Source organism: Pseudodonghicola flavimaris (genome assembly GCF_030164425.1).
GTDB classification, from domain to species: Bacteria; Pseudomonadota; Alphaproteobacteria; order Rhodobacterales; family Rhodobacteraceae; genus Pseudodonghicola; species Pseudodonghicola flavimaris.
Genome location: NZ_JASNJD010000030.1, coordinates 1 through 44,811, shown reverse-complemented (window position 1 = coordinate 44,811; position 44,811 = coordinate 1). Strand labels below are relative to the sequence as shown.

The window sequence follows — 44,811 nt, the reverse complement described above, 5'->3', positions numbered from 1 at the left end:
ATCGCGAGGCCGGAATGGTCATAGAGAAACACCGGCAGAAGGATCGCCTTGCGCTCGGCGCGCTCGCGCAACTGGTCCATTGAGAGATCACACTGATCCGAGACACCCGCGAGATCGCGCAGAAACGACTCGGGGCTTGCGAAATGGTGGCTTTCGCCCAGCCGGTATCTCCGATGCCAGCAGATCAGCGTGCCGAGGTTCGACCACTCCCGTGGGCTTTCGGGATCGGGGTCATGGAAAATCTTGATGGTGTGGCCGTGATAGGCCTCCTCATAGACAGGGTCGTGCATGTCGATGTCCTTTCTTGGAACGAAATCGACTCGCCAGGCCGATTGGGCGCAGGCGAGTCGATCTGGTTGTGATGAGTTGGTTGGTGAGGTTGCCGCCCGTCGGATCAGGCGGCGGCGCGGTTCTGGCGGTGCTGAACGTGTTCGACCGAGACCTTCAGCAGCCATTCCTCGAAGCCGAGAATGGTCTGGTGATTTGCCACCGCGTGGCTCCAGACCGCGCGCGGATCGCTGCCGATCTGCGTCGGGTCGTTGTCGATCCGGCCGTTGGCCATCCACGGTTCCGGTTGGATGCGTCCAAGCCAGTCGGCCAGCGACGGGATGCGCCCTTGGCAGTCTTCGCGCACATGTTGTTCGCCGATCCAGCGGATCGGCACGACCCGGCCCGCGCTGTTGGTCAGGCTTCGCCCAAACAAACGCTCAGCTTCGAAGATCCCGAGCGTGTGGTGCCGATGTGCTCGGTGGGTGAAAAGTGCGAGGTGTTCCTTAGATGAGTCGAACCAATCGTGCACATATTGGTAATCATCTGGAACACCTCCGAACTTTCGGGCCGAGCTTTCGGCGTGGTGGAGGGGATGTGCCATATCAAAGCCCCTCATGTTCGGTGGTATTGGTCGCGATGTAGCGGTTCGAATGACTGACATCGATGTTGTCAGTCGCGAGCACCCAGGTCAGTTCGCCATAGCCACCTTCGTTGTTCTCGAACCCGGGGCTGAGCGCATAGGCGAAGTCCCAGCCGAAATCTTCGACCCGGCGGCGCAACTCTTCTGAGAGAGAGATCGTGTCTGGCGTCACGACGACATCTTCGATATTGCCGGAATCGCCGTAGCCTTCGTATTGCACCTCGATCTTCGTCACGCCGACGGCACGCAGTTCGGAGAGAAGGGCCACGCGGGTCACAACCCTCTGTTCGGCGGCGCGTTGCTGGGCTTCCAGCATCTGCGCGTAAAAATCATTCACTTGTGTCATGTCTTCGATCCTTTGGAATTGAGGGAAGGGGAGGGCGACCTTTGCATCAGATCGCCCAGGAGGTTTCCTGCGGGGGGCTTCAAGCCGCGGCGTCGCCGCGTTCGTCACCCGTCCGGTCAACCAGGTTGAAATACAGATTCTCAGTCGCGCGCTTGAACCCCGGCGGTTTGCGCGGGGCGAGGCAGCGCACTGAGGCACTGCAGCTCTCGCCATGCTCCATCGCGAACTGCGTCACTTGGTCGATCAGGTCGTCCATGCCCGCGGCCTGGATGCGCTTTTCCGGGTAATTCGCCATCATCTGGAACTGTGTGACGACGAAGGCGCCGTCGCGGTGCGCGGGATAGAGGGTGATCTGATAGTCGAGTGTCTTGGCCATCTCTGGTCTCCTGCGGCGGGCGGAACGCGACCATCGCGCCCCATGGAAACCCGCCAGCGCGAAAGGACCGCCCTTTGTGCAAGGGCGATCCGAGGTGATGTTGAAGAAGAGGGGCGTCAGTATTCTGACGGCAGAAGCAGGGTCAGGACGCGGCGGGTTTGCGCGGGATCGGATGGCTCGGGAGAGCCATATTGATAGTCGACGTCGTACAAATCGAGCTTGAACCAGGTCGTGGTCCCGTCGAAGTCGATGACCCCCATCTCGTGCCAACCATGGGGGTCACTGTCAGCGTTGAACGCGTCAAACGAAGCGACGCGGCGGGTGAGAGCGAGCTGGGCGTCCGGCCCTAGTGCTGCAACACCACGGGTCATGACAAACTGGCCCTGCGGCGCATCGGCGACGGGGGTGGTCCTGAGAATGGAGCGACGAAAGGCATCATTTTGCCCGGCGATCAATTCGGTTTCCTTGACGGGATCGATATCGAGTGTGGTGGTCATGAGAATTCTCCGGGACGGGCCAGCCGATCAGACACCGGCTGCGTGAAACCCGTCAGCGGGAAAGGGCCGCCCTCTGCGCGAGGACGGCCCAAGGCTTAGGTCATGATCGGATCGGTTTTCGCCGCGTCAGGCCGCATCCTCGCTCAGGAAGGCGGGCAAGGACGACGGTTCATTGCTCTCAGCGTCGCTCAGAGAATCTTCGGCGGACAGATCTCCCTCCTCGGTCTCCGGCGCAGCGCCTGCCGTGTCGGCACCAGCCTCCGTCGCACCGGCAAACACCATCCCGTCGGGCAGCCACCGCGTCGTCTTTGCAACCGTCGCGGCGTCGAAACCTTCCGTCTCGCTCGCCGCTTCTGCGAACGCCCGCTCCATCGCGGCCGCGATATCGCCCTTGCGTTCGCGATTGCGATCCTCGGCGTAGTCGTCACCGATCAGCTTGCGCGCCGTGGCCACCGCATGCCCCTTGTTGACCCGACCCCAGTAGTTTTGGGCAGTCGGGCGCCAGCAGGCAGCCACATCAACATCGAGCCGCGCGCCGATCTCCTCGATGATCGGGGAAGGACGATTGTCGGAGGAAAGCTGGGGTTTGACCGCGAGACCCGTCGCCCAGGCGAAAAGCGCCTGCTTGTCCGCAATGGGCAACGCCGACATCGTCCGGAAGTCCTCGGGTTTCTGAAGCTTCATCCAGTCCGTGGCGAGGTCTTGTTCCAGCGCCTCGAGCATTTTTTGGGCGACGGTGTCCGCGTGCAGCACTTCGCGGTCTTGCGCCTGGAAGGGCCGGATCGAGATGTCGAGTGCCTCGTTGCCGTAGGACCGCCCCAAAGCCTGTTCGCAGAGCGCGTAGAGCATCGCATCGAAGGCCACCTCGAAATCAGCCGCCAGATGCGCCCTGAGGATGTGCTGGCGCGTGGCACGCAGATCATCCGCCAGGCTCGCCGAAATGCCGTCCGCCTTGCGCAACGTGGCCGCGGGGTCAGAGGTCGGCACTGGCGTGGAGGACGTCGGCGGCGTCACATGTGGGCGGGCGGGGGAGGAGGCATCACCCGCATCAGCACTATCTTCGTCCGGCATGGCCGCAGCAGGGATATCTTCTGGCCGCACCAGGCCTTTCTCGACACGTAGCGCACCGTCATGACCGATGGTCAGAACCACGCCCGCAATGGCGCGATCTGCGTCCGCGAAAGGTTGCCGCTCGCGCTGCAGGGCTTCGATCTCGCGCAAACGCGGCTCGATGGCGTAGTATTCTTCGGTCTCGGCGTCGGTCCAATCCTCGCCGTCATTCTGCGCCGCCAATTCCTCTTCGCGGGCGATGAGATGCTCTTCCTCGGCGAGCAGATCGGGATCGGGTTCGATATCCTGCGGATAGACACGCCCGAAACTGCGAAACGCCCCGTAATCCACAGAGAGATGCACCTCGACCCATTTCCATGTCCCTTCAAAGGGTTTGGCCGCGGCCTGCAGCTTCTCGATGGCGAGACGCTCGAGGAGCTCAGGGTTTTCCATATGGGCGCTGGCGCGATCGTCGAAGAGGTCGCGCAGCAGAACGCCTCCCGCCGCCTCATAGGCTTCGATGCCGACGAAACGCCCCAAGGCCGAGTTCGCAGAATGCGCGGTCTCGGTCAGTTGGCGTTTGATGCTTTGCGGGTGGATGTGATAGCCGCCCTTCACCGCGTTCCAGACCGCCAGTTGCCGATCGTGGTCGTCGGTCAGCGTAAACGCCATCACGCATTCGAGGGTCAGATCCCCCGCGCGAAATCGCTCGATGATTTCGGGCGCGACACGGGCGAGTTTCAGCCGACGGCGTACCAGGTCGACGGAGACACCGAATTTCAGCGCAATTTCGTCCTCGCTGCGCCCTTCGCCAATCATCTTGTCGAAAGCTTCGAACTGGTCCGCCGGATGCATGGCTGCGCGCTGAAGGTTTTCTGTGGCGGAGGTGAGGATGGCGTTGCGTTCGTCCTCGACGAGGCAGGGCACCGGGTGGTCTGCGGGGATCACACCGTCCTCGGCCAGCTGTTTCAGCGATTTGAGGCGACGGCCACCGGCGTCAACAGCAAAACGTGTCTCTGACAGCGCATGAACCACTAGGTTCTGTTTGATGCCTGTCTCGCGGATGCTGGCGAGGAGTTCGGCGTCGTCGCTAGCGCTCGCGGCGACTTTGCGGACGTTGAGTTGGCTCGGCTCCAGCTGGTCGAGCGGGATCATCCGGATGTCGGCGGCGCCGTCAGGCGCAGCCGATCCGGCGGTTTCGGTTTTCTTTGAGGTGGCGGGTTTCGAACGCGTCGTGGTTTTGGTCTTGGCCATGGTCAGGATCCTTGTCGCGCCGGACCCGGAAGAGGCTCTCTCTTTCCTTTCAAGCCCGGCACACGGGCTTCCCTTTCTCTGGCTCTTTGCAATTGCGAAACACGTCAGCAATCGACCGTATGTAAACGAATGCAAGCAGACGCTCTCAGGTCACGCTCGTCCAAAAACCCTTGGTTTCCTTATGTCGCGTAGCCCTTAATTGTGAGATGGGAAATTCAAGGAAATCAACGGCAGTGCTTTGCCCTTAAATATGAGATTTTGCCCTTAATTCCGATATTTTTGCCCTTAAACCTGAGACAGGGGTCAAAGACTTGTGCTGCAAATGTCGATGGAAAATGATGGCGAAGACTCGGTTGCCTTCGGTGCTGAGGAGGAGCGTAGGGCTGCGGTGCCACGTCTGCTTGCCGCAGTTGGTCACATTGCACAAAGGCGGGCGAGAAGCAAAGGCCCCATGACAGCCGAATCTCGCAATTAAGGGCAAAACTCGATGCCGAAAGCGTCTCGTCTCAGATTTAAGGGCAACGCGACAACTGTCCGGTTTTCTGGGACCACTTCACATGTCTAAATCTGATAGCGCGCCGATCGCCGGACGTCATGCAGACCGACCAATCATCGCGGCGAGCGCGATGTCAGGCGAAGAGCGCAAGAAGCGGTGCTACGGCCTTCTGCCAGCTGTCACGCGCTTCAAGCCGGCCGATCCAGCCCGCGATTCTGGGGAATTCGTCCAGCGAAATCCCCGCTTGGTCGCGATACATGAATGTGGTCGCCAGATAGAAGTCGGCAAGGCTGAGTGTGCCTGCGATCCAATCCCTATTGTCGAGTCCGGTTTCCAGAACGGCAAGAAACTGATCTGTGGCTTTCCGTTCCGCTTCGACTACAGTCGGATCAGGATCGCCCATGCCGAATTTCTCTTTGAGGAACAGCTCAAAGGACAACTTCTGCATCGCAGGGCCAAGGTGGATGGCTTGCCACCAGGCCCATTGATCGACGAGGGTCCGCGCCTTGAGGCCATCAGGATAGGGCCCCGCCTCGGGCCGGATCCCGGCCAGATAGGCACAGATCGCCCGGGATTCCCAAAGCACGAAATTCCCGTCCTCCAAAACAGGCACCTTTGCATTGGGATTGCGGGCAAGAAATTCCGCCGCGCGGTTGTCCCCGGCACGGATGTCGACCTCGACGATTTCGAGTTCCACGCCCAGTTCGTGCGCCACCGCCCGCACACGCAGCGCATTCGGTGAGAAGTTCGCGTTGTAAAGCCTCATGACATTCACCAGCATTATTGTTCCTGCGGCGCCTGAAGAAGCGCCGCGCGGTTAGCAGCCAGGAAATCGGCCACCGACTGTCCGGGCTTGCCGGTGAGCGATTCGAGATCGCCGCTGGCCACATCGAGATAGCCCTGCGCGATTGCTTCGTCGAAGGAGGCAAAGACCCTCGCCATGAACTCCGGCAGTCCATTTGCGATCATCGCCTGCACCAGATCCTCGGCGGGCAGGGCGACATAGGGGATTTCCTTACCCGCAATTTCGGACAAGATCGCCGCGACCTCGGCCTGGCTGACCGTCTCCGGCCCGGTGATATCGAGGGTCTCCCTTCCCGTAGCTTTCATTAGCGCCGCGGCTGCCGCACGGGCGCAATCCGCCCGCGTCACATACCCGGTCTTGCCATCTGCCGCAGCGGCGAAATGCGTGCCCATGGCGACGCTCTGCTGGCCGCCCATCAACAGAAAGTCGGTGTACATATTGTTGCGCAGGATCGTATGATCCGCCCCACTTTCCGCGATCAGCTTCTCGGTCCCTTCGTGGTCTTGAGCGAATCCGATCGGACTTTGCGCGACTGGGCCTGCGAAGGAGGTATAGACGATGTGGTCGATACCTACCGTCTTGGCCGCAGCAATCGCGTTGGAATGAGCTGCGAGCCGCTTGCCCGGCTCCAGATCGTCGGTCGAGATGACGAGAAGACGCCTGCCGCCCGCGAAGGCTGCTTCAAGAGAAGCCGGGTCGTTGAAATCGCCCTCGCGCGCCTCGACTCTTTTTCCCGCCAGATGGGCAAGCTTGTCGGGGGTGCGCGAAATCGCGATGACCGGACCGGCTCCTTCCTGAACCAGCAGATCGACCACCTGCCGGCCAAGTTGGCCGGACGCGCCGGTCACAATGAAGGGGCCGTTCTGGATGTTGGACATGGTATCTCTCCTGTCTTGGTACTTCTGCAAGCGCGCTTGCGATCAATCGTGGATTTGGATGGGGGCGGGATTTGCCAGCTTGCCGCGCGCGAAACCCCAGCTAGTGGTCAGGATTTTGATCATCACATCGATCTCTGCCTCATCGCGCGGCGCAAAGGCCATGACCGCATTGGCCGGGATATATCCGGTCGACGCCATCGGGTGCGGTTCGCCCCAGCCTTTTGCGATGAGTTCCTCGACCGCCGCCAGCGGCAGCATCATGTGCGACGAACCGTCATAGGCGGGATGCACATGGGCAAATTCCCGCCCGATCATGAAGGCTTCGCGCGGGCCGCAGGCATGTTCCCGCGGCAGGACCAATGCCTCGGCACCGGGGACCGAAATACCCGATCGGCAACGCTCGACGAAGGGCAGGGCGAAGGCCTTCTTCTTGAACAATGCGTGAATCTCGGCCGAAGAGTTCTGCGACACTTGCTCATGCGGGGCGCACTCGGTGGTTTCGGGGCGCGGACCCTGCCGCAAGGGAAGTTCGAAGCACATATCTGGTCCTATCCAAATCTGAACGCGCTTTCGACCGCGCCCAATACGTGATCCTCGAGGGTCTTTTCCCCCCGATCCGCAAGCGCGGCGCCGGCCACGACGTGCAATGGAATTAGATGTTCCTCGCGCGGATTGGCGTCGCGTGCGCCGGGTGCCCGATCCCAAGCAGCCAGCATGGCGCGGCGCGCCCCGGGGTCTTCATGGGTCACCGCACCCGTGAGCCATCGGTCAAAGTCGCCGCCGTTCACCGGGCCATCCGGTCCGCCCCTCATCGCCCGCATCATCTTGCCCATGTTGTGATAGGTGTTGCCGGACCCGATGATCAACACACCTTCATCGCGCAAGGGCGCCAACGAGCGACCGGCAGCAAGATGTGCCTCAGCGTCGAGATCGTCGCGCAGGCTCAATTGGACGGTGGGGATGTCGGCCTCAGGAAAAGCCACCTTTAGCGGAACGAACACCCCATGATCGAAGCCACGCGTAGCGTCGGCCCGGGTTTCAAACCCCGCGCCGTTCAATAGCTCGCTTGCACGGGCCGCCAGCGTAGGATTGCCTGGCGCGGGCCAGGTCAGCTGATAAGTATGGGGGGGAAACCCCTGATAGTCGAACAGCAGCGGCGGCGCGGGGTTGGTCTGCACGGTAAACACCCGTTCCTCCCAATGGCCTGAGATCACGAGAAGCGCCTTGGGCTTTGCCGGCAGGCTCGCAGGCAAAGCCTCAAGGAATCTGCGGTGCCTGTCCCAGGTGTCAGGCGGGTTCCAGTCCATGAAGAAGCAAGGGCCGCCTCCATGGGGAACAAACACTGTCGGCTGCCTTTCGGTCATTCTGTCTTCCTTTTGAACCCCAAGTCCGAGGGTGGATGGCCAGCGCCGTGGCAACTCCGCATCGGATTAATTCGTCTCTGTCGGAAACGTCGGCGCATATGCCGACTTTACCGCACGCACGCGATTGGCTGTCATCCACGAGGCGATCAGAAGCACCCAGGTCGCAAGAGCCGGTGGCCAGCCTGGATCGCCCGCGCCCACATGCGCCCCGAACGCCAGCACCAGATGCCAGAACATCGCCGCATAGGCCCAGTCCGCCAGCATCGCCGAAGGGCGCCAAAGAACCACCACCGCGCCGACGATCTTCAATATCGCGAGCGGCCAGATGATGTATGTGGGATAGCCCAACACCTCGCGATACATGCCCGCGACCAAGTCGTGGGATGAGATGTAGAAAGTCGCCGCACCCATATAGACCAGCGCCACAAGGCCGGTCGCGATCCAGTAGACATACTTTGCCACGTTGTCACTCTTCACCATACTCCCTGTTTGCAAGGGCTTGTTCAGCCGTAGTTTCCGCTTTAAGTATCTTTAGGTGTCTCGCTTCGTTCTTGAAAGTAGGCACTTAAAAGTAACTAGCTTACTTGGACCGCGAGGATTATCCACGATGAAGAGAGTCCAGCCCCCCTCATGCCCGATGGAGGCGCTTTTGCGTGTCATCACAGGCCCTTGGACGATCTATATACTCTGGGTTCTGTCCGAGCAGGGACCGCAGCGATTCGGCGCGCTCAAGCGTTTGGTGCCCGGAATTTCCACTCGCGTCCTGACCGAGAGGCTAAGAATGCTGGAACATGCTGGCGTTGTATGGCGCGAGCAGGCCATGACCATACCACCCGCTGTCACATACGGGCTGACTGAGCGAGGCGCGGAACTGCGCGGCGTGCTGGACACGCTTGGCTCGATCGCACGCCGCTGGGAGGCCGAGGGTGCCTTTGTCGGGACCGCAAGCGCGGCGGAATGACGTTGCCCCTCCTGTTCGCGGGATAATCCCGCGCCCGAGAACAACTCAGGCGGGCTCAGACCCGAAGTTCATGACGAATTGAAAACGGCGCTAGACAAAGCCGCGCCAGGCGGCGCTTGGTCGGGTAAATCCGCACAGCTCTATGACTTGCAGCAAAATCAACTATTATTCACTATACCAACTAGACGGTACAGTAAAGTTTGCAACCGCATAATCCCGCGTGGGATAGGGAGAACGAGATGCGCGAGAGAAAAATGGCCGACGTTTTGGTCGGTGCGCGCGAGGTCTTCTTCCGATGCGGCTATGAAGGCGCCAGCGTCGATGCCATCGCCGCCGAAGGAAAAGTGTCAAAAGCGACCATGTATTCGTATTACCCAAGCAAGGAGCAGCTGTTCCTCGGCGTGGTGGAATCCGAATGCGGTCGGCTTGCGGAAGAGATCCTCCGGTCTTTGACGACAGCATCGGAGCCGCGCGCCCAATTAGAAGAACTCGCTCTGCGCATTGTCGACCTCACCTTGGACGACACCTACATCCGTCTCCTGCGAACGTGCATTGGCGCTTCCGAGGCGCTGCCCGAAGTGGGTGAGGTGTATTTTCGCGCAGGCCCGAAACCTGCGCGCGAACTCGTCGGTCGGATTCTGGAGCGCCTTACACGCGAAGGCGCGCTTGATGTCGATGACACCCGGCGCGCGTCCGATTACTTCATACACCTGTGCGTTTCGGGGTTACTTATGCCGCGCCTTCTCGCAGTGAAACGAGCAGTCAACCGCGAGAAACATGCAGGCGAAGCGGTCGCTGCATTTCTACGACTTTACAGTAGCGGCCACAGAGACAAATTTTCAGATTGAGCTCGCTTGCCAAATACGGGGCAGCGCATTAGCTCGCCCAATGACTTCACCGACCGGACGGTACAGGATGACTGCACAACTAAAAAAGCAACCGAAAAACGCATCGCCGAATATTCTCGGCGCCGCGCGGGCAATTGCACTGCGAGAAGGCGCGGGAAAGATCACGATCGACGCCGTCGCTCGGGAATCCGGCCTCAGCAAGGGTGGGGTGTTGTACAATTTCCCCACCAAGAAGGCACTTCTGGCCGGGCTGCTCGACGAAATGCTGGCCGAGCACCGCGAACGTCTGGCGTCCGTCCCGGAAGGGCAGAGTTCCCGCACCCTACGAGGGCATCTGGAAACAGTCCTGCAAGCCGGAAGCACCGATGATGACCTTTCGATGGCTATTCTCGCGGTTTCGGCGTCGGATCCGAATCTTCTGGACCCGCTGAGACGAGAGCTGTCCCGTGATGTCGAGCGCATCCGTTCGGACGCGCAGGACGACACTGCGGCGATGGTTCTCTTGTTGGCGATCCAGGGTCTTCGTTTCCAGCGGCTCCTTCGCCTCGCAGATGGTGATGCCGATCAGCAAGACGCCGTCATAGACCGATTGAAGGACATGATCGATGAGCTCGAATAGAACCGGATACTTCCGAGGAGGCGCCGCTGGATTGATCGTCTTACTGCTCGCCATTGTCCTTCTCGTGCAATTCAGCCCGGACATCGCATCCAAGGTCTTCGCGCAGACTACGGATGAGGTTTCCGGTGCCGATGCGCAAGGAAGCGCCGAGCAAGATTTGGTCCAGCCGGTCACGGTCGAAGTTTCGCGCGCTGAGCTTCGCGACAGCGATAGGGCGCGCAGCCTGGCAGGTCGCGTGGAGCCCGCCCGGACCGTGGATATTGCCTTTCAGGTTTCGGGTCAGCTTTCCGACCTCGCGGTAGATGCTGGGACTCGGGTTGAGAAAGGCGATTTGATCGCTGCGCTCGACCCGGTCGATTTCGAATTGGCCTTGGACCGGGCACAGGCCTCTTTCGACCTCGCAAAATCCGAATACGATCGTGCGTTGAGTCTGACCGAGAGGGGGGTGGCGACGGACGCCCGTCTCGAAACGAACCGCGCGCAGCAGGTCCAAGCAGAAGTCGCCCTCCGTGAAGCGGAGCGACGCCTGGCTCAAGCCACGATCACCGCGCCCTTCGACGCCATTGTCGCGCGCATCTTTCTGGAGGAGTTTTCGAACGTCACCCCTGCGGCTCCGATTGCCAGGTTGCAGGACATCAGTGAAATGCGGGTCCGGATTTCCCTGCCCGAGGAACTCGCCGCGATGGCACGGGCCCAGCCCGATGCATTCAGGGTAACCGCCTTTTCCCCGCCGTGCCGGGATATGAGGCAACTCTTTATCCGCGGACATTCGTGACCGATGCGGACACCACGGCCCAAACCTATGACGTCGAGTTCGTGATAGAGGGCGCTATCGACCCACGATTACTGTCCGGAATGACGGCGAATGTGCGCGTAACCGCCGCCGCGGAGGGTGCGCAATCGCGGTCGGTAGTGGTTCCCGTCTCGGCGATCGACACGACGAGCCGGAACGAGCCGTCCGTCTGGCTCTACGACAAAGACTCCGGCCGGGTGTACCGAAAGACAATCCGGCTGGGGCTACCCAACGACGACGAAATCGTCGTGCTTGAGGGACTCGCCGGGGATGAACTGGTGGTGTCAGGCGGCTGGTGGCGCCTGAAGGAAAACGAACCGGTCGCGGTTCGCGGCCTCTGAACACCCCTGGACCGGACAAGTCGAAACCATGACAATGAGTATTTCACGCGCAAGCATCCGACGTCCGGTCGCCGTTTGGCTGGCAATTGTCTTTTGCCTTATCGGCGGCTTGTGGGGACTGAACACGGTCGGACGCCTCGAAGACCCGAGTTTCACGCTCAAGACGGCGCTCGTTTTCGTGCCCTATCCGGGCGCGACCGCGATGGAAGTGGAAGAGGAAGTCGCCGATGTCGTGGAGAGCGCACTCCAACAGATGAAGCAGCTCGACCGGGTGGAATCGAAATCCATGCCGGGCATGGCCCAGATCACGGTCGAGATCGAGATGACCTATGGGCCCGACGAGATCCCGCAGGTCTGGGACGAAATGCGCCGCCGCATCCGCGACATTGAAGGAGATCTCCCCTCCGGTACGCAGCCTCCGATCATCAATGACGATTTCAGCGACGTCTACGGCATGTTCTATGCTGTAACGGTCGATGGGTTGAGCGCCACGGAACAGCGAGACCTCGCGACTAAACTGCGGCGCGGCCTTGTCGCCGTCGACGGGGTGGCCAAGGTCGAGGTTCAGGGGCTGGCGGAAGAGGAGATCATCATCTCGGTCCCTTCGGCGCGCCTGACCGAACTGGGGCTGCCACCGGACCAGATCCTCGGTATCATCGCCGACGAAAACCAGGTTTTCTCCAACGGCGAGATCAGCGAAGGGCTGTCTCGACTGGGAGTGTCCGTTCCGCCAGGTTATGTCAGCGTCGAGGGCATTGAGGCGCTGCGGCTCGGCGCTCCCGGAGAAGTTGGGCAGATTGCGCTCTACGACATCGCCCGCGTGGTTCGAGAGGAGACGGAGCGACCGAGCCAGATCGTGCGCCACAATGGCACGCGGGCTTTCACCCTCGGGGTCTCGGCGCTCGTCGACCGCAACGTGGTCGAGGTCGGCCGATCGGTCGAGGCGCGGCTGGACCAGCTGAAGGCCGAACTGCCGGACGGCGTCGAGATCGTACCTATTTATGAACAGCATAAGGTCGTCGACGAAGCGGTCTCGAGCTTTCTCGTCGGCCTCGGTCAATCCGTGGCCATCGTCATCGGGGCGCTGATGCTGACGATGGGTTGGCGCGCGGGTCTGGTCGTGGGTGCCACGCTGGGCCTCACGGTGTTTTCCACGCTGTTCTTCATGTCCGTCTTCGGCATCGAGATGGAACGGATCAGTCTCGGGGCACTGATCATCGCTATGGGTATGCTGGTCGACAACGCCATCGTGATCGCCGAAGGCATGCTGATTGGCATGGCGCGGGGCAAGTCCGCCGAAGACGCCGCCGCCGATACCGAGACCGCGACAGCGTTGCCCCTGCTTGGGGCCACCGTGATCGGGATCATGGCGTTTTCGGGTATTGGGCTATCGCCAGATGCTACCGGAGAATTTCTGTTCTCGCTTTTCGCGGTTATCGCGATTTCGTTGCTGATGAGCTGGATCCTCGCGGTAACCGTCACGCCCTATTTGGGCAAGCTCCTTCTGAAGGCACCGAAAGACACATCCAAGGACCCCTATGGTGGCTTCATCTATTCGGCCTATCGCGGTTTCCTCTGGATGGCGCTGCGCGCCCGTGTGCTCGTCGTCCTGACGATCGTCGGAATCACGGTCTGGTCGGTCATGGCCTTCGGCCAGGTCAAACAGGCGTTCTTTCCGGCGTCGAACACCCCGATATTCTACGTCGAGCTCCAGATGCCGCAAGGCACGGACATTCGAGTCTCGAATAAAGAAATGGCCCGGCTTGAGGAGATCATCTTAGGCGAGGGGATCGTGACGGACGTGACGACGCTTGTGGGGCGAGGGGCCAGCCGCTTCATGCTGACCTACAACCCTGAGCAGGCCGATGCGAGCTACGGTCAGCTGATCGTGCGTGCGACCGATGCCACACTCATCCCCGATGTTGCGGCGCGTCTCAATCGCGAACTGCCGGCGCAATTCCCCAATGCTCTTGTCCGCGTCGAGGAAATCGTCTTTGGTCCGCCTGCCGGGGCCGATGTCGCCGTTCGTTTTGCCGGACCAGATCCGGTGGTCCTCCGGCAGCTATCGGATAATGCGCTTGCAATCTTCGACGAGGCCGGCACAATCACAAACCCGCGCACAGACTGGCGGCAGCGTGAGATCCTTATCGAACCCATCGTCGACGAGTCCCGGATGCGGCTGGCCGGTGCGACCCGCGGTTCGATCACCGACACCGTGCAATACGGCACCTCGGGCCTGCGGGTCGGCACCCTGCGCGAAGGCGATGCCGAAATCCCGATGTATCTGCGGCTTCCCGAGGTCGAGCGCGACGGGCTGGACCGTTTGCGCGATCTCTCCGTCTGGTCGCCAGGTGCAAATGGCTATGTGCCCATGGCCAACCTCGTCTCCAGTTTCGAGCCCCGCCTCGTCGAGGCGCTTATCCACCGCCGCGACCGTGAGCGCACGATAACGGTCCTCGGCGGTGCAGGCGGCGACCTGACAGCAGATGAGGCATTTCGCAGTGTTCGCACTGATATCGAAGCCATTCGGCTTCCCGAAGGCTACACGATGGAATGGGGAGGCGAATTCGAAAGCGCGGGAGAGGCGCAGGCAAGCCTCGGCAAACAGCTTCCCTTGGGTTTTCTGGTAATGCTGACAATTTCGATCCTGATGTTCAACAAAGTGCGCCAGCCACTGATCCTATGGCTCGTGGTTCCGATGTCGGTCACGGGGATGGTTCTCGGTCTGCTGTTCACTGGGCTACCGTTTACGTTCACGGCGCTTCTCGGCTTCTTGTCCCTTTCCGGGATGCTGATGAAGAATGCCATTGTGCTGGTGGAAGAAATCGATCAGCAACGCGCCGAAGGTGTCGAGGACTATCAGGCGGTGATCGATGGCTCGGTCAGCCGTTTGAGGCCCGTCGTGCTGGCTGCGGGCACAACGATTTTCGGTATGATTCCGCTCTTACCAGACGCCTTCTTCGCATCGATGGCCGTGACGATCATGGGTGGCCTCGCGTTCGCCTCGATCCTGACCCTGGTCGCGGTTCCTGTATTTTATGTACTGTTCTTCCGGATGAAGCCGCCCAAAAAAGAAAACGCTCCTTCAGGTTCCCCAGCGACAGCCTGAACGCAGATGCAGTTATAAGCGCTTCTCTGCGCGCCCTCGACCCGTCTTAAGGACGGTGTAGGCATATTCCGCCGCCTCAAGCGCGCCTTCGAGAAAACCGCCGAATGTCGGAGCCACTTCGGAGCCGCCAAAGACGAGCGCTTCGTCCCGCAGGCCTGAAAGAACGCACGGCAAGCCATAGTTCGGGTGGGCAAAAAAGACAGCGGAACTGCGGCTGGCAGCACGCCAGACGCACTCCCGCTCCATGGTCTAGGCCTTCAAGGCATGGACCGAGGCCCAACTGCTACGCATTCCCGGCAAGGGCGATCTCGTGAAGGCCTTCCGCTATGGTCTCAGCTGCTGGCCGTCATTCGAGCTCTTCCTTGGAGATGCCCGCGTCGGCATCGACGACAACACGGCCGAGCGCGTCATGCGCCCGATCTGCATCGGGCGAAAAAACTGACTTTTTGCAGGCTCCGACAGCGGTGGCGAAACGCTGTCCCGGGCGATGTCCCTTGTCGAGACAGCCAAGATGAACGGCCACGATCCGCAAGCCTGGCTGGCCGAAATCCTCGACCGCATCCACAATCACATGACCAACCCGCTCAACGAACTGCTTCCATGGAACTGGACGCCGATGAACTGATCCGCGGTAACAACCGGGCGGTTACGTTTTCGGGAAGGTGATTACCTTTGAATCTTGAGGTCCGACTTCGCCTTTGCTAGGAATCGAACAACAATTAGAAAAACAGCAAAGTCGAAAGTGCAGATGTCTGGACCCCTTGAGCAACTGAGGATTGTAGAACTTGGTCACGTAATTGCCGGACCACTTGCGGCAGCTTTACTCTCGGATTTTGGTGCAGATGTCATCAAGATCGAAGCCCCCAACCGGACGGATATGATGCGCGACCTTGGACCCAAGGCAGAGGATGGGGTGGGCGTCTGGTGGAAGACTTTGGGCCGCAACAAGAAAACACTAGGCCTGGACTGGAAGTCCGACGAGGGCCGGGACATCCTGCGCAGGTTGGTTGAAGATGCCGACGTGCTGATCGAAAATTTCCGTCCGGGTGTGCTAGAACGTGCTGGTGTTGGGCCAGACGTGCTGCACGATTGGAACCCGGACTTGGTTGTCTTGCGGGTTTCAGGTTACGGACAGGACGGTCCGATGCGCGACGTGCCAGCGTTTGGGCGTGCTGCAGAGGCCATGAGTGGATTAGCGCATCTGACCGGTTTTCCCGACGGGCCGCCGATGCACCCCGGCTTTCCGGCGGCCGACAGCACGACAGGGCTGATGGGCGCTTTGGGAATCATGATCGCGCTATTTGCTCGCGAAAAGGGCATTGCACGCGGTCAGGTCGTCGATCTTGCGGTGTTCGAGGCGTTGCTTCGGTTGATGGACTATCCTGTTCCCGCATTGACTGGCGCTAACCTCTCGCCGCGACGCAATGGGCTGCGCCAGCCGATGGACTTTGCTCCGGGGGGGATGTTCCGAACGTCCGATGGGGTGTGGCTGACCGTTTCGGCAGGGAGCGCGGAAACCGCGCAGCGCCTGTTGCGGGCGGTCGGAGGCGATGCCCTCGCCGATGACCCGCGGTTCGCGACATTGGGCGAGATGTCGCGGCACATGACGGTGGTCTTTGACGCGATCAATGATTTCGTCACGCAGCACACGGCTAAGGAAGTGGAAGCGGTATTCGCCCGCCATGATGCGGTTGCCTCGCGTGTGTTGAGCGTCGAAGAGATCATGACGAACGAGCAGATACGCCATCGTGGGGACATCGTGTCGGTCGACGGCAAACAGACCAAGGTCATCGGCCCGATCCCGCATCTAAGCGCCACACCTGGCGAAGTTCGCTGGCTGGGACGACCGCTTGGCGCGGACAGCCGAAGTATTCTGCGTGATCTTGGCTTTGACGATGATCGGATCATTGCCCTTTGTGAGGCAGGGCTCGTTAGTCTGGAAGAGAAGGGGACACCGTGACATTTCGAATGACGGACGATCAGAAGGAAATTCGCGACCAGATTCTGCGGATTTGTGCAAGGTTCGACGGCGACTACTGGCTGGACCGGGATCGTAACGGTGGTTTTCCCCATGATCTGCACAGGGCAATGGCCGATGGCGGCTGGCTGGGTATCGCCATGCCAGAAGCTGTCGGCGGCGCGGGTCTGGGGATCACCGAAGCGACCATCATGATGCAGGCAATTGCCGAGTCGGGGGCCGGCGCAAGCGGAGCCTCGGCCATCCACATGAACATTTTCGGGCTCAACCCGGTGGTGAAGTTTGGGACCGATGAGCAGCGCGCGCGTATGCTTGGCCCTCTAATAGCAGGCGATGAAAAGGCCTGTTTCGCCGTAACCGAACCGACGACCGGGTTGGATACCACAAAGCTGAAGACCATGGCGGTGCGGCAGGGGGACAGATATGTCGTGCACGGACAAAAAGTCTGGATTTCTACCGCGCAGGTGGCGGACAAGATGTTGCTTCTGGCCAGAACAACGCGGCTAGAGGATGTGAGCAGCCCGACCGAAGGGCTGAGCCTATTCTATACAGATCTCGACCGAAATTTCGTTGACGTGCGAGAGATCGAAAAGATGGGTCGAAAGGCTGTCGATTCGAACGAAGTCTTCATCGATGGATTGCCGATTCCGGCTGAGGACCTGATCGGGGAGGAGGGCAAAGGCTTTAGGCAAATTTTGCACGGGTTGAATCCCGAACGCATCCTGGTGGCCGGTGAATGCATCGGTATTGCGCGCAACGCACTGGCGCGAGCGGCGCATTATGCAAACGAACGTGTGATTTTTGACCGCCCGATCGGCCAAAATCAGGGTGTTCAGCATCCACTCGCCAAAGCCTGGGCGCGAGTGGAATCTGCCAATCTCATGGTGATGCACGCTGCAGCCCTCTACGATGCGGGAGAACCCTGCGGCGTCGAGGCGAACGCTGCCAAGCTTTTGGCCGCCGACGCCGCGGTCGAGGCGACCGAAGCCGCGCAAATTACATTTGGCGGATTCGGATACGCCAAGGAATATCACGTGGAGCGACTGGTACGGGAGGCTCTGCTGTTCCGCATCGTACCGGTGACACCGCAGATGCTTTTGTCGTTCATAGCAGAAAAAGCCCTTGGGCTTCCAAAGTCTTACTGATCGGAGATGACGGGCGGGGCTGGTGCGAAAAGTTGTCTTGACCAATTTTCTAACACCCGTTAGATTACTGGCAGCTGCCCCTAATGGGGAATGGGAGGAGGCGTCATGAATAAGACGCAGTTTGGGTCTTCGAGGGAGGACCTATTAAAACGTGCAACCGTTTACGCAAGCGGTTTATTCACCGGCAAAGTCGTTGTGGTGACCGGGGCCGGAGGCGGATTGGGGCTGGCAATTGCGACTCTGTTCGCAAGGCTCGGGGCCAATCTGGCGATCAATGGACGCAACGAAGAGAAACTGGCTTTGGCCAAGGAGTTCCTTGAAAGTTTCGGGGGCGAAGTTTTCGCTGTGCCTATGACCATCCGGGAGCCTGAGCAGGTCGAGGATTTTGTCGCCAAGACGAACCAGGAGTTCGGGGCGATTGACGTATTGGTGAACAATGCTGGGGGTCAGTTTCCGCAAGCAGCGTTGGAGTTTAGTCCAAAGGGCTGGAATGCGGTCATAGACACCAACCTGAACGGCACGTGGTGGATGATGCAATCCACGGCGCGCCACTGGGTTGCCAACAAGCAATCGGGCTCCATCGTCAACATCGTGGCCGATATCTGGCGCGGCATGCCCGGCATCGCGCATACCTGTGCGGCCCGGGCAGGGGTAGTTTACCTGTCCAAGTCGGTTGCGGTGGAGTGGGCCCCGCACGGTATCCGAGTGAACTGCGTGGCGCCGGGTTGCTGCGAAAGCAACGGTTTCGGGAACTACCCTCCGGAGGGTTCTGCGACCTTTCAGGACTCCAACCCGATGCGGCACGCCGGGGACGAATGGGATGTCGCTGAAGGGGTTGTCTATATGGCGGCGAATTCAGGGAAATTCGTAACCGGAGAAGTTCTGAACATCGACGGTGGGCAGCAATTGTGGGGGGATCCATGGCCAACGGGGCGGCCGGACTACTTCCGGATTACCTGATGTTGGCCGTGAACCTTAGGGGGACAATGATATCTAGATGACGACAAGGATTAAAACAGCAATCGGAGCCGATGATGGGGCGATACTGGAGTGCAGCGGGGTCGAACGACGGTTCGGCGGCATCGTCGCTGTCACCGGTGTTGACCTCGTTATTCGACAAGGGGAAATCTTTGGACTTGTCGGTCCGAATGGCAGCGGCAAGACAACGCTAACAAACGCAATTACCGGATTTTACCCGCCAAACGAGGGCAGGGTCCGGCTGGCAGGAAACGACATTACGGGTACGGCGCCTCACAAGGTTGCCAAGCTCGGCGTTGCCAGAACGTTCCAAAATCTTGCCCTGTTCAACGGGATGAGCGTTCTGGACAACATCCTGCTCGGGCGGCACATCCACATGAGCCCAGGCGTTTTGCGTACGGCGCTATATTGGTGGGCAGCACAGCGTGAAGAAATCGAGAACCGTAAAATCGTCGAGGAGGTGATCGAGTTTCTACAGCTCGAGAGCATTCGGCATGAGTTGGTCGATGGTCTTCCGATCGGGTTGAAAAAGCGGGTCGAGCTGGCGCGGGCATTGGTGGCCGAGCCACAGATGCTGATTCTCGATGAACCGATGGCCGGCATGAACCAGGAAGAGAAAGGGTATATGTCCCGTTTCATTCTGGATGCCCGTGCCGAACGCGGCGTCAGCGTTCTGCTGATCGAACACCATATGGATGTCATCACCGGCATTTGTGATCGGATGCTGGCACTGAATTACGGTGAAATGATCGCCAGTGGCATCCCCAAGGAGGTTGTGAAGGACCCGCGGGTCATCGAGGCATATATCGGAGGGTCGCATGACTGATTTGACGAAGAACCGGTCTTCAGGCGGCGAAACGATTGGTGCACTTCTGGCGAAGAACGCGTCGCTCCACGGAAAGGATATCGCCCGTCGCGAAAAAGAGCGTGGGATATGGAAAGAAACCACCTGGGCGGAATACGCCCAAGAGGTGGTGGCCTGTGCGGCTGGGCTTGAAAAAATCGGCGTGAAGCCTGGCAAAGCAGTGCTTGTTCTGGGCGATAACCGTGCGCGGCTCTATGGCGGCATGCTGGCTGTTTCGTTGCTTGGTGCCTACGCCATGCCCGCTTATCCGGGCGCAACTCTTGAGGAACTAAGGCACTTTCTTGGCGAAGTCGAGATCGTCGCGGCCATTGCGGAAGATCAGGAACAGGTTGACAAGATCCTGGAACTGAAGGACGCGGGCGCCGAGGGCATCGACCACATCATTTATGATGAAGCGCGCGGTCTTGGCTTCTACGAGGTTGAAGGGTTGTTGTCCTGGGATCACCTGATCGAAGTTGGTCAGCACGATCTGAACGAAACCCCGGGCCTGCGTGAGGAACTGCTTAGTCGTGCGAAGCCGGAAGATCCGGCCATTTTTCTGCACTCCTCCGGAACGACGGGCGCGCCGAAGGGCATCGTACTGAGTCAGAAGAACGTTCTTGCTGCTGCTCGGAATGGACATGCGGCGGGTGCCTTCGACGAAAATGAGGAGATCCTCGCGTACTTGCCGATGGCCTGGGTGGGAGACTACGCCATAACCGTTGCCGCGGCACTCCTTTGGCGTTTCACCGTGAATGTGCCTGAGCGCCAGGAAACGGTCGTGCGCGACATGCGCGAGATCGCTCCGACCTTCTATCTGGCGGCTCCGAGAAGCTGGGACCAGATGCTGACGACAATCCAGGTGGGTATCGAAAATTCGACCCCTTTAAAGAAACGGCTGTACCATTTTTTCATGGATCGGGCCATCGCGGCGGAAACGCGCAAGCTGAATGGCAAAAGCGGCGGTGTTCTTGAGCCTTTGGGCCGACTTTTGGGCGAGGCAATCATTTTCGGTCCGGTCAAGGACCAGTTCGGAATGAGCCGACTCAAGAACGCGTTCACCGGCGGTGAAGCAATCGGCGAAGACACCTTTGTTTTCTACCGAGCCTTGGGAATCAAATTGCGCCAACTCTACGGCCAAACCGAAAACAGCGCGATCAATGCAATTCAGTCTCCGGGTGAAGTGCGCCTTCATACGGTTGGCAAACCCGCGCCCGGCGTCGAGGTGACCATCGCCGAGGACGGGGAGATCTTGGTACGCTCGGACAGCGTATTCGAAGGGTACTTCAACAAACCCGAAGCGACCGCCGAAGCCCTTGAGGGCGGGTGGCTGCATACAGGTGATGCCGGGTATTTGGAGGAAGATGGACACCTGGTTGTTCTGGGGCGCGTCTCCGAGGTCATGCATACGGCCGGAGGCGAGCGGTTTGTGCCAAACTACATCGAGAACCGGTTGAAATTCAGCCCTTATATTAAGGATGCTGCCGTAATCGGCGCCGGGCTTGACGAATTGACGGCTATGGTCTGCGTGGATTTCGAAGCCGTTGGCCACTGGGCAGAGGTGAACGGCGTGCCCTATGTGTCTTATGCCGATCTTTCTCAGCGTGAAGAGGTCGCGACGTTGCTTCGCGAGGCCTTCCAACGGGTCAACAAGGCCGTCACCGAACCATTGCGCCTGCAACGCTTTGTAAGTCTGCCGAAAGAATTCGACCCGGACGATGGTGAAATCACGCGAACCCGAAAACTGCGGAGGAAGGTCGTTCAGGAACGCTATGCCGACGTGATCGCGGCGCTCTACGACGGTTCAAAAGAGGTCCATGTAAGCGCGCAGGTGACTTACGAGACCGGGGAAGTAGGGAAGGTCGAAAGAAGCCTTCCCATCAGGGAGGTATAAATGGACTGGGTCTTTCTATCAGAGCTTGCGATCAACGGAGCCTTGACGGGTCTGCTGTACTCGCTATTCGCCATCGGCCTTGTGCTGATTTACAAGGCATCTTCGGTGCCCAATCTGGCTCAGGGCGGGTTGACCATGGTAGGGGCCTATGTGGTCCTGGCGCTGGCACGCGACGTGGGTTTACCCTTGTGGCTGGCCATCCCTCTGGCTGCGGTTGTCATGTTCGGCCTTGGGTTCGGCATTGAGCGTGTTGCTCTGCGCCGTCTCGCAGGTCGGCCGGTTGTCATGATCTTGATGCTGACACTCGGCCTCGACATTTTCCTGCGGGGTACAACGCTTGCGATTTGGGGCGGGACGTCACGTTCGATGGAATTGGGCGTCAGCTATGATCCACTGTTTTTTGACGACATCTTCATCAGCCGCATCCATCTGGTTGGTGCCGGTGTTGCGCTCGCCTTGTTTGTCGCATTCATGCTGTTTTTCCGAACCCGGACCGGGATCAAGTTGCGGGCGATCGCGGATGATTACATGGCTTCGTGGTCGGTAGGTATCTCGGTTGAACGCGGAGTTGGCCTGTCCTGGGCGCTGGCATCCGTTGTTGCCGTCGCTGCGGGCGTTATCTGGGGCGAGATTCAGGGTGTCGATCAGGCGCTGTCGCTGTTGCTTCTCAAAGGTCTGACAGTTGCCGTTCTCGGTGGTCTCGACAGTATCCTTGGCGCCGTGATCGCAGGCATCATCCTGGGCGTCGTCGAAAACGTTGTTTCTGATTTCCTCGATCCGCTTGTCGGAGGCGGAAGCCGTGAGCTTATCGTCGCCGCCGTGCTCATTCTTACCGTCATGATCCGTCCGCACGGGCTGTTCGGTCGTCACGACATCGAAAGGGTGTAAGGGATGTTTTACAGACTTTCCGGCGTCCATCACGCCAACTACGTTTCGGACAGCCGTATCTTCAAGGTGCCTGCCGACAGAAATCTGACAGCATTCATCTTTCTGATCGGTCTTGCCGCGCCATTCATCATCCCGTCGCTTTATCTGAACAGCTACATGCTTCCCTGGCTGATCTGGACGGCCGCCGCGCTTGGATTGAATCTGGTGACAGGTTGGGCAGGCCAACTTCACTTGGGTTATGCTGCGGTCATGGCCGTCGGAGCGTATTCGTCGATCCATGCCGCGCGTTTCGGGGTGCCGTGGGAATTCGCCCTGATCATCGGCGGATTGACGTCATCCGTGATCGGCAGCCTGTTTGCTTTTGCCGCTTTGCGGGTCAAGGGACTGTATCTCGCCCTTACCACTCTTGCGATGCAATTCGTGATGGACTGGGTTCTGACCCACTCTCCGGCGATCTCGGGGGGTTCACACGCGTCGCTCCAGTCACCGACATTGGCTCTGCTCGGGCAAGAGATTACCACTGATACTGGCTTCTACTATGTCGCCTTCGGCTGGTGTGTGTTGGTGACGATCTTCATGCTTAATCTCAAGCGTACTGGACTCGGTCGCGCCTTGGTCGCTGTCCGGGAAAAAGACTTTGCGGCCGCGATCCTGGGTGTGAACAGTTTCTACTACAAAATCCTCGCGTTCGCGACTTCGTCGTTCATCGCAGGCGTCAGCGGTGCGTTGCTTGTTGCCACCTTTTTCTTTCTCGCCGCACCCGAGCAATTTTCGGTTGCCGTTTCGATCCAGGTTCTTGCGATGGTGATTGTTGGCGGCCTTGGCAGCATTATCGGTTCCTATTTCGGTGTTGCCCTGATCCTTCTTGTTCCGGGTATCGTGAACGGTCTCGTCGTCACGCTGAGTGACGGGCTTGGCATGCAGATCGATGTTGAAACACTCGCTCACATCCCGAACGCAGTCTATGGCGCACTGATCGTCATTATCCTTCTGATCGAACCACTCGGTTTGGGAAAACTCTACGGCAACATCAGAGACTATCTGATGGTCTGGCCCTTCGATCAGTTCAAGAAATAGGGGAATGCCGATGCAAGAAAAAGTTGAAGCCCAGAACATTCTATCCATGAACAGCGTCGAAGTACTGTACGACAATGTAATACTGGCGATCAAAGGTGTTTCGGTCCAAGTCCCAAAGGGCGAGATGATCGCACTCTTGGGATCGAACGGAGCGGGAAAAAGCACCACGTTGAAAGCGATCAGCGGTCTTTTGAAGGCTGAGCGCGGACGCATCAGCCGAGGTGAGATAACGTTCCAGGGAGTGGACATTACCGAAGCGCTCGCGCAAGAACGCGTCGAGATGGGCATCTGTCATGTCATCGAAGGGCGGCGGGTCTTCGAACATCTGACCCCCGACGAGAACCTGACCGCCGCCGCGCCGCGCGGAATGTCCCGATCAACGCTGAATGCGGAAAAGGACAAGATCTACGGATATTTTCCGCGGCTTGCCGAACGCAAAAGTTCGCAAGCAGGCTATTTGTCGGGTGGTGAGCAACAGATGCTTGCCATTGGGCGGGCCCTCGTGACCCAGCCGAAGCTGTTGATGCTTGATGAACCAAGTCTCGGGCTTGCTCCGTTCCTGGTCGAGGAGATCTTCGGCATCTTGCAAAAGATCAATAAGGATGAGGGCCTGTCCGTCCTGCTGGTGGAACAGAACGCCCTGGCGGCTCTGGAAATCGTTTCGCAAGGGTACCTTATCGAGAACGGCCGCGTTGTTATGCACGGCACCGCCGAGGCGCTCAAATCTAACTCCGACATTCAGGAGTTCTATCTAGGCGGCGGAGAGACCGACTTTCACAACGTCAAGCACTACAGCCGACGCAAACGTTGGTTGAGTTGAGGTACTAATCAGAAGTTGTTCAGGGAGGAACAAATGAAGAAATTTACCAAAGCGTTGGCTGTACTATCCATGTTCGGAGGAGCAGTGTTCAGCACCCAGGCGCTGGCCGAGCCATTCAAGATCGGCATCTGCTACGACCTCAGCAAAGCCTATACCTTTGCCACGCCGCAGGTTTCGCAGGCCGCGATGGACCTTGCCAAGCTCATCAACATGAAGGGCGGCATCGGTGGCGAACCGGTCGAAGTCATCGTGCGTGACCACGGGAACGAACCGCAGCGCGGAATCGAGTGCTACTCGAAACTCAGCCGCGAGGGCGTCTTTGTTTTCGATACCCTGTCCACTCCGGTGTCTCTGGCTATCCTGCCGCGGGCCATGGAAGACGGGCGTATCCTGATGCAGTCTCTTGTCGGGCGCGGCGATGCCGTTGATGGCACCGTCTTCGATTGGGTCTATCCGATCGGGCCGACCTATTGGGGACAGGCCGCCAACGATGTCGCCTACATCAAGCAATTGCATGACGGCGATCTGTCAGATGTGAAGGTCGGGTTTGTTTACTTCGATTATCCCTTCGGGCAGGAGCCGATCGAGATCCTGGAAACCCTGTCCGAGAAAGAGGGTTTCGAGCTTGAACTGTACCCCGTGCCACTGCCTGGCAGCGACCAGGCCGGCGTGTGGTCGAAGGTGCGCCGCGACAAGCCCGATCATGTGATCGTCTGGATGCTGGGCGGTGCCCATGTGGTTGCCTCGAAAGAGATGAAGCGCAATCGCATTCCGATGGACAAATACATCTCGGTCAACTGGCTGAACGAAGTCGATATCGCCAACATCGGTAAAGAGGCCGCCAAAGGTATCAAGCGCGGGACCAATGTCGTGGGCGGTCAGGATATTGCCCTGTATCAGGAAATCATGGCCGAGCTTTATGACAAGGGCGAGGGATCCGGCCCGATCGAGAAGACGCAGGACGTTTTCTACAACACCGGGCTGGCCATGTATTCGATCATGTTCGAAGCCGCGCGCAAGGCGGCGGAAGCCGAGGGGCTGCCGATCACTCCGACATCCTACAAGGCCGGACTGGAGTCGCTTGAGGGCTATGACGCGAACGGGCTGATGGCCCCCGTTACGGTGACGGCCGAAGATCATGGCGGCGGGGGCAAGACCCGTATCGAAATGTGGGACGGAGAGACTTGGGTGCCGCAAACCGACTGGATCTCTGCGTACACGGACGTTGTGTGGGGTGTGGTTAAAGAGAGTTCCGCGAAATACGAGCAGTGAAAGACTGGTAGCAGGAAGGGCGACGCTACGCGGGGCGGCAGCGGCGTTTACAAAGCGGTATCACCGCCCCAAACCAAACCAACGGGAGAGAGAAAACATGAAAGTCAAACAGCACATTAAGGCAGTGGTACTTGCTACTGCGCTGGCAGCAAGCGCGACTGTTGCCTCAGCGCAGGACAAGGAGCCGATCCGCTTCGGACTCTGCTTCGACCTCAGTAAATCCTACACGTTCATTTCGCCGCAGGTGGCCCAGGCCGCGCAGGACCTGGCGATGTACACCAACGAAAATGGCGGTATCGAAGGGCATCCGGTTGAAGTCATCATTCGCGATCACGGCAACGAACCGCAGCGCGGTGTGGAATGCTACGAGCAGCTCAAGCGCGAAGGCGTTTTCCTTTTCAATTTTCTGTCCACGCCGGTCACGAACGCGGTTCTGCCGCGTGCGATGAAGGACGGCAACGTGTTGATGCAGTCCTTTGTTGGCCGCGGTGACGCGGTGGACGGCGAAGTGTTCGAATGGGTTTTCCCGGTCGGTCCGACGTACTGGCAGCAGGCGGCAAATGACGTTGCCTTCATCAAGGGTCAGATGGGCGGTGACTTGAGCAAGGCGAAGATCGGGTTCATCTATCTGGATTATCCCTTTGGCCAGGAACCGATCGAGATCCTGAAAACGCTTTCCGAAAAGGAAGGGTTCGAACTGGAGCTGTATCCCGTGCCGCTTCCCGGGTCGGATCAGGCCGGCGCATGGAGCAAAATCCGCCGCGACAAGCCTGACTACGTGATCAGCTGGCTGCTGGCGGGCGGGCATGTGGTCGCCTCGAAGGAAATGCGCCGCAACCGTTTCCCGATCGACCGCTATCTGTCGGTGAACTGGCTGAACGAAGTTGATATCGCCAATATTGGCGCACAAGAGGCGAAAGGCATCCTGCGCGGGACCAACGTGGCCGGTGGCCAGGAAGTTCCGATCGTCAAGACGATGCTGGACACCTACTATGCCAATGGCAAGGGCAGCGGTCCCGAGAGCCTGGTGCGCGACGTGTACTACAACACGGGCATGGCGATCTACTCGGCCGGTTTCGAAGCCGCGCGGATCGCAATTACTGAAAACGGTTGGCCGATCACACCGGAAAGCATGAAGAATGCCTATGAATCGATCGAGGACTTCGATGGAAACGGCATCATGGCCCCGGTTACAGTGACCGACAAAGACCACGGTGGTGGCGGCAAGACTCGGGTCGAACAGTGGAATGGCGAAACCTGGGTTCCGCTGACCGACTGGAGCGCCGACTATCTCGACGTTGTTTGGGATGTCATCAAGCACAGCTCCGCGACGTTCACCGTCGAATAAGACAGAGCTTCCCCGCGGCAGACATGTCGCGGGGAAGCTTTCCGCAGTTAGATTGTCCCGAGAAAGCGAAGCAGGTATCATGAGCCCCATTGACGTGAAGATCGAAGACGGAATTGCGACCGTCTGTATCAACCGGCCCGAACGTAAAAACGCGCTTTCCGTGGCGGCGACGAACGGGCTGACCGATGCTTGGGAAAAGATCGAGGCGGATGACAGCGTTCGTGTGGCCATTCTGACTTCTGCCGATTGCGGCGTTTTCAGCGCCGGACTGGATCTGAAGGAAGCCACACAAATCGCACGCGACGAGGGTGTCGATATTCTGACCAAGATGCGCGACCCGTTTCACGAGACCATGCGCGCCTGCAAGAAACCGATCATCGCGGCGATGACAGGGTCGCTGATGGCGGGCGGCATGATGCTGACCTTGAATTGCGATCTGCGGGTCGGTCTCAAGGGGACCAAGGTCGGTATCACCGAAGTAAAGATCGGTCGTGGATCGCCTTGGGCATCGCCAGCATTGTCCATGCTGCCGCAGCCCATCCTTATGGAAATAGTTCTGACCGGCGACTTGATGCCGATCGAGCGCCTGCACGAATACGGGTTCACCAACTATATCGAAGACACTCCCGATGCTGTCCGCGCACGGGCCTTCGACCTTGCCAAACGCATTGCCAGCGCGGCCCCGCTGTCGGTTGTTGCCGCGAAAGGCAGTGTTCGCGCAACCATGGATCTGGGCTGTGCCGGTGGCCTGAAAGAGGGCAAGCGCCTGCACGAGGTGGTTTACGCCAGCAACGACGCGATTGAAGGCCCAAAGGCCTTTGCTGAAAAGCGAGCACCCGTCTGGACCGGGACCTGATGGAGACTTGAATGACTGAGCTTATTCGCCTGGACAGGGATGGCCCTGTCGGAATCCTGCGGTTTCTTCAGCCGACAAAACGCAACCCTTACAGCATCGGGTTCGTCGAAGAACTGGTGGCGCTTCTGCGCGAAGCCGAACGGGACGCTACGATCCGTGTCGTTGTCATGACCGGCGGCGATCATTTCAGCAGCGGCGGCGATCTTGTCGGGTTTCAGTCCGAGATCGCCAAAGGCGCGCGGGCGACGTCGGAAATGGTGGACCTGGTTCACGATGGCGGACGCGCGGCCTATCTGTTTCGCAAACCTCTGATTTCCGCGGTATGCGGCGTGGCTTTTGGCGCGGGCCTCAGCCTGGCCTTGTCGGCGGATATTGTCGTTGCCGCCGAAGATGCCCGGCTGTGCGAAGTATTTGCACGCGTCGGCGGTTGTCCCGACACGGGATCAAGCTGGCTGCTTCAGCAGCGCGCCGGTGCGGGCGTTGCCCGGATGCTTGTGCTCACGGGCCGTGAAATCGACGGGCGCACCGCCAGGGACCTGCGCGTTGTCGAAGAATGCGTGCCGGCCAACCAGGTCGAGGTACGGGCGCTGGAAATTGCCCGCGAGATTGCAACGCACCCGATGTTTGGCGTTCAGACCGCCAAGCGTGTGATGCGCGCCGCAGCCGAGTGCAGCTATCTCGAGGCGCTGGATATCGAGCGCGATGCCCAAAGCGTTTTGCTGTGCGCGCATGACTTTCCCGAGGCCATGAAAGCGTTTTCGGAAAAAAGAACTCCAGAATTCAAAGACCGTTAGCTCGGTTGAAACCTTATCGCAAAACTCAAGGAGACCACGCCAATGAAGGTACTCGTGCCTGTGAAGCGCGTGATCGACTACAACGTGAAGGTTCGTGTCAAAGCGGACGGAAGCGGTGTCGATCTGGCCAACGTTAAGATGTCGATGAACCCTTTCGACGAAATCGCCGTCGAAGAGGCGATTCGCCTGAAAGAGGCCGGCAAGGCCGAAGAAATCGTCGTGGTTTCCATTGGCGTCAAACAGGCGCAGGAAACCCTGCGCACTGCGCTGGCCATGGGTGCGGATCGTGCCATTCTGGTGGTTGCCGCCGATGATGTGCACACCGACATCGAGCCGCTGGCCGTCGCGAAAATCCTGGCCAAGGTGGTCGAGGAAGAGCAGCCCGGTCTGGTTCTGGCGGGCAAACAGGCCATTGACAACGACATGAACGCCACCGGCCAGATGCTGTCGGCGATCCTCGGTTGGAGCCAGGCGACCTTTGCCTCGGAAATGGGCATCGATGGCGACAGTGCCGTCGTGACCCGCGAAGTTGACGGCGGCCTGCAGACCATCAAGGTCAAGATGCCCGCGATCGTCACTGTGGACCTGCGCCTGAACGAGCCGCGCTATGCGTCGCTGCCCAACATCATGAAGGCCAAGAAAAAGCCGCTGGATGAGAAAACCGCCGATGATTACGGCGTTGATGTCACGCCGCGTCTGGAAATCGTCAAAACCTCCGAGCCCGCGGCACGCGCGGCCGGTATCATGGTCGGCTCGGTGGACGAGCTGGTCGCAAAACTCAAAGAAGCGGGGGCTGTGTAATGGCTGTTCTTCTTCTCGCAGAAGTCACCAATGGTGAACTGGCAATCGACGCAACCGCCAAGGCCGTGACCGCGGCCAAGGCCCTGGGCGATGTGACCGTTCTGTGCGCGGGCGCCTCTGCTGCTGCCGCAGGCGACGCCGCCGCCATGATCGACGGTGTGGCTAAGGTTCTGGTCGCCGAAGACGCATCGCTGGGTCACCGCCTGGCCGAACCGACCGCCGCGCTGATCGCATCGCTGGCCGGTGACTATGAACATATCGTCGCCCCGGCCACCACGGACGCCAAGAACGTCATGCCGCGCGTTGCCGCGCTGCTGGACGTGATGGTCCTGTCGGACGTGTCCGGCGTTGTCGATGGCAACACGTTCGAGCGCCCGATCTATGCCGGGAACGCGATTCAGACCGTCAAATCGTCGGATGTGAAAAAGGTCATCACCTTCCGCACCTCGACCTTTGATGCCGCTGGCGAAGGCGGGTCTGCCTCGGTCGAAAGCATCGGCGCCGGGGACGACCCCGGCTTGTCGGAATGGGTCGAAGACAAGGTCGCCGCATCGGATCGTCCCGAACTGACCTCGGCCGGTGTGGTCGTGTCCGGCGGGCGCGGCGTTGGCTCCGAAGAGAACTTTGCCCTGATCGAGAAACTGGCCGACAAGCTGGGCGCCGCCGTTGGCGCATCCCGCGCCGCCGTCGACTCGGGCTTTGCACCGAACGACTGGCAGGTGGGTCAGACCGGCAAGGTCGTGGCACCGGATCTGTACATCGCCGCCGGCATATCGGGCGCGATCCAGCACTTGGCCGGGATGAAGGACAGCAAGATCATCGTCGCGATCAACAAGGACGAAGAAGCCCCGATCTTCCAGGTCGCCGACTTCGGACTGGTCGCCGACCTGTTCCAGGCCGTCCCCGAACTGACCGAGAAGCTGTAAGGGCCACGGCCCAACCCGCCAAAACGCATCAAAGGCCCGCCGAACCCCCGGCGGGCCTTTTTTGGTACGAGCCGAATGGGCGGCGAGCGGATCGGACGGACCAGGATGCGCGCGGTCCTAAGCCTTGTGACGCCTCGTCAGAACGGCTCCGGTTCATTGTCAAGAAGCAAAACACTTGTTAGATTTTGGCTCAACACAAGCTTGAATCGATAGGAAAAATTCATGTCTCTGATTAAGAACTCCCCTAGCTGGGCAGTGGATGAACACAAGATGTTCGCCGATAGTACACGCAGGCTTTTCGATGCAGAGATGGCTCCGAAGATTGAAAAATGGACGGAACAGGGAATTGTTGACCGCGACTTCTGGAAAACAGTCGGTCAGCAGGGTGTCATGGGTGGCTCGATTGCCGAAGAATATGGTGGGTTCGGTGGCGGCATCGGGTTCGACGCGATTACCGTCTACGAGCAGGGGCGCACCGGTGATACGGGTTGGGGCTATGGGATCCAGTCCATCGTAATCCATTATCTCAACGCATATGGCAGTGAGGAACAGAAGAAAAAGTGGTTGCCGAAACTGGTCAGCGGCGACAGCGTTGCGGCGATTGCCATGACCGAGCCTGGAACGGGCTCTGACCTCCAGAACGTACAAACCTATGCGGAAAAGGATGGCAACCACTACAAGATCAACGGATCGAAGATCTTCATCACCAACGGGCACGCGGCGGATCTGGTTGTGATCGTGGCAAAGACCGACCGCAACGCCGGCGCCAAGGGCCTTTCGTTGATCGTTCTGGAAACCGAGGGTGCCGAGGGCTTTCGCCGGGGACGGAACCTGAAGAAACTGGGTATGAAAGGTTCGGATACGGCTGAGCTGTTCTTCGAAGATGTACGCGTGCCTACGGCGAACCTGCTTGGTCCGGAAGAGGGGCAGGGGTTCTACCAGCTGATGAAGCAGCTGCCTTGGGAGCGGCTGATGATCGGCATTACCGCGCTCGGTTTTATTGATTTTGCGATCGATGAAACGGTCAAATATGTTCAGGACCGCAAGGCATTTGGAAGCCGGATCATGGACTTCCAGAATACGCGCTTCAAACTGGCGGAATGCAAAACCAAGGCCGAATTGCTACGTTCCTTCGTCAATGATGGGCTCGCGCGTCTTGAAGCGGGCGAACTTGATACGGCCACGGCTTCGATGGCGAAATGGTGGGGCAGCCAGACGCAGAACGAGGTCATGCATGAATGCCTGCAACTGCACGGTGGTTACGGTTTCATGATGGAATACCCCATCGCGCGTCTTTATGCCGACAGCCGGGTCCAGATGATCTATGGCGGCACCAACGAGATCATGAAGGAATTGATCGCACGTTCGATGGACGTTTGATCCGTCCGGTGCCGGGTGGGGCTATTCCCTACCCGGCCCCAGAATTTCGTCGCTGTGTTCCCCAAGTCGCGGGGCCGGGCGATGATCATGTCGCGCCGGGGTCGCTGAGAAGCGTATCGGCGGGCGTGTCGTCCAGATCGCACCTTCGGTCGGGTGATCAATCCGTTGAAAGAACCCGGTCGCGGCAAGATGGGGATCGTTCGGCAAATCTGACAGGTTGCGCACCGGCATGGCTGGTATGTCTGCCTGCTCCATCAGGGCAAGCCAGTCATTCGTGGTCCGGGTCAGCGCAATCTGCGCCACCATATCGTATACCGCGCCGATGTTGCGGCTACGGGTGTCCATGTCCGTGACCCAGACATGGTCGATCATGTCATTGCGCCCAACCGCCTTGAAAAACCGTGCCCATTGTACGTTGGTGTAGGGCAGAATGGTGATGTAGCCATCAGCGGTCTGAACTGGACGCCGGTGCGGAACCAGCATGCGGGCATAGCCGAAATCCTGCGGAGTCTCTTCAAAGGTGGCCCCATCCATATGTTCGGCCAACAGGAAGGCGGCCAGCGTTTCAAACATCGGAACCTCGACATGCTGGGCCTCTCCAGTACGTTCGCGGTGGAACAGGGCACCCATCACGGCATAGGCGGCGGTGACCCCGCCAAGCTTGTCGGCGAGAATTGTCGGGGCATAAGCGGGCGGTACCCCAGGGTCGCGCAAGGTTGCCAAGCTGGCCAATCCCGACACCGACTGGACGGAATCGTCGAATGCAGGCTTGGCGGCATAGGGCCCGTCCTGCCCGAAACCGGTGGCGGATACCATGATCAGGTTCGGGTTTTCCTGGCGTAGAGTTTCGGGATCCAAAGACAATCTGGCCAGCGCCGCAGGCCGAATGCTCGAAATCATCACATCGGCATCGATGAGCAGTTTGCGCAACTGATCGCGACCGGTTTGCGTTTTTAGGTCCAGTACGACACTGCGCTTGTTACGGTTGGCCCCCAGAAAAGCGGCACCCATCAGCTTGTTGCGCGATGGCTGGACCTGGCGAAGAAGATCGCCCTCGGGGCCTTCCACCTTGATCACATCGGCCCCCAGATCGCCCAGCATCTGCGTCGCCAAAGGTCCGAAAACCACAGAAGTCAGATCGACGATCTTCACGCCTTGAAGAAGCCCCGGTTTGTTCTCAGCGGTCATTTGGTTGTCCACCCTTTTAGTTGCCCACCGTTTTTATGAACGACGGCCGAACTCGGCGCGAAGGGCTTTGCCTTGCGCATCGAAGGCCGGGCAGGGGCCCAGTGCCGTTTCGCCGAGGCTGCGCCGGATCGGGGGGGTCGGGACGTTGATTTCACCGGAAGGCGTGCGAATTACGGACCGGTCAAGCTGGGGGTGACCGGACAGGGTCGCCACGTCGTTCACCGCGCCCGAGGCAATGCCCGCAGCGTCAAGCCGCTTCAGCATCTCGGCGCGGTCATGCGAGGCGAACACGGCCTTGATGAGAACTTCGAGCGCGGGTTTGTTTTCAATTCGCGACGTGTTGTCATGGAACCGGGGGTCGGTTGCCAAAGCCGCATCGCCCAGTATGTGTTCACAGAACCGTTGCCATTCGCCGTTGTGTTGCACGGTAATGACGACAAGCTGACCGTCCTTGCATTCATAGGCCCCGTACGGGCAAATGACCGTGTGGTTCAGTCCGACACGAGGTGTCGGCTTGCCAAGGTAATCGTGATACAGCAGTGGAACCGACATCCAGTCGGCCATCACATCAAACATTGCCACGGAAACGCCGCTGCCCTTGCCGGTGCGATCACGCCCGACAAGTGCTTCGCAGATTCCAGCATGGGCTGTCATACCGGTGGCGATATCGCAGACCGACACGCCCACCCGTCCTGGTCCGTCGGGTGTACCGGTCACTGATGCCAGACCGCTCTCGCATTGCACCAGAAGGTCATAGGCCTTGGCGTTGCGCATCGGGCCGTCTTCGCCATATCCGGTGATGTCGCAGGTCACTAGACGCGGGAAGCTCTCTCGCAGACTCGCGGAATCGAGCCCCAGCTTGGCCAGCGCGCCCGGCAGCAGGTTCTGAATAAACACATCTGCGTTTTCCAGCATCCTGAGCAGGATTTCACGGTCTTCGTCGGCTTTAATGTCCAAGGCGACCGATTCTTTGCCTCGGTTCAGCCATGTGAAATAGGCGCTTTCACCGTTGGCGGCGGTATCGTAGGCGCGGGCGAAATCGCCTGCGCCCTTGCGTTCGATCTTGATCACGCGCGCGCCGGCGTCGGCCAGCCGCGAGGAGCAAAAAGGCGCGGCGACTGCCTGTTCCAACGCAACGACGAGTTTGCCGGAAAGGGGGGCTAAGTCTGAACCTGACATGAGTTTCTCTCAATTGATCCTGAAAGGTTGACTAAATCTAACAATTGTTAGAAAGATTATCAATACGCTTAAACAAAGACTGGGTCGCTTGAAGGAGAACGCCAATGCAGGATGCCAAAGGACCAGACCAGCTTTTCCAACGCGCGCTGGCAGAGGGAGAGATCCTGCTGCCCAAGTGCGACGACTGCGGGGCCTATCACTTTTTCCCGCGAGTCCTGTGTCCACATTGTCATGGCACCGCGATTTCGTGGAAGCAGGCCGGCGGCAAGGGACGGGTCCACACCACAACAGTCGTGCGCCGAAAGCCCGAACGGGGCGGCGACTACAACGTATGCGTCGTCGAGCTGGACGAGGGTGTCCGGATGATGAGCCGGGTCGAGGGCATTGCCCCGGGTGAGGTCGTCATCGACATGCCTGTAACCGCATTCGTGGGCGAGGCCGAGGGTGTTCCGGCCGTGCTTTTCAAACCGTCGGAGGGATAGGCCATGACCACTGAACTTCGGGGGAAATCCGCCATCGTGGGAACCGGTCATGCCGGTCTCGGAGAAGCCCATGGCCTGACGGCCTATGATGTCATGGCGCAATCTGCGCTTGCGGCGCTTGGCGATGCCGGGCTGAAACTGTCCGACGTCGACGGGCTGTTTTGCACCATGATGGAAGACAGCATGCCGGCGCTTATGGCGGCGGAGTATCTGGGCATCCAGCCCCGTTTCATTGATGGCACGATGTCGGGCGGTTCGTCCTTCGTAAACTACCTGACGTCCGCGACCATGGCGCTGGACGCCGGTCTGTGTGATGTCGCGCTGATTGTTTATGGCTCCAACCAGCGCACCGCGTCGGGCAGACTGGTGACCGCTTCACGTCCGCCGGCCTACGAGGCGCCGTATAATCCGCGCTATCCGATCTCGGCCTATGCGATGGCGGCGGCGCGGCACATGCATGAATATGGTACCACCCGCGAACAGCTGGCCGACGTGGCCGTTGCCGCGCGGGCCTGGGCGCAGCGCAACCCCGAAGCGTTCGAGCGCGGCCCGCTGACCCGCGAGGACGTGTTGGGTTCGCGCATGGTGGGCGATCCATTGACCGTGCGCGACTGTTGTCTTGTCACCGACGGTGGCGGCGCGATCGTAATGGTCCGCGCGGACCGCGCCCGGGATTTCCCGAAGGCACCTGCCTATGTGCTGGGCAGTGCTGCGGCAAGCTCGCACCGGCAGATTTCCCAGATGAAGGATTTCACCGTGACCGCGGCCCGCGACTCGGGCGCGCGCGCCTTTGCGGCGGCCGGAGTGACCCCTGCGGATATCCAGGCGGTCGAGCTCTATGATGCCTTCACCATCAACACGATTTTGTTTCTCGAAGATCTTGGGTTCTGCGCGAAGGGCGAGGGAGGGGCCTTTGTCGAGGGCGGACGCATCGCGCCTGGCGGCGTGTTGCCGGTGAACACGAATGGCGGCGGCCTGTCCTGCGTGCACCCCGGGATGTACGGCATCTTCACAGTGATCGAGGCTGCTCGTCAGATCCGTGGCGACGCGCCGGGCATTCAGTTGAAGGATATCGACCTGGCGCTGGCGCATGGCAACGGCGGTGTGCTGTCCAGCCAGGTCACGGCGATACTTGGATCGCAAAACACGCTCTGACGGCAACTAAGGGAGGAAAGTAAATGCCATTGGATTTCGAGGCATTGTCGAACTGGGACTTTGAGGAAATCGAACAGACGCTGACCGAACGGGATACCATCCTGTATGCACTCGGCCTTGGGTTCGGCGAGGATCCGACCGACAAAAAGGAGCTGGCCTATGTCTATGAGGACGGGCTCAAGGCAGTTCCCTCGATGGCGGTCATTTTGGGGTATCCCGGCTTCTGGCTGCGCGATCCCAAGACCGGCGTAAACTGGCAGAAAGTGCTGCACGGCGAACAGTGGCTCGACATCTACAAGCCGCTGCCGACAACTGGCCGGATTGTCGGCCGCAGCAAGATCGACTTCATCGCCGACAAGGGCGAGGGCAAGGGAGCCGTCATTTACCAAAGCCGTGATATTATCGACGCGGACAGCGGTGAAAAACTGGCGCGCGTGGCGATGTCGGCTTTCTGTCGCGGTGATGGGGGGTTCGGCGGTGAAAACCAAGCGGGTCCGGCACCCGCAGTGCTGCCTGATCGGGCGCCTGATCATGTATGTGATATCGATACCCTGCCGCGCCAAGCCCTTATTTATCGTCTCAGCGGTGATTTCAATCCGCTTCATGCTGACCCGGATGTTGCCCGTTCTGTCGGGTTCGACCGCCCGATCCTGCATGGTCTGGCGACCTATGGGCTGGCGGCCCGGGCGATTCTAAAGACGTTGCTTGACTATGATTCTGCCCGGCTTGTCGGTCTGGATGTTCGGTTCTCGGCGCCGGTCTATCCCGGCGAAACCGTGCGGTTCGAAATCTGGGAAGAGGACGGCGAGGCCCGGTTTCGAGCATCTATTCCGGCACGCGACGTGGTTGTTCTGAACAACGGCGCGGCGCGCTTCGCCTGAGGCAGTGAAGATGGCTCAACCGCTCAAGGATATCCTGGTGCTGGATTTCAGCACCCTTCTTCCCGGTCCGATGGCGACGCTCATGCTGTCTGAGGCCGGCGCCGAAGTGATCAAGTTCGAGCGTCCCGGAGTCGGCGAGGACGCGCGCCACACGGAGCCAAAGATCGACGGAGAGAGCATCGGATTTGCTGTGTTGAACCACGGCAAGCGATCGGTGGCCATCGACCTCAAGTCAAGGGGCGCAGTGGAACGTCTGCGCCCCTTAATCGAGAAGGCCGATGTTCTGGTAGAGCAGTTCCGTCCCGGCGTGATGGACCGGCTCGGGCTTGGTTATGATGCTCTGCGCGAGATCAATCCCGGTCTCATCTATTGTTCGATCACCGGCTATGGCCAGACCGGACCAAAGGCCAGCGCCGCCGGCCACGACCTCAACTATGTTGGTGATGCGGGTATCCTGTCGCTCAGTCGCGGACCCGATGACCAGCCAACGGCACCGTTCGGGCTGGTCGCCGATATCGGAGGCGGAACCTATCCTGCGGTGATGAATATCCTGCTGGCCCTGATTGCGCGGCAGGCGAGCGGGCAGGGGACGCATCTGGATATCGCAATGTCCGAGGGAGCGTTCGCCTTTGCCTATTGGGCCCATGCCGAAGGTGTGATTGCCGGGCAGAACATCAAGAACGGTGGCAGCCGCCTGACGGGTGGCCTGGCCCGGTATCGGCTTTATACGGCCGCGGACGGGCGTCAGATCGCCGTCGGCGCGTTGGAAGAAAAGTTCTGGCAGTCGTTCTGCGATGTCATTGGTTTGCCGGTGGCGCTTCGCGATGACTGGTCCGATCCAAATGCCTGTGCCGCGGAGGTTGCACGTCGTCTGAGGGAACATCCCTCGACCCATTGGGAGGCTTTGCTGGCAGCGGCAGATTGCTGCTGTTCGGTCGTGAAAACGCCCGCCGAGGCGGCACATGACCCGCATTTCAAAGCGCGTGACGTGTTCGGGCGGGCCGTAAAAATCTCCGGCCGGAACGCGCCTGCTTTGCCGCTGCCAATTGCGCCGGAGTTCCGTTCTTCGGGAAATTCGGTCGGAGTTGCAGCCACTCTGGGCGAAGACAATACGCGTTATGGCGTGGACCAACCAAAGACAGAGTAAATCCCGTTGACGGGCAGGTTTTGAATCGGTAATCTAACATATGTTAGAAAAAGGGAGGGGCCAATGGACAAGTCTGACGATGACCTGCCGACAGAAGCTGAGCGTTATGTCATGCCATCGCGCTTTGTGGAAAGCGATAGCTTGGAAGTGCAGGGTTTCGTGACATCGGCTTTGCGTGATCTTCCTGTGGACGCAACCAATCGCGACAAGGCAATCCGCCTGTTCGAAGCGGTGCGCGACGATATTCGCTATGATCCCTATTGTTTTGCGCTGGATGAGGACTCTTACCGTGCCAGCCGTATCGCTGGGGCGGAAGCGGCGTTTTGCGTTCCCAAGGCAATTCTTCTGGCGGCTTGTTTGCGTGCTGTGGGTATCCCCGCCGCTCTGGGGTTTGCGGATGTGCGCAACCACCTGAATACACCCAAGTTGCAGGAGTTGATGGGGACCGATCTCTTTATCTACCACGGCTATGTTCAGCTGTGGTTGGGGAATGAGGCCTACAAAGTGACACCTGCATTCAACATGGAACTGTGTGAAAGATTCGGGGTCAAACCCCTGGTCTTCGACGGCTATCACGACGCGCTCTTTCACGAGTTCGACGAACAGAATCACCGGCACATGGAATATGTGAACGACCGTGGTCTCTATTTCGACGCGCCGATGGGTGAGTTCCTGGTGGCGTTCAAGGAAACCTATCCGAAGCTGGAAGAATTCAACCGCATCCGGATATCCAAGGATGCGAGCGGATACGATGACGGTTTCGCAAAGGAGGGTGCCTCTTGAGGTATCTGGAAGACTTCTCGCCGGGCCAAGTCTATCGCTTTCGCAGCGCTCCGATGAGCGCGGATTCAATAAAGGCGTTTGCCAAGGAGTGGGATCCGCAGCGGCTGCACACCGATGAAGACTATGCAACCGCCATACATGGCAGCCTGATCGCCTCGGGCTTTCAGACGATGCTGGAAGTGTTCAGGCCGGTCATGTCTGAAATGATGGTCGATGTCGCCAATATCGGTGGCATGGGCTTTGACAATCTGCGCTGGCTGCGGCCGGTGCGCCCGAACGAAACCCTTGATGTCGAACTGACGGTCAACGCGGTCACGCCGTCAAAAAGCAAGCCCGACAGAGGTGTTTTGCACTATACGCTCAGCGCCAAAAACCCTGCGGGCGAGGTCGTTTTTTCGACCGACACCCCCGTGATGATTCAGCGAAAACAAAATGACACAGACTGATATCCTTTCCAGCGAACAAGAAGACCTTCGCCTGTTGCGCGAGAGCGCGCGCACGTTGTTTGAACGGGCGGGCGGAAGTGACAGAGCCCGAAAACTTCGTGATGCCGGGGGCGGTTTCGATGCTGAGATGGTCCGGGAACTCGCCGAGGCCGGTGTTTTCGGGGTGGCGGTGCCTGAAGATCAGGGCGGGCTTGGCATGGGCCTAGCCGCCGGGGGTGTCATCGCCGAGGAAGTCGGCCGTGTGATTGCACCGGAACCGGTCGTGTTGACAATCGGTCTGAGTCTTGGCCTTCTGCGCCGCCTTTGTCCGGCTCATCCGAAGATGGCACAGCTCATCGGCGGCGAAATTTCCTTGGCGGTTGCCTGGCAGGAACGCGGCCCCGACGGGGCGCTTGCCGATGCGACCTGCCGATACGCGGACGGAAAGCTGACCGGTGGCAAGGCCTGGGTCGTCGGTGCGATCGGATCTCTAGGGTTCCTGGTCGTGGCTGAAGGAGATGACGGCCCGGTTCTGGTTCTGGCCGAGGCAGACGCGGACGGGCTTGTCATTGACAAACGAGCGCAGGCCGACGGCAGCTCTCTGGGCGAGCTTTCTTTTTCGGGCACCCCGGCCGTGGAATTGGCCAGCGGCGGTGCGGTTCCCACTGCACTGGCCGAGGCTGTCGCTGATGCAACGGCGCTTGCTGCGGCCGAGCTTGTCGGCCTGAGCGAGCGTGCCTTCGAGATCACGCTCGACTACATCAAGACGCGGGAGCAGTTCGACAAGCCGATCGGGTCTTTTCAGGTCATCCAGCACCGTGCCGTCGACCTCAACGTGATATGCGAGGTCGCGCAGGCCGGAGTGCGGGAGGCGCTTGCGCAGATGGACAGCGAAACCGATCCGAAGGTTCGGGCCCCGATTGCCAGCCGTGCGAAGGCGCGGGCGGTTACGGCCGCCAAAAGAATTACCCGTGATGCGATCCAGTTGCACGGGGCGGTCGGGTACACGGATGAGTTCGATATCGGGCTCTACCTGAACCGGGCGCTGGTGCTGTCGGCCTGGTTGGGCGACGATGCCTATCACAGGCGGATTTGGTTCGAGGCACGCGAAGCAGAGGGGGCAGCACAATGACCGACTGGAATGCAATTAGCGATGTGGAATTCCGCAAAGAAGTGCGCCAGTTCTTCGAAGCGGAATATCCCGAGGAGCTGCGTCATCTGCCGCACCGCCCGAAGTTCGCCGAGATCGAACATTGGCACCGCAAGCTGCACGCCAAGGGCTGGGTTGCGCCAGCTTGGCCCGCTGAATTCGGCGGTATGGGCCTAAACGCTGCTAAGCTGCTGATCTTTTATGAAGAGCAGCAGCGCTGGGGCGTCAATCGCGGTCGCGACATGGGCGTGCAGATGGTCGGTCCCCTGATCATCAAATTCGGCACCCAGGAACAAAAAGACTACTGGCTGCCGCGTATCCTGAGTTGCGAAGACATCTGGTGCCAGGGATACTCGGAACCCGGCGCCGGGTCCGATCTGGCGAACCTGCGCACACGCGCAGAGATTGACGGCGACGACTTTGTCATCAACGGACAGAAGATCTGGACCACGATGGCGCATGACGCCACGCATATTTTCATGCTGGTGCGCACCGATCCCGATGCGCCCAAGAAACAACAGGGTATCAGTTTCCTGCTCGCTCCGATGAATCAGCCTGGAGTCGATGTACGCACCATCACGACCCTGTCGGGCGAGACCGAGTTTTGCGAGGTCTTCTTTGACAATGCACGGACGCCCCGCGAGAACCTCGTGGGCGAGCTGAACAAGGGTTGGACGATGGCCAAGGCGCTCTTGAGCTTCGAACGCATTTTCATCGGTTCGCCAAGTCTGGCCCAGAACGCTCTGGGACAGCTTGAAAGTTTTGCCCGTGGCCGTGGCGCGTTTGACGATCCGGTGTTCCGTGACCGCTTTGCCCAGGCGGCACTGGATGTGGAAGATCATGCCGCGCTTTATGCCCGTTTTGCAGATCAGCTCAAACGTGGCGAGACGCTCGGTGCGGATGTGTCCATGCTGAAGATTTGGGTGACTGAATGCTTCCAGCGCATCACCGAGCTGATGATCGAAGCAGCCGGTCCCGATGGCGGCTCCATCGGGCCGCTTCAGGTCGGCAACGTAAGTGTCGATGTTCTGGCGAGTTTCTACAAGGCCAGACCTACCACGATCTACGGTGGATCGAACGAAATCCAAAGAAACATCCTGTCCAAGGCCGTCCTGGGACTGCCTGGCTGAATCAATACCCCACGGAGGAAATAGAACCATGTCGGATCGTTATGCAAAATACGATAAACTGAAATTTGACTACCCGGCGGATCGCGTCCTGCGCATCACGTTCGACCGGCCCGAGACATTCAACTCGGTCGATGCCGAAACCCACACCCAGATGACGGACATGTGGATCGATATCGACCGTGACCCAGACATCAATTCGGTCATCGTGACCGGTGCGGGCAAGGCATTTTCCGCCGGGGGTGATTTCAGCCTGATCGAAAACATGATTGGCAATTCGCACGAGATCATGAAGACGTGGAAAGAAGCCAAGGATCTCGTCTATAACATCATCAACTGCAACAAGCCGATCATTTCCGCGATCAATGGCCCTGCGGCCGGCGCAGGCCTTGTGGTTGCCATCCTGGCCGACATCTCGATCGCCGGAAAGAAGGCCAAGATTGTCGATGGTCATCCCCGCCTTGGTGTTGCCGCCGGTGACGTCGCGGCGATTATCTGGCCGCTGCTGACCTCGATGGCCAAGGCGAAATACTATCTGATGACCTGCAAGCCGGTGTCGGGCGAAGAGGCCGAGCGTATCGGTCTGGTATCAATGTGCGTCGAGGATGACGAGCTGCAGCAGATCGCGCTGGATACAGCCGTCGAACTGGCCAACGGCTCGCAAAGCGCGATTCGCTGGACCAAGTATTCGCTGAACAACTGGCTGCGCCAGGCCGGGCCGATCTTTGATGCGTCGACCGCGCTGGAGATGCTTGGCTTCATGAGCGAGGACGTCAAGGAAGGTGTGTTGTCGCACCGCGAGAAGCGCGCGCCGAACTTCCGTAAGGACTGCCCGCTTTAACACCAGATTGGACGAGGAGGCATGGAAATGTCTGATGATATCTACAAAGATATAGCTCAAGCCTATGCCGCTGCGGCCGAAAAAGCTCCTGGCCTGAAATCGCGATTTACAGCTGCCGGATTCGATCCGGCAGCTGTCACATCGGTGGCGGACCTCTCGCGTCTTCCAGTGATGAAAAAAGAAGAGCTTCTGAAGATCCAGCGCGAGAACCCGCCCTTTGGCGGGTTCCTGGCCTCGGATCTGAAGGATGTCGGGCGGATCTACGTGTCCCCCGGCCCGATTTTCGAACCGGCCCTTTCGGACGGTGGCGGCCACGGCCTTGACCGGCTGTTCAAGGCGGCAGGCGTGGGGCCGGGGGATATCATCCTGAACACCTGGATGTATCATCTGGTGCCCGCGGGGCTTTTGTTCGACGAAGCGGCACAGGCCGCAGGCGCCACGGTGATCCCCGGAGGCGTCGGCAATACGGAGCTTCAGGCACAGATCATCGCCGAAACCGGCGTGACTTCGATCTGCGCTTCGACCGCGTTTTTCCTGACGCTGGCGGACAAGGTGATCGAAACCTATGGCCGCGACGCATGGAAGGTGAAGACAGCCTTCCTCGGCGGTGAGATGGGCGACTGGATGGCCAAGCGCCGCCGGATCGAGGCCGAATACGGCGTGTCCACCTGGGCCGCCTATGCCACCGCCGATCTGGGCCTTGTCGCCTATGAGGATGGCGGCGAAGGCTACCTGGTTCATCCCGACCGCGTGGTGCAGATCTGCGATCCGGTCAGCGGCGAACAGGTCGCTCATGGCGATCCTGGCGAGGTTGTCGTGACCGCGCGCGATTCCACCTGGCCGATGATCCGGTTCGGCACCGGCGACAGCGCCTTTGCCCTGGAAAGCAACGCGGATGGCACCGTCAGCCGGATTTCAGCATTGCAGGGACGGGTCGGGGCAGCGGTCAAAGTGCGCGAGATTTTCGTTTATCCGCGCGTGGTTGAAGAAGTTGTCATCGGCACGCCGGGCGCAAAGGCCGCGCAGGCCGTGGTAACGCGCGAGAACGATCGCGACATGATCCGCCTCTCGCTTGTGCTGGAAGACGGTGCCGACGCTTCCGCCGCAGAAGCAGCCGCCGCTGATACCTTCAAACTGCATGCACGAATTCGTGCTGACGAGGTGAACATTGTTTCGGAACTACCCGAAAATGCAGAACTGATCGTCAACCAAAAAGACCGCTGAGATCGGGTTCTGTGCGCTTTGCCTGAATCCGACCTTTTAGCCGACACTGGCACGCGGGTTTTCGTGGACCCAAGACTTTCAACTTGGCGAAGGTCTTGGGGATCCCGGCCCCGCGCGCCCGTGGGGTGTCGCGGAAAGCGGCACAGGTCAAACGTGGTCGAAATCGACTGTCAGTTTTTTGGTTTTCGGACGGGCCTGGCAGGTCAGGACAAAGTTCTCCTTCAACTACCGAGGCTCCAAAGCATAGTTCAGCGTCATCTCTGCCTCGCCTTCGATAACTTTGGCGCGGCAGGTGGAACACATTGCGCCCTTGCAGCAATAGGGTAGTTCGATACCTGCTGCGGCGGCGGAGACCACGCTTTCCTGATCAGGTGTCATCACAAAGCTGCGGGCGGTGCCATCAAGGATCGCCGTGACCTGAACTCCTTCTCCAGTGGCGGCTTCCGCCGTAAGCGGCGCAAGCGTGACGGTGGCGGTATTGTCAGCATCGGCGGGAGCGAACAGCTCGTCATGAAAACGGTTCTCTTCAACGCCGAGGTCGCGGAGCGCGGTCTTGAGTTCCTGAATCATCTCGGCGGGGCCGCAAAGAAAAGCATCTTCTATTTCTGCCGGAGCGAACAGGGCACCGGAGAACTTGCGCAGCTTTTCCGCATCAAGCCGGCCCGAGAATAGTGGGGAATCGGTGCCTTCGCGCGTCAGTGTATGAAAAAGAGAGAACCGTCCGGGATAGGTATCCTTGAGATCGTTCAATTCGTCGCGGAAGATGATGGAACTTAGCGTTCGACTGCCGTAAAAAAGGATGAAGTTGGCCCCGGCCTCGGTGGCAAGCACCGAGCGGATGATCGAAATGATTGGAGTAGTTCCACTGCCCGGGGCCAGGGCGAGATAGGTGCGTGGTCCGCCTTGTCGTATCTTTGATCCGAATGTGCCTTCGGGCGTCATGACATCAAGTTCGGTGCCCGGTGGCAGTTCGCTATGAACGAAAGAGGAAAACGCTCCGCCTTCCAGCAGCTTGACCAGAACGCGCAACTCGCCATCGTCTCGGCCGGAGCTGACCGAATAGCATCGCCGCACACCATCGATATCACCGGCACGGCGCAGCGTGACGTACTGGCCCGGGATGAATTGATAGTCGTCCGCCAGATCTTCGGGATTGGGCGAGCATTTCGCCGAACTGCTGGCGGGGCAGGATGTCGACGTCACATTGGCCGCCCGCCGCGTCGCCCGCTTGTCTGAGCTTTCCGCAAAGATAGCGGCGGAAGGGGGGCAGGCCGATGTGATAGAGATGGACGTGGCGGACCCGGAGTCGGTGGAAGCCGCGCTGAAGGGACGGGTCTTTGACACTGTCATCAACAATGCCGGAACGACGGCATCTCTTCCCGCATTGGAACACGGGCCGGCCGAAATCGACGCGATCATAGACACAAATCTCAAGGGCGCATTTCATGTCGCACCGTATCGGTAGTGCCCCGTGGGGTGGTGTAAGAGGCCGCGCGCGAAGCCCTTGGCGTAGCGCAGCGCGCGGCCGGGCTGGCGGCCATCGCGCTTCTTCGTAGTCTGAGGTTGTTCGAAGACCGACGA

The 44,811-nt window shown here is 59.5% G+C and carries 44 protein-coding genes and 3 pseudogenes; 33 read left to right on the top strand and 14 right to left on the bottom strand.

The features are described from left to right. From QO033_RS23920 to QO033_RS23870, 11 genes and pseudogenes are all read right to left on the bottom strand, one after another. Positions 1–290 (bottom strand): annotated as a pseudogene (locus QO033_RS23920) (hypothetical protein); the annotation flags it as partial. 104 nt (positions 291–394) lie between these two features. Continuing rightward, positions 395–871, bottom strand: coding sequence for a DUF6915 family protein (locus QO033_RS23915; protein ID WP_093455098.1), 477 nt, complete (start codon positions 869–871; stop codon positions 395–397). A gap of 1 nt (position 872) precedes the next feature. Then, a complete protein-coding gene (locus tag QO033_RS23910) occupies positions 873–1,256 on the bottom strand; it encodes a DUF6878 family protein (protein ID WP_103911894.1) in 384 nt (127 codons plus the stop codon). Positions 1,257–1,335: 79 nt separating this feature from the next. After that, the gene (locus tag QO033_RS23905) at positions 1,336–1,632 is read right to left on the bottom strand and encodes a hypothetical protein (protein WP_093455100.1); all 297 of its coding nucleotides are present in this window, start codon (positions 1,630–1,632) and stop codon (positions 1,336–1,338) included. A gap of 116 nt (positions 1,633–1,748) precedes the next feature. Further along, positions 1,749–2,129 carry a DUF3768 domain-containing protein gene (locus QO033_RS23900; RefSeq protein ID WP_093455101.1) on the bottom strand — a complete coding sequence of 127 codons (381 nt, stop codon included), beginning with the start codon at positions 2,127–2,129 and terminating at the stop codon, positions 1,749–1,751. 126 nt (positions 2,130–2,255) lie between these two features. After that, positions 2,256–4,433 (bottom strand): ParB/RepB/Spo0J family partition protein, encoded by a 2,178-nt coding sequence (locus QO033_RS23895; protein ID WP_093455102.1) that lies wholly within the window; start codon positions 4,431–4,433, stop codon positions 2,256–2,258. A 629-nt stretch (positions 4,434–5,062) separates the two neighbouring features. Further along, on the bottom strand, positions 5,063–5,710 hold the full coding sequence (locus QO033_RS23890) for a glutathione S-transferase family protein (RefSeq protein ID WP_103911568.1): 648 nt from the start codon (positions 5,708–5,710) through the stop codon (positions 5,063–5,065). Then, positions 5,710–6,612, bottom strand: a complete 903-nt coding sequence (locus QO033_RS23885) for an NAD(P)H-binding protein (RefSeq protein ID WP_103911567.1) — start codon at positions 6,610–6,612, stop codon at positions 5,710–5,712. The genes QO033_RS23890 and QO033_RS23885 overlap by 1 nt, the downstream gene beginning before the upstream one ends. A 42-nt stretch (positions 6,613–6,654) precedes the next feature. Beyond that, the gene (locus tag QO033_RS23880; RefSeq protein ID WP_103911566.1) at positions 6,655–7,152 is read right to left on the bottom strand and encodes a luciferase domain-containing protein; all 498 of its coding nucleotides are present in this window, start codon (positions 7,150–7,152) and stop codon (positions 6,655–6,657) included. Positions 7,153–7,160: 8 nt separating this feature from the next. Further along, positions 7,161–7,976, bottom strand: a complete 816-nt coding sequence (locus tag QO033_RS23875; RefSeq protein ID WP_103911565.1) for a DODA-type extradiol aromatic ring-opening family dioxygenase — start codon at positions 7,974–7,976, stop codon at positions 7,161–7,163. A gap of 66 nt (positions 7,977–8,042) precedes the next feature. Next, complete coding sequence (locus tag QO033_RS23870) at positions 8,043–8,456, bottom strand: DoxX family protein (RefSeq protein ID WP_103911564.1); 414 nt, start codon at positions 8,454–8,456, stop codon at positions 8,043–8,045. Positions 8,457–8,583: 127 nt separating this feature from the next. On the opposite strand from QO033_RS23870, the gene QO033_RS23865 reads away from it, so the two are divergent. The 22 genes and pseudogenes from QO033_RS23865 to QO033_RS23755 all read left to right on the top strand — a co-directional run bounded on the left by QO033_RS23865 (position 8,584) and on the right by QO033_RS23755 (position 31,648). After that, positions 8,584–8,937 carry a winged helix-turn-helix transcriptional regulator gene (locus QO033_RS23865; RefSeq protein WP_234994808.1) on the top strand — a complete coding sequence of 118 codons (354 nt, stop codon included), beginning with the start codon at positions 8,584–8,586 and terminating at the stop codon, positions 8,935–8,937. A gap of 239 nt (positions 8,938–9,176) precedes the next feature. Next, the gene (locus tag QO033_RS23860) at positions 9,177–9,785 is read left to right on the top strand and encodes a TetR/AcrR family transcriptional regulator (protein WP_103911563.1); all 609 of its coding nucleotides are present in this window, start codon (positions 9,177–9,179) and stop codon (positions 9,783–9,785) included. Positions 9,786–9,852: 67 nt separating this feature from the next. Continuing rightward, complete coding sequence (locus tag QO033_RS23855) at positions 9,853–10,404, top strand: TetR/AcrR family transcriptional regulator (protein WP_103911562.1); 552 nt, start codon at positions 9,853–9,855, stop codon at positions 10,402–10,404. Between the two features lie 31 nt (positions 10,405–10,435). After that, positions 10,436–11,179: an efflux RND transporter periplasmic adaptor subunit gene (locus QO033_RS23850; protein ID WP_284483254.1), complete on the top strand. Its 744-nt coding sequence runs from the start codon at positions 10,436–10,438 to the stop codon at positions 11,177–11,179. Beyond that, positions 11,176–11,538 carry an efflux RND transporter periplasmic adaptor subunit gene (locus QO033_RS23845; protein ID WP_284483253.1) on the top strand — a complete coding sequence of 121 codons (363 nt, stop codon included), beginning with the start codon at positions 11,176–11,178 and terminating at the stop codon, positions 11,536–11,538. The genes QO033_RS23850 and QO033_RS23845 overlap by 4 nt, the downstream gene beginning before the upstream one ends. Positions 11,539–11,566: 28 nt before the next feature. Further along, complete coding sequence (locus QO033_RS23840) at positions 11,567–14,647, top strand: efflux RND transporter permease subunit (protein WP_050685819.1); 3,081 nt, start codon at positions 11,567–11,569, stop codon at positions 14,645–14,647. A 202-nt stretch (positions 14,648–14,849) separates the two neighbouring features. Beyond that, positions 14,850–15,272: pseudogene (locus QO033_RS23830) on the top strand (IS66 family transposase); the annotation flags it as partial. A gap of 123 nt (positions 15,273–15,395) precedes the next feature. After that, on the top strand, positions 15,396–16,607 hold the full coding sequence (locus tag QO033_RS23825) for a CaiB/BaiF CoA transferase family protein (protein WP_050685825.1): 1,212 nt from the start codon (positions 15,396–15,398) through the stop codon (positions 16,605–16,607). Between the two features lie 8 nt (positions 16,608–16,615). Further along, positions 16,616–17,770, top strand: a complete 1,155-nt coding sequence (locus QO033_RS23820) for an acyl-CoA dehydrogenase family protein (RefSeq protein WP_082204796.1) — start codon at positions 16,616–16,618, stop codon at positions 17,768–17,770. Between the two features lie 105 nt (positions 17,771–17,875). Further along, a complete protein-coding gene (locus tag QO033_RS23815; protein WP_050685930.1) occupies positions 17,876–18,730 on the top strand; it encodes an SDR family oxidoreductase in 855 nt (284 codons plus the stop codon). 37 nt (positions 18,731–18,767) lie between these two features. After that, positions 18,768–19,574, top strand: a complete 807-nt coding sequence (locus QO033_RS23810) for an ABC transporter ATP-binding protein (protein WP_050685828.1) — start codon at positions 18,768–18,770, stop codon at positions 19,572–19,574. Beyond that, on the top strand, positions 19,567–21,486 hold the full coding sequence (locus tag QO033_RS23805) for an AMP-dependent synthetase/ligase (RefSeq protein ID WP_050685830.1): 1,920 nt from the start codon (positions 19,567–19,569) through the stop codon (positions 21,484–21,486). The genes QO033_RS23810 and QO033_RS23805 overlap by 8 nt, the downstream gene beginning before the upstream one ends. Further along, positions 21,487–22,374: a branched-chain amino acid ABC transporter permease gene (locus tag QO033_RS23800; protein ID WP_050685832.1), complete on the top strand. Its 888-nt coding sequence runs from the start codon at positions 21,487–21,489 to the stop codon at positions 22,372–22,374. Between the two features lie 3 nt (positions 22,375–22,377). Further along, entirely contained in the window at positions 22,378–23,451 is a 1,074-nt protein-coding gene (locus QO033_RS23795; protein WP_028095207.1) for a branched-chain amino acid ABC transporter permease, read from the top strand. A 10-nt stretch (positions 23,452–23,461) separates the two neighbouring features. After that, on the top strand, positions 23,462–24,271 hold the full coding sequence (locus tag QO033_RS23790; protein ID WP_050685932.1) for an ABC transporter ATP-binding protein: 810 nt from the start codon (positions 23,462–23,464) through the stop codon (positions 24,269–24,271). A 33-nt stretch (positions 24,272–24,304) separates the two neighbouring features. After that, positions 24,305–25,543, top strand: a complete 1,239-nt coding sequence (locus QO033_RS23785; RefSeq protein WP_027238720.1) for an ABC transporter substrate-binding protein — start codon at positions 24,305–24,307, stop codon at positions 25,541–25,543. Positions 25,544–25,640: 97 nt separating this feature from the next. Beyond that, entirely contained in the window at positions 25,641–26,891 is a 1,251-nt protein-coding gene (locus QO033_RS23780; RefSeq protein WP_027238721.1) for an ABC transporter substrate-binding protein, read from the top strand. 79 nt (positions 26,892–26,970) lie between these two features. Next, positions 26,971–27,747, top strand: coding sequence for an enoyl-CoA hydratase/isomerase family protein (locus tag QO033_RS23775; protein WP_027238722.1), 777 nt, complete (start codon positions 26,971–26,973; stop codon positions 27,745–27,747). Between the two features lie 11 nt (positions 27,748–27,758). Continuing rightward, positions 27,759–28,541, top strand: coding sequence for an enoyl-CoA hydratase/isomerase family protein (locus tag QO033_RS23770; RefSeq protein WP_050685834.1), 783 nt, complete (start codon positions 27,759–27,761; stop codon positions 28,539–28,541). 42 nt (positions 28,542–28,583) lie between these two features. Continuing rightward, positions 28,584–29,342: an electron transfer flavoprotein subunit beta/FixA family protein gene (locus QO033_RS23765; protein ID WP_027238724.1), complete on the top strand. Its 759-nt coding sequence runs from the start codon at positions 28,584–28,586 to the stop codon at positions 29,340–29,342. Continuing rightward, a complete protein-coding gene (locus QO033_RS23760) occupies positions 29,342–30,268 on the top strand; it encodes an electron transfer flavoprotein subunit alpha/FixB family protein (protein ID WP_050685836.1) in 927 nt (308 codons plus the stop codon). The genes QO033_RS23765 and QO033_RS23760 overlap by 1 nt, the downstream gene beginning before the upstream one ends. Positions 30,269–30,490: 222 nt before the next feature. Next, on the top strand, positions 30,491–31,648 hold the full coding sequence (locus tag QO033_RS23755) for an acyl-CoA dehydrogenase family protein (RefSeq protein WP_103911560.1): 1,158 nt from the start codon (positions 30,491–30,493) through the stop codon (positions 31,646–31,648). 21 nt (positions 31,649–31,669) lie between these two features. Here the strand turns inward: QO033_RS23755 and QO033_RS23750 are convergent, their stop codons facing one another. Then, positions 31,670–32,836 (bottom strand): CaiB/BaiF CoA transferase family protein, encoded by a 1,167-nt coding sequence (locus QO033_RS23750; RefSeq protein ID WP_050685936.1) that lies wholly within the window; start codon positions 32,834–32,836, stop codon positions 31,670–31,672. 33 nt (positions 32,837–32,869) lie between these two features. Continuing rightward, complete coding sequence (locus tag QO033_RS23745) at positions 32,870–34,015, bottom strand: CaiB/BaiF CoA transferase family protein (RefSeq protein ID WP_142494378.1); 1,146 nt, start codon at positions 34,013–34,015, stop codon at positions 32,870–32,872. 104 nt (positions 34,016–34,119) lie between these two features. Here QO033_RS23745 and QO033_RS23740 point away from each other — a divergent pair, with 104 nt between their 5' ends. The 10 genes from QO033_RS23740 (at position 34,120) to QO033_RS23695 (ending at position 43,230) form a co-directional block, all read left to right on the top strand. Beyond that, positions 34,120–34,497 carry a Zn-ribbon domain-containing OB-fold protein gene (locus QO033_RS23740; protein ID WP_057796766.1) on the top strand — a complete coding sequence of 126 codons (378 nt, stop codon included), beginning with the start codon at positions 34,120–34,122 and terminating at the stop codon, positions 34,495–34,497. Between the two features lie 3 nt (positions 34,498–34,500). Then, complete coding sequence (locus QO033_RS23735) at positions 34,501–35,652, top strand: thiolase (RefSeq protein ID WP_284483252.1); 1,152 nt, start codon at positions 34,501–34,503, stop codon at positions 35,650–35,652. Positions 35,653–35,675: 23 nt separating this feature from the next. After that, on the top strand, positions 35,676–36,533 hold the full coding sequence (locus QO033_RS23730) for a MaoC/PaaZ C-terminal domain-containing protein (RefSeq protein ID WP_173644469.1): 858 nt from the start codon (positions 35,676–35,678) through the stop codon (positions 36,531–36,533). 10 nt (positions 36,534–36,543) lie between these two features. After that, positions 36,544–37,680 (top strand): CaiB/BaiF CoA transferase family protein, encoded by a 1,137-nt coding sequence (locus QO033_RS23725; protein ID WP_050685940.1) that lies wholly within the window; start codon positions 36,544–36,546, stop codon positions 37,678–37,680. A 63-nt stretch (positions 37,681–37,743) separates the two neighbouring features. Continuing rightward, positions 37,744–38,463: a transglutaminase-like domain-containing protein gene (locus tag QO033_RS23720; protein WP_050685846.1), complete on the top strand. Its 720-nt coding sequence runs from the start codon at positions 37,744–37,746 to the stop codon at positions 38,461–38,463. Beyond that, positions 38,460–38,909 (top strand): MaoC family dehydratase, encoded by a 450-nt coding sequence (locus QO033_RS23715; protein WP_238367127.1) that lies wholly within the window; start codon positions 38,460–38,462, stop codon positions 38,907–38,909. Before QO033_RS23720 ends, QO033_RS23715 begins: the two co-directional genes overlap by 4 nt. Then, on the top strand, positions 38,896–40,020 hold the full coding sequence (locus QO033_RS23710; protein ID WP_050685850.1) for an acyl-CoA dehydrogenase family protein: 1,125 nt from the start codon (positions 38,896–38,898) through the stop codon (positions 40,018–40,020). The genes QO033_RS23715 and QO033_RS23710 overlap by 14 nt, the downstream gene beginning before the upstream one ends. Continuing rightward, a complete protein-coding gene (locus tag QO033_RS23705) occupies positions 40,017–41,168 on the top strand; it encodes an acyl-CoA dehydrogenase family protein (RefSeq protein ID WP_284483251.1) in 1,152 nt (383 codons plus the stop codon). The genes QO033_RS23710 and QO033_RS23705 overlap by 4 nt, the downstream gene beginning before the upstream one ends. 28 nt (positions 41,169–41,196) lie before the next feature. After that, a complete protein-coding gene (locus tag QO033_RS23700; protein ID WP_028095226.1) occupies positions 41,197–42,006 on the top strand; it encodes an enoyl-CoA hydratase/isomerase family protein in 810 nt (269 codons plus the stop codon). Positions 42,007–42,033: 27 nt separating this feature from the next. Next, a complete protein-coding gene (locus QO033_RS23695; RefSeq protein WP_229669281.1) occupies positions 42,034–43,230 on the top strand; it encodes a phenylacetate--CoA ligase family protein in 1,197 nt (398 codons plus the stop codon). A 225-nt stretch (positions 43,231–43,455) separates the two neighbouring features. On the opposite strand, the gene QO033_RS23690 is transcribed toward QO033_RS23695, so the two are convergent. After that, a complete protein-coding gene (locus QO033_RS23690; protein WP_169739214.1) occupies positions 43,456–44,433 on the bottom strand; it encodes an FAD-binding oxidoreductase in 978 nt (325 codons plus the stop codon). Between QO033_RS23690 and QO033_RS23685 the strand changes: the two are divergent. Further along, positions 44,381–44,695 (top strand): annotated as a pseudogene (locus QO033_RS23685) (SDR family NAD(P)-dependent oxidoreductase); the annotation flags it as partial. The gene QO033_RS23690 and the pseudogene QO033_RS23685 sit on opposite strands and share 53 nt — an antisense overlap. Positions 44,696–44,811: the final 116 nt, after the last annotated feature.

Excerpts from the sequence above, each read along its gene's own strand:
- QO033_RS23750 (WP_050685936.1), bottom strand. The coding sequence starts at position 32,836 with ATGACCGCTGAGAACAAACCGGGGCTTCTTCAAGGCGTGAAGATCGTC.
- QO033_RS23730 (WP_173644469.1), top strand. The coding sequence starts at position 35,676 with ATGCCATTGGATTTCGAGGCATTGTCGAACTGGGACTTTGAGGAAATC.
- QO033_RS23775 (WP_027238722.1), top strand. The coding sequence starts at position 26,971 with ATGAGCCCCATTGACGTGAAGATCGAAGACGGAATTGCGACCGTCTGT.
- QO033_RS23790 (WP_050685932.1), top strand. The coding sequence starts at position 23,462 with ATGCAAGAAAAAGTTGAAGCCCAGAACATTCTATCCATGAACAGCGTC.
- QO033_RS23840 (WP_050685819.1), top strand. The coding sequence starts at position 11,567 with ATGACAATGAGTATTTCACGCGCAAGCATCCGACGTCCGGTCGCCGTT.
- QO033_RS23905 (WP_093455100.1), bottom strand. The coding sequence starts at position 1,632 with ATGGCCAAGACACTCGACTATCAGATCACCCTCTATCCCGCGCACCGC.
- QO033_RS23810 (WP_050685828.1), top strand. The coding sequence starts at position 18,768 with ATGACGACAAGGATTAAAACAGCAATCGGAGCCGATGATGGGGCGATA.
- QO033_RS23900 (WP_093455101.1), bottom strand. The coding sequence starts at position 2,129 with ATGACCACCACACTCGATATCGATCCCGTCAAGGAAACCGAATTGATC.
- QO033_RS23780 (WP_027238721.1), top strand. The coding sequence starts at position 25,641 with ATGAAAGTCAAACAGCACATTAAGGCAGTGGTACTTGCTACTGCGCTG.
- QO033_RS23825 (WP_050685825.1), top strand. The coding sequence starts at position 15,396 with ATGTCTGGACCCCTTGAGCAACTGAGGATTGTAGAACTTGGTCACGTA.
- QO033_RS23805 (WP_050685830.1), top strand. The coding sequence starts at position 19,567 with ATGACTGATTTGACGAAGAACCGGTCTTCAGGCGGCGAAACGATTGGT.
- QO033_RS23855 (WP_103911562.1), top strand. The coding sequence starts at position 9,853 with ATGACTGCACAACTAAAAAAGCAACCGAAAAACGCATCGCCGAATATT.
- QO033_RS23735 (WP_284483252.1), top strand. The coding sequence starts at position 34,501 with ATGACCACTGAACTTCGGGGGAAATCCGCCATCGTGGGAACCGGTCAT.
- QO033_RS23785 (WP_027238720.1), top strand. The coding sequence starts at position 24,305 with ATGAAGAAATTTACCAAAGCGTTGGCTGTACTATCCATGTTCGGAGGA.
- QO033_RS23910 (WP_103911894.1), bottom strand. The coding sequence starts at position 1,256 with ATGACACAAGTGAATGATTTTTACGCGCAGATGCTGGAAGCCCAGCAA.
- QO033_RS23880 (WP_103911566.1), bottom strand. The coding sequence starts at position 7,152 with ATGTGCTTCGAACTTCCCTTGCGGCAGGGTCCGCGCCCCGAAACCACC.
- QO033_RS23770 (WP_050685834.1), top strand. The coding sequence starts at position 27,759 with ATGACTGAGCTTATTCGCCTGGACAGGGATGGCCCTGTCGGAATCCTG.
- QO033_RS23865 (WP_234994808.1), top strand. The coding sequence starts at position 8,584 with ATGAAGAGAGTCCAGCCCCCCTCATGCCCGATGGAGGCGCTTTTGCGT.
- QO033_RS23760 (WP_050685836.1), top strand. The coding sequence starts at position 29,342 with ATGGCTGTTCTTCTTCTCGCAGAAGTCACCAATGGTGAACTGGCAATC.
- QO033_RS23800 (WP_050685832.1), top strand. The coding sequence starts at position 21,487 with ATGGACTGGGTCTTTCTATCAGAGCTTGCGATCAACGGAGCCTTGACG.
- QO033_RS23815 (WP_050685930.1), top strand. The coding sequence starts at position 17,876 with ATGAATAAGACGCAGTTTGGGTCTTCGAGGGAGGACCTATTAAAACGT.
- QO033_RS23860 (WP_103911563.1), top strand. The coding sequence starts at position 9,177 with ATGCGCGAGAGAAAAATGGCCGACGTTTTGGTCGGTGCGCGCGAGGTC.
- QO033_RS23890 (WP_103911568.1), bottom strand. The coding sequence starts at position 5,710 with ATGCTGGTGAATGTCATGAGGCTTTACAACGCGAACTTCTCACCGAAT.
- QO033_RS23740 (WP_057796766.1), top strand. The coding sequence starts at position 34,120 with ATGCAGGATGCCAAAGGACCAGACCAGCTTTTCCAACGCGCGCTGGCA.
- QO033_RS23710 (WP_050685850.1), top strand. The coding sequence starts at position 38,896 with ATGACACAGACTGATATCCTTTCCAGCGAACAAGAAGACCTTCGCCTG.
- QO033_RS23885 (WP_103911567.1), bottom strand. The coding sequence starts at position 6,612 with ATGTCCAACATCCAGAACGGCCCCTTCATTGTGACCGGCGCGTCCGGC.
- QO033_RS23820 (WP_082204796.1), top strand. The coding sequence starts at position 16,616 with ATGACGGACGATCAGAAGGAAATTCGCGACCAGATTCTGCGGATTTGT.
- QO033_RS23720 (WP_050685846.1), top strand. The coding sequence starts at position 37,744 with ATGGACAAGTCTGACGATGACCTGCCGACAGAAGCTGAGCGTTATGTC.
- QO033_RS23795 (WP_028095207.1), top strand. The coding sequence starts at position 22,378 with ATGTTTTACAGACTTTCCGGCGTCCATCACGCCAACTACGTTTCGGAC.
- QO033_RS23765 (WP_027238724.1), top strand. The coding sequence starts at position 28,584 with ATGAAGGTACTCGTGCCTGTGAAGCGCGTGATCGACTACAACGTGAAG.
- QO033_RS23755 (WP_103911560.1), top strand. The coding sequence starts at position 30,491 with ATGTCTCTGATTAAGAACTCCCCTAGCTGGGCAGTGGATGAACACAAG.
- QO033_RS23875 (WP_103911565.1), bottom strand. The coding sequence starts at position 7,976 with ATGACCGAAAGGCAGCCGACAGTGTTTGTTCCCCATGGAGGCGGCCCT.
- QO033_RS23745 (WP_142494378.1), bottom strand. The coding sequence starts at position 34,015 with ATGTCAGGTTCAGACTTAGCCCCCCTTTCCGGCAAACTCGTCGTTGCG.
- QO033_RS23705 (WP_284483251.1), top strand. The coding sequence starts at position 40,017 with ATGACCGACTGGAATGCAATTAGCGATGTGGAATTCCGCAAAGAAGTG.
- QO033_RS23695 (WP_229669281.1), top strand. The coding sequence starts at position 42,034 with ATGTCTGATGATATCTACAAAGATATAGCTCAAGCCTATGCCGCTGCG.
- QO033_RS23895 (WP_093455102.1), bottom strand. The coding sequence starts at position 4,433 with ATGGCCAAGACCAAAACCACGACGCGTTCGAAACCCGCCACCTCAAAG.
- QO033_RS23700 (WP_028095226.1), top strand. The coding sequence starts at position 41,197 with ATGTCGGATCGTTATGCAAAATACGATAAACTGAAATTTGACTACCCG.
- QO033_RS23870 (WP_103911564.1), bottom strand. The coding sequence starts at position 8,456 with ATGGTGAAGAGTGACAACGTGGCAAAGTATGTCTACTGGATCGCGACC.
- QO033_RS23915 (WP_093455098.1), bottom strand. The coding sequence starts at position 871 with ATGGCACATCCCCTCCACCACGCCGAAAGCTCGGCCCGAAAGTTCGGA.
- QO033_RS23725 (WP_050685940.1), top strand. The coding sequence starts at position 36,544 with ATGGCTCAACCGCTCAAGGATATCCTGGTGCTGGATTTCAGCACCCTT.